The 47,679-nt window shown below is 38.9% G+C and carries 44 protein-coding genes, 1 other RNA gene and 1 pseudogene; 27 read left to right on the top strand and 19 right to left on the bottom strand.

Going from position 1 to position 47,679, the window contains the following annotated elements:
* Positions 1 to 141 precede the first annotated feature (141 nt).
* Positions 142 to 939, top strand: coding sequence for a hypothetical protein (locus FTV09_RS07370; RefSeq protein WP_180057610.1), 798 nt, complete (start codon positions 142 to 144; stop codon positions 937 to 939).
* Between the two features lie 102 nt (positions 940 to 1,041).
* Here FTV09_RS07370 and purD read toward each other — a convergent pair whose 3' ends face one another.
* From purD to FTV09_RS07330, 8 genes are all read right to left on the bottom strand, one after another.
* On the bottom strand, positions 1,042 to 2,325 hold the full coding sequence (gene purD / locus FTV09_RS07365) for a phosphoribosylamine--glycine ligase (protein ID WP_180057607.1): 1,284 nt from the start codon (positions 2,323 to 2,325) through the stop codon (positions 1,042 to 1,044).
* 132 nt (positions 2,326 to 2,457) lie between these two features.
* On the bottom strand, positions 2,458 to 4,032 hold the full coding sequence (gene purH / locus FTV09_RS07360; RefSeq protein ID WP_180057604.1) for a bifunctional phosphoribosylaminoimidazolecarboxamide formyltransferase/IMP cyclohydrolase: 1,575 nt from the start codon (positions 4,030 to 4,032) through the stop codon (positions 2,458 to 2,460).
* Between the two features lie 95 nt (positions 4,033 to 4,127).
* A complete protein-coding gene (gene fis / locus FTV09_RS07355) occupies positions 4,128 to 4,397 on the bottom strand; it encodes a DNA-binding transcriptional regulator Fis (protein ID WP_001086304.1) in 270 nt (89 codons plus the stop codon).
* Positions 4,398 to 4,789: 392 nt separating this feature from the next.
* On the bottom strand, positions 4,790 to 5,671 hold the full coding sequence (locus FTV09_RS07350) for a DUF3426 domain-containing protein (protein ID WP_180057602.1): 882 nt from the start codon (positions 5,669 to 5,671) through the stop codon (positions 4,790 to 4,792).
* 18 nt (positions 5,672 to 5,689) lie between these two features.
* Complete coding sequence (gene prmA / locus FTV09_RS07345; protein WP_180057600.1) at positions 5,690 to 6,592, bottom strand: 50S ribosomal protein L11 methyltransferase; 903 nt, start codon at positions 6,590 to 6,592, stop codon at positions 5,690 to 5,692.
* Positions 6,593 to 6,734: 142 nt separating this feature from the next.
* Positions 6,735 to 7,604: a bile acid:sodium symporter family protein gene (locus FTV09_RS07340; protein ID WP_180057598.1), complete on the bottom strand. Its 870-nt coding sequence runs from the start codon at positions 7,602 to 7,604 to the stop codon at positions 6,735 to 6,737.
* Positions 7,605 to 7,701: 97 nt separating this feature from the next.
* Entirely contained in the window at positions 7,702 to 8,592 is an 891-nt protein-coding gene (locus FTV09_RS07335) for a bile acid:sodium symporter family protein (RefSeq protein WP_180057596.1), read from the bottom strand.
* Positions 8,593 to 8,744: 152 nt separating this feature from the next.
* Positions 8,745 to 9,095: a hypothetical protein gene (locus FTV09_RS07330; protein ID WP_067762483.1), complete on the bottom strand. Its 351-nt coding sequence runs from the start codon at positions 9,093 to 9,095 to the stop codon at positions 8,745 to 8,747.
* A 265-nt stretch (positions 9,096 to 9,360) separates the two neighbouring features.
* Here FTV09_RS07330 and mnmG point away from each other — a divergent pair, with 265 nt between their 5' ends.
* From mnmG to FTV09_RS07315, 3 genes are all read left to right on the top strand, one after another.
* Positions 9,361 to 11,241, top strand: coding sequence for a tRNA uridine-5-carboxymethylaminomethyl(34) synthesis enzyme MnmG (mnmG, locus tag FTV09_RS07325; protein WP_067762485.1), 1,881 nt, complete (start codon positions 9,361 to 9,363; stop codon positions 11,239 to 11,241).
* A 357-nt stretch (positions 11,242 to 11,598) separates the two neighbouring features.
* Entirely contained in the window at positions 11,599 to 12,804 is a 1,206-nt protein-coding gene (gene mhpT / locus FTV09_RS07320) for a 3-(3-hydroxy-phenyl)propionate transporter MhpT (RefSeq protein WP_067762487.1), read from the top strand.
* A gap of 128 nt (positions 12,805 to 12,932) precedes the next feature.
* The gene (locus tag FTV09_RS07315) at positions 12,933 to 13,259 is read left to right on the top strand and encodes a hypothetical protein (RefSeq protein WP_067762489.1); all 327 of its coding nucleotides are present in this window, start codon (positions 12,933 to 12,935) and stop codon (positions 13,257 to 13,259) included.
* 73 nt (positions 13,260 to 13,332) lie between these two features.
* On the opposite strand, the gene glnG is transcribed toward FTV09_RS07315, so the two are convergent.
* Together glnG and glnL are read right to left on the bottom strand one after the other, a co-directional pair.
* Complete coding sequence (gene glnG, locus FTV09_RS07310; protein WP_067762491.1) at positions 13,333 to 14,808, bottom strand: nitrogen regulation protein NR(I); 1,476 nt, start codon at positions 14,806 to 14,808, stop codon at positions 13,333 to 13,335.
* Positions 14,798 to 15,904 carry a nitrogen regulation protein NR(II) gene (glnL, locus tag FTV09_RS07305; RefSeq protein WP_067762493.1) on the bottom strand — a complete coding sequence of 369 codons (1,107 nt, stop codon included), beginning with the start codon at positions 15,902 to 15,904 and terminating at the stop codon, positions 14,798 to 14,800. Before glnL ends, glnG begins: the two co-directional genes overlap by 11 nt.
* A gap of 351 nt (positions 15,905 to 16,255) precedes the next feature.
* Here glnL and rimO point away from each other — a divergent pair, with 351 nt between their 5' ends.
* The 12 genes from rimO to lpxA all read left to right on the top strand — a co-directional run bounded on the left by rimO (position 16,256) and on the right by lpxA (position 28,564).
* Positions 16,256 to 17,599 (top strand): 30S ribosomal protein S12 methylthiotransferase RimO, encoded by a 1,344-nt coding sequence (gene rimO, locus FTV09_RS07300; RefSeq protein WP_067762495.1) that lies wholly within the window; start codon positions 16,256 to 16,258, stop codon positions 17,597 to 17,599.
* Positions 17,600 to 17,644: 45 nt separating this feature from the next.
* Positions 17,645 to 18,373 (top strand): UMP kinase, encoded by a 729-nt coding sequence (gene pyrH / locus FTV09_RS07295; RefSeq protein WP_067762497.1) that lies wholly within the window; start codon positions 17,645 to 17,647, stop codon positions 18,371 to 18,373.
* 79 nt (positions 18,374 to 18,452) lie between these two features.
* Positions 18,453 to 19,007, top strand: coding sequence for a ribosome recycling factor (frr, locus tag FTV09_RS07290; protein ID WP_067762499.1), 555 nt, complete (start codon positions 18,453 to 18,455; stop codon positions 19,005 to 19,007).
* A 6-nt stretch (positions 19,008 to 19,013) separates the two neighbouring features.
* Positions 19,014 to 19,769 carry a polyprenyl diphosphate synthase gene (uppS, locus tag FTV09_RS07285; protein WP_067762501.1) on the top strand — a complete coding sequence of 252 codons (756 nt, stop codon included), beginning with the start codon at positions 19,014 to 19,016 and terminating at the stop codon, positions 19,767 to 19,769.
* Positions 19,770 to 20,591 carry a CDP-archaeol synthase gene (locus tag FTV09_RS07280; RefSeq protein ID WP_180057594.1) on the top strand — a complete coding sequence of 274 codons (822 nt, stop codon included), beginning with the start codon at positions 19,770 to 19,772 and terminating at the stop codon, positions 20,589 to 20,591.
* Positions 20,592 to 21,788: a 1-deoxy-D-xylulose-5-phosphate reductoisomerase gene (gene ispC / locus FTV09_RS07275; protein WP_180057592.1), complete on the top strand. Its 1,197-nt coding sequence runs from the start codon at positions 20,592 to 20,594 to the stop codon at positions 21,786 to 21,788.
* Between the two features lie 4 nt (positions 21,789 to 21,792).
* Positions 21,793 to 23,148: an RIP metalloprotease RseP gene (gene rseP, locus FTV09_RS07270; RefSeq protein WP_180057590.1), complete on the top strand. Its 1,356-nt coding sequence runs from the start codon at positions 21,793 to 21,795 to the stop codon at positions 23,146 to 23,148.
* A 41-nt stretch (positions 23,149 to 23,189) separates the two neighbouring features.
* Entirely contained in the window at positions 23,190 to 25,676 is a 2,487-nt protein-coding gene (bamA, locus tag FTV09_RS07265; protein ID WP_180057588.1) for an outer membrane protein assembly factor BamA, read from the top strand.
* 40 nt (positions 25,677 to 25,716) lie between these two features.
* A complete protein-coding gene (locus FTV09_RS07260) occupies positions 25,717 to 26,214 on the top strand; it encodes an OmpH family outer membrane protein (RefSeq protein ID WP_067762511.1) in 498 nt (165 codons plus the stop codon).
* Positions 26,215 to 26,217: 3 nt separating this feature from the next.
* Positions 26,218 to 27,288 carry a UDP-3-O-(3-hydroxymyristoyl)glucosamine N-acyltransferase gene (lpxD, locus tag FTV09_RS07255; RefSeq protein WP_067762513.1) on the top strand — a complete coding sequence of 357 codons (1,071 nt, stop codon included), beginning with the start codon at positions 26,218 to 26,220 and terminating at the stop codon, positions 27,286 to 27,288.
* A gap of 5 nt (positions 27,289 to 27,293) precedes the next feature.
* Positions 27,294 to 27,773, top strand: coding sequence for a 3-hydroxyacyl-ACP dehydratase FabZ (gene fabZ, locus FTV09_RS07250; protein ID WP_171256651.1), 480 nt, complete (start codon positions 27,294 to 27,296; stop codon positions 27,771 to 27,773).
* A gap of 2 nt (positions 27,774 to 27,775) precedes the next feature.
* Positions 27,776 to 28,564, top strand: a complete 789-nt coding sequence (gene lpxA / locus FTV09_RS07245) for an acyl-ACP--UDP-N-acetylglucosamine O-acyltransferase (RefSeq protein ID WP_180057586.1) — start codon at positions 27,776 to 27,778, stop codon at positions 28,562 to 28,564.
* Between the two features lie 71 nt (positions 28,565 to 28,635).
* On the opposite strand, the pseudogene FTV09_RS07240 reads toward lpxA, so the two are convergent.
* A pseudogene (locus FTV09_RS07240) lies at positions 28,636 to 29,497 on the bottom strand (YbgF trimerization domain-containing protein).
* Between the two features lie 292 nt (positions 29,498 to 29,789).
* On the opposite strand from FTV09_RS07240, the gene ffs reads away from it, so the two are divergent.
* Positions 29,790 to 29,886: signal recognition particle sRNA small type (gene ffs / locus FTV09_RS07235), an RNA gene on the top strand.
* A gap of 98 nt (positions 29,887 to 29,984) precedes the next feature.
* On the opposite strand, the gene FTV09_RS07230 is transcribed toward ffs, so the two are convergent.
* From FTV09_RS07230 to FTV09_RS07215, 4 genes are all read right to left on the bottom strand, one after another.
* A complete protein-coding gene (locus FTV09_RS07230) occupies positions 29,985 to 30,602 on the bottom strand; it encodes a regulatory protein RecX (RefSeq protein WP_180057583.1) in 618 nt (205 codons plus the stop codon).
* Positions 30,603 to 30,717: 115 nt separating this feature from the next.
* Positions 30,718 to 31,761 (bottom strand): recombinase RecA, encoded by a 1,044-nt coding sequence (gene recA / locus FTV09_RS07225; RefSeq protein WP_067762521.1) that lies wholly within the window; start codon positions 31,759 to 31,761, stop codon positions 30,718 to 30,720.
* A 145-nt stretch (positions 31,762 to 31,906) separates the two neighbouring features.
* Positions 31,907 to 32,347, bottom strand: coding sequence for an RNA-binding S4 domain-containing protein (locus tag FTV09_RS07220; RefSeq protein ID WP_067762523.1), 441 nt, complete (start codon positions 32,345 to 32,347; stop codon positions 31,907 to 31,909).
* Positions 32,340 to 33,041 (bottom strand): HAD-IA family hydrolase, encoded by a 702-nt coding sequence (locus FTV09_RS07215; RefSeq protein WP_180057580.1) that lies wholly within the window; start codon positions 33,039 to 33,041, stop codon positions 32,340 to 32,342. The genes FTV09_RS07220 and FTV09_RS07215 overlap by 8 nt, the downstream gene beginning before the upstream one ends.
* 13 nt (positions 33,042 to 33,054) lie before the next feature.
* Between FTV09_RS07215 and FTV09_RS07210 the strand changes: the two genes are divergently transcribed.
* Positions 33,055 to 33,906: a 3'(2'),5'-bisphosphate nucleotidase CysQ gene (locus FTV09_RS07210; protein ID WP_180057577.1), complete on the top strand. Its 852-nt coding sequence runs from the start codon at positions 33,055 to 33,057 to the stop codon at positions 33,904 to 33,906.
* A gap of 69 nt (positions 33,907 to 33,975) precedes the next feature.
* Positions 33,976 to 34,713 carry a histidine phosphatase family protein gene (locus FTV09_RS07205; RefSeq protein WP_180057574.1) on the top strand — a complete coding sequence of 246 codons (738 nt, stop codon included), beginning with the start codon at positions 33,976 to 33,978 and terminating at the stop codon, positions 34,711 to 34,713.
* 77 nt (positions 34,714 to 34,790) lie between these two features.
* On the opposite strand, the gene FTV09_RS07200 is transcribed toward FTV09_RS07205, so the two are convergent.
* Positions 34,791 to 35,231 (bottom strand): hypothetical protein, encoded by a 441-nt coding sequence (locus FTV09_RS07200; RefSeq protein ID WP_160255556.1) that lies wholly within the window; start codon positions 35,229 to 35,231, stop codon positions 34,791 to 34,793.
* 418 nt (positions 35,232 to 35,649) lie between these two features.
* On the opposite strand from FTV09_RS07200, the gene FTV09_RS07195 reads away from it, so the two are divergent.
* On the top strand, positions 35,650 to 38,283 hold the full coding sequence (locus FTV09_RS07195) for a M66 family metalloprotease (protein ID WP_373687697.1): 2,634 nt from the start codon (positions 35,650 to 35,652) through the stop codon (positions 38,281 to 38,283).
* 133 nt (positions 38,284 to 38,416) lie between these two features.
* Here the strand turns inward: FTV09_RS07195 and rpsT are convergent, their stop codons facing one another.
* Positions 38,417 to 38,683, bottom strand: coding sequence for a 30S ribosomal protein S20 (gene rpsT / locus FTV09_RS07190; protein ID WP_067762534.1), 267 nt, complete (start codon positions 38,681 to 38,683; stop codon positions 38,417 to 38,419).
* A 214-nt stretch (positions 38,684 to 38,897) separates the two neighbouring features.
* Here rpsT and FTV09_RS07185 point away from each other — a divergent pair, with 214 nt between their 5' ends.
* The 3 genes from FTV09_RS07185 (at position 38,898) to FTV09_RS07175 (ending at position 40,958) form a co-directional block, all read left to right on the top strand.
* The gene (locus FTV09_RS07185) at positions 38,898 to 39,563 is read left to right on the top strand and encodes an NAD(P)H-binding protein (RefSeq protein ID WP_180057571.1); all 666 of its coding nucleotides are present in this window, start codon (positions 38,898 to 38,900) and stop codon (positions 39,561 to 39,563) included.
* 10 nt (positions 39,564 to 39,573) lie between these two features.
* Positions 39,574 to 40,086, top strand: a complete 513-nt coding sequence (gene rraA / locus FTV09_RS07180) for a ribonuclease E activity regulator RraA (RefSeq protein WP_067762536.1) — start codon at positions 39,574 to 39,576, stop codon at positions 40,084 to 40,086.
* A 92-nt stretch (positions 40,087 to 40,178) separates the two neighbouring features.
* Entirely contained in the window at positions 40,179 to 40,958 is a 780-nt protein-coding gene (locus tag FTV09_RS07175; protein ID WP_180057568.1) for a glutathione S-transferase N-terminal domain-containing protein, read from the top strand.
* Positions 40,959 to 41,126: 168 nt separating this feature from the next.
* Here the strand turns inward: FTV09_RS07175 and FTV09_RS07170 are convergent, their stop codons facing one another.
* Positions 41,127 to 42,002, bottom strand: coding sequence for an IS982-like element ISAba825 family transposase (locus tag FTV09_RS07170; RefSeq protein WP_180057566.1), 876 nt, complete (start codon positions 42,000 to 42,002; stop codon positions 41,127 to 41,129).
* Between the two features lie 166 nt (positions 42,003 to 42,168).
* Here FTV09_RS07170 and FTV09_RS07165 point away from each other — a divergent pair, with 166 nt between their 5' ends.
* From FTV09_RS07165 to FTV09_RS07155, 3 genes are read left to right on the top strand one after another with little or no spacing between them, the layout of a single operon-like run.
* Positions 42,169 to 42,849 (top strand): response regulator transcription factor, encoded by a 681-nt coding sequence (locus tag FTV09_RS07165; RefSeq protein WP_180057563.1) that lies wholly within the window; start codon positions 42,169 to 42,171, stop codon positions 42,847 to 42,849.
* Complete coding sequence (locus FTV09_RS07160; RefSeq protein ID WP_180057560.1) at positions 42,849 to 44,741, top strand: ATP-binding protein; 1,893 nt, start codon at positions 42,849 to 42,851, stop codon at positions 44,739 to 44,741. The genes FTV09_RS07165 and FTV09_RS07160 overlap by 1 nt, the downstream gene beginning before the upstream one ends.
* Positions 44,742 to 44,761: 20 nt before the next feature.
* Positions 44,762 to 45,478, top strand: coding sequence for a hypothetical protein (locus FTV09_RS07155; protein ID WP_180057557.1), 717 nt, complete (start codon positions 44,762 to 44,764; stop codon positions 45,476 to 45,478).
* A gap of 47 nt (positions 45,479 to 45,525) precedes the next feature.
* On the opposite strand, the gene FTV09_RS07150 is transcribed toward FTV09_RS07155, so the two are convergent.
* On the bottom strand, positions 45,526 to 46,692 hold the full coding sequence (locus FTV09_RS07150; protein ID WP_067762541.1) for a cupin domain-containing protein: 1,167 nt from the start codon (positions 46,690 to 46,692) through the stop codon (positions 45,526 to 45,528).
* 359 nt (positions 46,693 to 47,051) lie between these two features.
* Between FTV09_RS07150 and FTV09_RS07145 the strand changes: the two genes are divergently transcribed.
* On the top strand, positions 47,052 to 47,679 hold a 628-nt coding region (locus FTV09_RS07145), incomplete at its 3' end, for a BapA prefix-like domain-containing protein (RefSeq protein WP_180057554.1).

Here is a 47,679-nt window from a genome sequence, read left to right as displayed (position 1 = left end):
GTTCAAATGGCTATTCTACGTTTGATTGGTTTTGGAAAAAAAGAAGAATTTAAGAAAGTGCTAGCAATTTTAAGAAAGAAAAAGCCTGATAGGACAAGGATCCTATGAAATTTGTCGTGTACAGAGATCAAAAATAAAAAAATGAAAACTAAAAACAAAACTTCAATACGGCTTCTTTCTATCGAGATTTCACTGGATTTATTAAAAAAACTCTATACAAGAATGACACCTCCTATTGAGTTATTACCGTCTAAATTGGGTGTTTGGGAGTGGCGACAAACTTTTTATAACAAACTGACAGGAGAAAGTTTCTTTTGCTCATGTTTTAAAGATGCTCTTACCAAAGATAAAGTTGACTTGGCTGTACGGCACAATCACCTTAAAAATGCGTTACAACATAAATCTGTTAAAGTTGCGATTTGCCATATCTGCACCAATACCAATTCAGATTTAATCTATTGCCACGAAATGTATGGCTCGGCTTTTAAAGCCAAATACGGCGCGTACATTGCTAAATACGCTTTACAGGAGGGTATCAGTGAAAGGGATGCAGAAAACCACGTTAGAGAACTAAAAGGTGTAGCTCGTATAGGTGAAAGGTGGGTTAATGAAACTTTATTGTTCAACTACATTAATATGCTATTTCCTCAATACACGGTTCAAAGAGAAGCATCACCAAGTTGGTTGAGTCGACAAAGGTTCGATGTCTATATCCCAGAGCTAAATTTAGCGATTGAGTACCAAGGGCAACAACACTATCTTGCTGTCGATCTATTCGGTGGAGAAGAAGGTCTAAAACGGACAAAGCAAAGGGATAAGGAAAAGCTTCAACTAAGTAAGGCAAATGGAGTGGAGATTATCTATTTTAGCTACAAAGATAATTTAACTGAAAAATTAGTACAAAATCGACTTAAAAATTATCTTAAAGAACATTTATAAAAGTGTATTTTTAATCATGGATATAGATGATAAAAGCCATTATTTGAGCTATATATTTATAAAAAACCCCGCACTTAGCGGGGTTTTAATACTTAAATTAAATTAAGCATTTTCACGAGCAATCGCACGGTAACCAATATCCTTACGATATTGCACGCCATCAAACGTTACTTTTTGACAAAGCTCTAATGCTTTTGCTTGTGCTTCACCAATGGTGTTGCCAAGTGCAGTCACGCAAAGTACACGACCGCCAGCAGTCACAATATCACCATTCTCAAGTGCTTTAGTACCAGCATGGAATACTTTTGCATCTGCCATTTCAGTGTCTAAACCTGAAATTACATCACCATTGCTAGAAGTTTCTGGGTAGCCCTTAGATGCAAGAACGATACCTACAGTCTTACGCTCATCCCATTCAGCTTCCGTAGGTAGGTTACCCGCAATACCTGCTTCAACCAAATCAACTAAAGATGATTTTAAACGCATCATGATTGGCTGTGTTTCAGGGTCGCCAAAACGACAGTTGAACTCGATCACTTTAGGTTGACCTTGTTCGTCAATCATTAAGCCTGCGTATAAGAAACCTGTATAAACATGACCGTCTTTTTTCATACCTTCAACGGTAGGACGCATCACTTCATTCATGGCTTTTTCAAAAACGTCTGAAGTTACAACAGGCGCAGGAGAGTATGCACCCATACCGCCCGTGTTCGGGCCTTGGTCGCCTTCAAAAATACGCTTGTGGTCTTGAGACGTTGCCATTGGCAAAATATTGTCGCCATCGATCATACAAATGAAAGATGCTTCTTCGCCTGCAAGGAATTCTTCAATCACAACACGTGAACCAGCATCACCAAATTTGTTGCCAGCCAGCATGTCATCAATCGCATCAAATGCTTCTTGATTGGTCATGGCAACAATTACGCCTTTACCTGCAGCAAGACCATCTGCCTTGATTACGATTGGTGCACCATTTTTTTCAACAAATGCTTTTGCTGCATCTACTTCTGTAAATACATCATAGAAAGCAGTTGGGATGTTATGGCGTTTTAAGAAATGCTTAGCAAATGCTTTAGAGCCTTCAAGCTGTGCCGCAAATTGAGTTGGACCCCAAATTTTTACACCAGCTTCGCGGCAAGCATCCACAACACCATTTACGAGCGGTGCTTCAGGGCCAACAATCACTAAATCAACTGCATTGTTTTTAGCGAAATCGATAATCGCAGCATTATCTAAAATATTTAGTGCAACATTCTCGCATTTATTTTCAGTTGCAGAACCTGCATTACCTGGTGCTACAAATACTTTTGCAACTTTGTCATCTTGTGCGATTTTCCATGCCAATGCATGTTCACGACCGCCATTACCCAAAACTAAAATATTCATCGGTTCATACTCCATGAATCGAAAATGACATAAAGTCCTCAACCTGAAAGCAGGAGAGGACTTTATGCAAGATTAGAAATCTAGTGTATTAAGCAAAAAACTGTGCTTAATTGTCATGATCACGTTGCCAACTTAGTGACGGAAATGACGCATGCCAGTGAAGACCATTGCAATACCAGCTTCATCAGCTGCTGCAATTGTTTCTTCATCGCGCATAGAACCACCCGGTTGGATAATGCATTTGATGCCCGCTTTTGCAGCGTTATCAATACCATCACGGAATGGGAAGAATGCGTCAGATGCCATTACCGCACCTTCAACCACTAAACCAGCATGTTCAGCTTTAATTGCAGCAATACGAGCAGAGTTTACGCGGCTCATTTGACCTGCGCCAACACCAATGGTTTGACGACCTTTTGCATAAACAATCGCGTTAGATTTAACGTATTTCGCAACTTTCCAAGCAAAGATTAAGTCATCAATTTCTGCTTCAGTTGGCGCACGTTTAGTCACAACTTTAAGATCATCTTTTGTGATCATGCCTAAGTCTTGGTCTTGAACCAATAAACCGCCATTTACACGTTTGTAATCTAACTGTGCTTTACGTTCTGTGATCGCAGGAAGTTCGCCACATACGAGTACACGTACGTTTTTCTTCGCGCCAGTCACTTCAAGCACGCCTTCAGCAACGCTTGGAGCAATAATCACTTCAACAAATTGACGGTCAACAATCGCTTGCGCAGTTGCAACATCTAATTCGCGGTTAAATGCAATGATGCCGCCGAATGCAGATTCAGGGTCAGTTGCATAAGCAAGGTCATAAGCCGCTTTGATGCCGTCTAGAGAAACTGCAACACCACATGGGTTCGCGTGTTTTACGATGACACATGCAGGCTTAGCAAATGATTTTACACATTCAAGTGCTGCGTCAGTGTCTGCGATGTTGTTATAAGATAATTCTTTACCTTGAAGTTGTTTCGCAGTAGAAACAGATGCTTCAGTTGCTGTGTCTTCTACATAGAAAGCAGCAGATTGATGCGGGTTTTCACCGTAACGTAAGTCTTGAACTTTATTTAATTGAGTATTGAAAGTACGCGCAAATTTATCTGCTTGACCTTCTTCCTTACCTACGCGAGCGCCTAAGTAAGATGCAATCATGCCGTCATACTGTGCAGTATGTTCAAATGCTTTAACTGCAAGGTCAAAACGAGTTGCATGTGATAATGCGCCTTCAGCTTTTAATTCTTCAACAACAGTTCCATAGTCAGATGCATTTACTACGATACCTACAGAAGCATGGTTTTTCGCAGCAGCGCGAACCATAGTAGGACCGCCGATGTCGATATTTTCGATTGCATCAGCAAGTGAACAGTTTGGTTTAGCTACAGTTGCAGCAAATGGATAAAGGTTTACCACAACTAAATCGATTGCATCGATGTTGTGTTCAGCCATTACAGCTTCGTCTAGACCACGACGAGCTAAGATACCACCATGGATTTTCGGATGTAGCGTTTTTACACGGCCGTCCATCATCTCTGGGAAACCTGTGTGCTCTGAAACTTCAACTACGGCAACATTATTGTCTTTCAACAATTTATATGTACCGCCAGTAGATAAAATTTCTACCCCTAGAGCAGCAAGTTCTTGTGCAAATTCAACAATACCAGTCTTGTCAGACACAGAGATTAAAGCGCGTTTAATAGTCATGATCTTCGTCACAGTTTTCAAGGAACAGATTAAAACAAAATTAGCAAAATACAGGTTAAAAAAAATGCCTGCGGAAGCCGCAAGCATTTTATCATTTATTCACTCATTAAACCGTGAGCTTTTAACTTTTTACGTAAAGTACCACGGTTTAAGCCGAGAATCTCAGCAGCGCGGGTTTGATTACCACGCGTATATTCAAGAACTACAGATAGAAGAGGCTTCTCCATTTCCGCCAGCACCATGTCGTATACCTGAGATGGTTGCTCGCCTTGCAATTGTGCAAAGTAATGGCGAACTGCGCGATCTACGTGAATACGAAGAGCGACATCAGATTGTGCAGTAAAAATAGGAGATTTGCTATTCATGCGAATTAATCCGAAAAATCAAATATCACTTGGGTAAAGTGATTTGTTAAAAATGGTCTATAAACATTAATGAACTCCGTTTTAGTTCCTAAGTCGGAGTTCTAAAACTTGTACATTACTTGTAGCTTGACACAACTCGCAAAATTGATCGAAAAATAAGCGTAACAATAGATTAATAATTGTTGCAGCCTAAAAATCAAACAAAAAATCTACTCAATACGCGATAAGTTATAAAGCGCACGGTTGGGATTGTATTTGTTGTGAAAATTTAGCGAGGAGTTTGCAGCACAAAGCTTTCGTGGCGCGTATCATACCATTGTCTAAGCAAAAGTGAGCAAGAAAACTGCATTTTTTTTAGGTTTTTTTTAGTTTTTTAATAGTTTTTTCCAATATTAGGGGCGAATCAATTCTATTGAATAATTATCGAAGCTTTTACGTGCAACTGGCAGCACAAATTCGAATTTAAATGGACTACTTTTTGGAATGCGCTGAATGCCATGTAAGCTTTTCGCCAAATATTCTTCTGGCAGAAGTTGGTAATTCGCAATATCACCGCCATTTTCCTTTAAAGTTATCTTCATAACGGGTAAAGCCAGACTTCGATCGTGATAATTAATCATCTCACCACTAAATTTTGTTTCTTTATTTCCAGTACTACGTACTTTAACTTTTTTAGTGCTAATAAGGCTGTAATGTTCTTCAAGACGTGAACAATTAAATACATCGCAAACTGCTGTGAACGCAGCGCCCATAATTGGACTATTTTTCAGGTATTGCGGATTAAACCAAAAAAATTGGAATATCAATGCACCAAACAATAATAAGTTAACAGTGACCCAACCAAGATAATTGAGTGGAGAGCGTTTTTTCTCTCTTTCCGCTTGTTCTGCCCAATTGACCGCAGGTAAGTTACCAATAGGCTCAGTACTAAAATAGTTAAGGTTGTTTAAATAGGTTTTTAAATCAATATTCGAGTTCTCTACTTTTTGATCGAATAACTTTAATAGTGCATGTGTTGGGGCTTCAGGTTCTTTAATAGCACTGTGGTCAATATTGTATTGATTGACATCAATAGTTTTGGTCTTGGAACTATTTTCATCTTTTGGTGATGGTGTAGATAAAGACAAGACTTTATCTACAACCAAATGTGACAATGCATTAAATGATGTGGAGCACTTAGGGCAACACACCATACCTTGAGCAACAGTAAGCTGTGGAACAGATACTTTATATGTAGTAGAACAAGTAGGGCAGTTAGTCAGTTTGTCGCTCATAGGTACACATTTTAGGTTTTAATACTTTTGGCGCTTACCTGAAATTCGGCACCAGTTTTCGTCACGTTTTTCTACGTCTAATATATCAAAAAATTCAGAATAAACACTAGAAACATCAGAAACTTGCTCTTCAATTACACCAGCAAGTGCGAACTCACCCTCAGATTTAATTAAAGTTGCGAATTCTGACGCCAATGCCATTAAAGGGCCTGCAAGAATGTTGGCAACAAACACATCTGCTTTTTGTCCAGCAAGTTCTTGATTGAACTCTTCAGGCAAACCGACATATAAATGATCTAGTACGCCATTCAATTCAGCATTCTGTTTTGTTGCAAGAACTGCTTGTGGGTCAATATCTGTTGCATAAACTTTTTTAGCGCCTAAAAGTAATGCTGCAACGCCTAAGATACCTGAACCACAGCCGTAGTCGATGACGATTTTATCTTTAACATCTGTTTTGCCTAGCCATTGTAAGCATAAGAATGTAGAAGCATGGTTGCCTGTACCGAATGCTAAACCTGGATCTAACTTGATATTAACTGCATCAGCTTCAGGAGCTTCCATCCATTCTGGAACAATCCAGTATTTCTCACCAATTTGAATTGGTTCGTAAGCATCCATCCAAGTACGTTCCCATTCCTGATCTTCAAGGAATTCGCTACGCATCGGTGCATCGGGCATTTGCGCTTTAATAAATGTTTCTAAAGCGGCAACATCTATTTCTTCATCGTCTTCTTGTGCGTAAATACCAGTAACGATTACTTTATTCCAAAGTGGCGTTTCGCCTGGAAGTGGTTCAAGTAAATCCTGATTTTCAGCATCATCCAGCGTTACACTTACTGCGCCTAATGAGCTTAACAGTGTTTCGGTGTAATCAACTTGAGCTTGCTCAACAGTAATATGAATTTGTAACCACTTCACGGAAATAACCTAAATGTGTTTTATAAAAAAGCTATTGTAACGGAACTCGGCAAGTTGCAGCTATAGATTATGTATTTTCACTTAAAATAAAAGGATGCATTGCGCATCCTTTTTATCATTTGAAGCCAAAAATCATTCATTATTATGCTTTTGCTGGAAGTGGAGCAAAACGTGTAATGAGATACCCAAAGATAGCCGCAAAGATATACATAAAGATCGAATATACAGCTGCGGGCATGGCAACCGCAGAATTGGCAATAACGGTTAATGCAATAGTCATTGCTAGTGTACTGTTGTGAATACCGATTTCGAAGGCACATGCACGTGATTGTGCACTATTGATGCCAAAGAAACGTGGTACAAAATAGCCAATACATAAACTGAATATACAAAAGAGTACAGTTGCTAAGCCCACTTGGGTTAAGTACGTGGCAATATTTTCACGTTCGCTATAAATCGCACCAATAATAATGAGGATCAAAAACACTACAGCAAAAATACGCAGAGGTTTATTCAATTTTTCAGTCAGTTTTGGTGCATAGTGACGAATAAGCATGCCAATACATACAGGGATGATAATAATGCCAAAAACTTGCAGTACTTTACCGAACTGTAAGCTGATCTGTTGGCCATCTTGCATGAAATGCATAATGGAAAAATTAACAATAATCGGTAGTGTGATTGCAGCGATAACTGAGTTAATAGCTGTTAATGTGATATTTAATGCTAGGTCACCTTTAAATAAGTAACTAAATAAGTTAGCTGTACTACCACCCGGTGATGCAGCAAGCAGCATTAAACCTACAGCTAATAACGGTGGTAGAGCCAATAATTTACATAAAAGAAAGGCAATCCCTACGAGTAACACCAACTGGCAAAAAAGTGCAATGAGCACTGCTTTGGGGTGTTTAGTGACTCGAGCAAAGTCTTTGGGTGTTAGTTCAAGCCCTAGGCCAATCATAATAAAGGCAAGGGCTAAGGGTAATAAGACCGTAATAATTCCTGAATCCATAATTATTGTGCTCCATGACATATGTTAAGTAGATTCCCGCCTACATCCGTATTGCGTTGTTATTGTTCAAAGTTGTTATTTATAAAAGTTGCTAAAATTAGTGAGAAGCTTCTGTGTTGCGAGCTTGAATTAAGTAACTGCCTCGACGTGTTAAAATAAAACCAAATAATGTGGCTAAGACATACATAAAGATCGAGTAGACACCAGTAGGTATCGCAATTGCTGTACTTCCTAAAACACTGAGTGCGATGGTAATAGCAATCCCCGTATTGTGAATGCCAATTTCAAAGGTGCAAGCACGTGCTTGTTTTTCGGGCACCCCAGCCAAAAATGGAATGACATATCCTAAGAATAGGCCACTAAAACATAATAAGCAGGTGGCAATTCCTACGTTGGCAAAGTAGCTTATGATATTGCTTTGTTCGCGAACGACTGCGATCAAAAAGATTAAAGTAAGCAGCGTGATGGTTAATAGTCGCATTGGCTTACTAATCGCTTGTGCCAAATTGGGTAATGTGTTGCGAATCAACATACCGATACATACAGGAATGAAAATCATTAAAAATGTTTGGGTGATTTTTTCAATTGGAATATTGACTTCAGTGTTCTCACCAAGAAAATGTAAAATGGATAAGCTCACAATAAAAGGTAGGGTAAAACAAGAAATCAGCGAGTTAATCGCAGTGATAGAAATGTTGAGTGCAACATCTCCCTTATAAATATAGCTAAAAGCATTTGCTGTTGCACCACCTGGAGATGCAGCCAATAGCATTAAACCTACTGATAATAAAGGAGGAAGTTCTAACAGTTTGCATAATAAAAATGCAATGCTGGTTAATACAATCAGTTGAGTAAACAGTGCTATAAAGATAACTTTAGGATAGCGAGCAACCCGAAGAAAATCTTTAATAGAAAGTTCTAAGCCTAAGCCCATCATCATGATGGCCAATGCAATAGGCAAAAAAAATGCGAATAATCCCGAATCCATGGAATTTCCTAATATTATTATCCTTTTTAATATATTTTCAGTGTAACTAAGTTTTTTAAATAAGCAATAAAATAAAGCGAGTAAAAATTGATGATTTACCCGCTTCTTTTTTGATGTGTTAAATAGTCGATATTTAGAGCAAAAACATCGATTTATTTAGGGCGAGGTGGTGTGAAACCAAGAGCACATTTGCCTTTAATTTCTTGACCATCAATAGTGGCTGTAGTTGCTTTAGCATCTGCGCTACATGTGCTTAATAGCTCAGGCTCTTCACCATGTAACTTCACATTTTTACTTGAGCTAAAGAATTGTGGTTCGCAAGTACCATTCCAGATAATACCACGGTAAGCAAATGAAACTTGTGCCCCCTGACTTTTACCCTTACAGACTTGTTGATAACGTTGAGCATCATAAACTTTCTCAACTTTATCGTTGGCTGAAGCAGCGAGTGGGGCAAAACATAAACCGCATAAAACCGTAGAGAGCAAAATATTCTTATTCATGCTTATCTTCCTTATGATTCTCATGGGATCTATAACAGAATAAAAAATAATCAGAATAAAACAACATTGATCGGGTAACTTTTGCAAGAAATATGTTTAGTTTTATATGGAATATGCAAATTATGTATGTGTATAAATGAAATGCTTGGAATTAGCCTGAAACTCGGTAAAGCAACCGACACAATAAAATCGAGTTAATCAGTCAACTTATGGCTGATTTTTTGCTATAATCTTCCGTCATTCTTTTTTATTCTCCTTTACCACTATGCATTATCCTAAAGTTTACGATGTCATTGTTATCGGCGGCGGTCACGCAGGTACAGAAGCAGCACTTGCTGCGGCACGTATGGGTCGACAGACTTTACTCTTAACTCATAATATTGAGACTTTAGGGCAGATGAGCTGTAACCCAGCAATAGGTGGTATTGGTAAATCTCACCTTGTACGTGAAATTGATGCATTGGGCGGTGCAATGGCATTGGCTGCCGATAAAGGTGGTATCCAATTCCGTATTCTGAATTCACGTAAAGGTGCTGCAGTACGTGCTACACGTGCGCAAGCAGACCGTGTCCGTTTTAAAGCTGCAATTCGTGAAACTTTAGAAAACCAAGCAAATTTGGATATTTTCCAACAAGCTGCTGATGATTTAATTGTTGAAGGCGATACCGTTAAAGGCGTTATTACCCAAATGGGTATTCGCTTTGATGCAAAAACAGTTGTACTGACGACTGGTACATTCTTAGGTGGTGTGATTCACATCGGTCTAAACAACGCATCTGGTGGTCGTGCGGGCGATCCTCCTTCAATTTCTTTGGCTGCGCGCCTTCGTGAATTGAAACTTCCTGTGGGTCGTTTGAAAACAGGTACGCCACCACGTATCGATGCACGCTCAGTTGATTTCTCAGTAATGACAGCACAGCCTGGTGATTTTCCATCGCCGACCATGTCATTCATGGGTGATGCTTCAATGCACCCAGAACAAATTAACTGTTACATCACACATACCAATGAGCGTACCCACGATATTATTCGTGGTGGTTTAGATCGTTCACCAATGTACACAGGTAAAATTGAAGGTGTAGGTCCACGTTACTGCCCATCAATTGAAGATAAGATTCATAAATTTGCAGATAAAGACTCGCACCAAGTATTCCTAGAGCCTGAAGGTTTAGATACGCACGAGCTTTATCCAAATGGTATTTCAACATCACTACCATTTGATGTTCAGTTTGAATTGGTTCGCTCGATTCGTGGTATGGAAAATGCACACATTCTTCGTCCGGGTTATGCAATTGAGTACGATTATTTCAATCCGCAAGCGTTGAAATTCTCTTTAGAAACCAAAGCCATTAATAATTTGTATTTTGCAGGTCAAATTAACGGTACTACAGGTTATGAAGAAGCGGGTGCACAAGGTTTGCTTGCAGGTTTAAATGCTGCACGTCGTGCATGGGATCAAGAGCAATGGACACCTAAACGTGATGAAGCGTATATGGGTGTACTCGTAGATGACTTGATTACTTTGGGTACCAAAGAACCGTACCGCATGTTTACTTCACGTGCCGAATACCGTTTGATGCTGCGTGAAGATAATGCAGATCAACGTTTAACTGCGATTGGCCGTGAAATGGGTCTAGTGGATGATGCACGTTGGGATTCGTTCTGCCAAAAAATGGAAGCTGTTGAAACAGAAAAAGGTCGCTTACAGCATCTTTGGGCTGCGCCAAACAACCCAATGGGTAAGAAGTTTATCGAAATGACTGGTGCAGATCTGTCTAAAGAATGTTCTGCGATTGATTTGTTAAAGCGTCCAAATATTAATTTTGCTCAAATTGCTGAATTAACAGATTCAAAAGTGACAGCATTTGTTGGTGAGCAAATTGAAATTGCAGTGAAATATGATGGTTATATTAACCGTCAACGTGAAGATGTAGCTCAAATGAAACGTCTTGAAGAAACACGTATTCCTGCTGATTTTGATTATGATGTGGTTTCTGGGTTATCTCGTGAAATTACACTGAAATTGAAAGATGTTCGTCCTGAAACTTTGGCGCAAGCGAGCCGTATTCCAGGTGTAACACCAGCAGCAGTTCAATTGGTGATGATTACCATTCGTAAGAATAATGCAGCGAAAAAATCTGCTTAAGATTTTAGTTGATATAAAAAAGCCCGCTTAATGCGGGTTTTTTTATATCTGAGTGATTTTAAAGTGTTCTACTTGTAGTTAAGGCATTCATCTGAAAATAAAGATTTATTCACCACCATTAGTTTTAGCTATAGTTCGATCAATAAAATCTTTACTTTAATTAACTTATTGTATTTAAAATAAAAAATAAACTATTTAGATGCTAAATGTATTGTTATACAAAGTTTTAGGTCTTAATCATGTTGTATTACTCATACTAATTCCGACCATTGTAGTGGTATTTATTCATTTAAATTAAGCAGACACTGCATGCCATAGCGTATGACCATCTATACGTTCAATGAATGGAGTTCGATTATGGCAAATCAACAATCGGGAAAAATGCAAAAATTTCTAACAGTATTTTTGTGTTTCTGGGTCGCATTTTTTGAAGGTTTTGACCTGCAAGCGCCCGGTATTGCTGCGAAAGGAATTGCAGCGACATTTTCCTTAGACCAAGTGCAAATGGGCTATGTATTTAGTTTAGGTGTGTTTGGTATGTTATTTGGTGCGTTCTTTGGGGGGCGTATCGCAGATTACATGGGGCAGAAAAAAGTGCTCATGTTGTCTATTTTCATCTTTGGTGTGTTCATGTCGATTACGGCAGTCGCGCCAAGTATTGAAGTTTTGTACATAGCACGTTTCTTTACAGGTTTGGGGTTGGGTGCTGCAATGCCGACCATGATTTCAGTAGTGGGTGATGAAGCAACAGAAGAAAACCGTGGTCGTTTAAATAGCCTGATGTATTGTGGCTTACCTGTTGGCGCAATCTTTGTGGCTGGTTTGGGTATGCTTTTTAAAGACATCTCTTGGCATACATTATTTTTGATTGGTGGCTTGACACCGTTGGTGCTCATTCCATTTATGGCAGTGATTCTTAAAGATAAACGTAAAGAAAAAGTCGAGACGGTGAGTGCGGAAGCAGTACCACCTATGGCGCAAATTTTATTTGCGGAACAACGTTATAAATATACGTTGCCGCTTTGGGTAAGCTTTTTCTTTACCTTGATGGTGAACTATATCTTGATCAGTTGGTTGCCAAACTTATTGATGGAGCAAGGTTTAGAAAAACAACAAGCATTCATGATTATGTTAATGTTCCAAGTCGGTGCGGTGATTGGTACGCTTGGCTTAGGGTATTTGCTAGATCGACTCAAATTATGGCAAATGGCTGCTATTATTTATACAGGTTTGTTTATCGCGTTGTTTGTCTTGTTCACAACTAACTCGATTCCTGTGTTGATTGCAGCAGGGATTATGGGCGGGATTTTCTCTACCGGCGGTCAATCGATTTTGTATGGCATTTCACCAATTTTCTATACGCCAGCAGGTAAAGTGACTGGCGTGGGAAGTGCGATTTCTCTAGGACGATTGGGTGCGATGACAGGACCATTGCTCACAGGTAAGATTTTGGCACTTGGTTTAGGTACGACAGGTATTTTGATTGCGAGTGCACCCGGTATTGCATTATCAGCAGTTGCGGTTGCAGCTCTTTCAGCCTACAAAGCATCTTTAAAGAAATAAGCTCAAAGCGGTAATTTAGTTTTAATTGTATAGATAAAGGAGCTTCGGCTCCTTTTTTTGCACGTTATGCAGTGAGATGAATTGAAGTTTTGATAGAATGTGTTTAATACAGCTGAATTTAACTATTTATGTCATATCAATTGATCGAACTCGACATTTCTCCATCCGATAATATTCAGTGCCCGCATTGTCAACAGCAGGTCATTGATTGGGTAGAAGAACAATATGTACAGCCGTGTGAGCATGTGCTGTTTATTGCGATGGATATTGGTTTTGAATACATCACTGATGAGTTTGAACAGACTATGCAGCACACAGTAGATGATTTACATGCCAATGATGATCAGTACCATATGTTTAGCGAAATTGCGGCATCAAGCTATTCTGAGTTTAAAATTTATAAGTCGGATTTAGGTGTGGAAGGTTATTCACGCTATGTGGGTTTTATTGCTTAAATTTAAGAATGATTATTTAAGTATTCATACACATAAAAAAGCCAGTGATCACACTGGCTTTTTTGCAGTTGAATTAACTTTCGATTTCTTCTTCTACATCATCTTCGGCGCTATCCATGCCAAGTTCTTTTAGTTTTCGCGTTAGGGTATTACGGCCCCAACCTAAAAGCTCAGCAGCGTGACGCTTACGTCCGCGTGTTTGTTGAAGTGCGGCATTAATCAATGTGCGTTCAAACATGGGGGTGGCAATGTCGAGAATTTTCATTTCGCCGTTTTTAAGCTTTTGAACAGCCCACTGACCAAGTAGTTCATCCCAATGATGTACACCAATGCGGTCAATGCCTTGAACAACTGGATTACCGTCGCTGCCCTGAATTGGAATTTGTTTCAGTTCAGAAGGGAGATCTTCAGGATAAACTTCACGTCCTGTGATCATTACAGTTAACCAGCGACAGGTATTTTCAAGCTGACGAACGTTACCTTGCCAAGGAAGTTTCTGCATATATTCTTGCGTTTCAGGGCGAAGAATTTTCGGGCTAACACCTAATTCTTTCCCTGCACTTGCTAAGAAGTGTTGGGCAAGCATTGGAATGTCTTCAGAGCGGTGTGCAAGTTTTGGAATGTGAATGCGAATCACGTTTAGACGGTGGTATAAGTCCTCACGGAAACGACCTTCGTGAACCAATTTTTCCAAATCTTGATGTGTTGCAGCAACAATACGCACATCAACTTTAACAGGAATATGTCCACCAACGCGGTAGAACTCGCCATCTGCTAAAACACGAAGTAGTCGTGTCTGCGTTTCAAATGGCATATCACCAATTTCATCAAGGAATAAAGTGCCGCCATTGGCTTGCTCGAAGCGGCCTTGACGTTGTGTATTTGCGCCAGTGAATGCACCTTTTTCGTGACCGAACAATTCAGTTTCAATCAGGTCTTTTGGAATTGCGGCCATGTTTAAGGCTATAAATGGCTTATTTCCACGTGGTGAATGCTTGTGTAGTGCGTGTGCAACAAGTTCCTTACCTGTACCTGATTCACCGTTAATTAACACCGTGATGTGAGATTGAGATAAACGGCCAATTGCACGGAACACTTCCTGCATTGCAGGGGATTCACCAATAATTTCAGTCGATTGAATTGGTTGAACTGTTTTTGCTGATTCTTGCTGCTGTAATTTTGCAATATGTAAAATTGCACGATTAACGAGTGCTAAAGCTTCATCAATATCAAATGGCTTTGGTAAGTATTCAAAAGCACCTGTTTGATAGCTTGAAACCGCAGACTCTAAGTCTGAATGTGCTGTCATAATGATGACAGGTAGGTCAGGATAGTTACCTTTAACTTTACCTAAGAAGGTAAGTCCATCAATACCCGGCATGCGGATGTCAGTCAAAATGACATCTGGTGCATCAACACTTAATTGATCCAAAGCGGATTGTGCTTCTTCAAAGCTGGTGACATCAAAACCTTCTTCTTTGAATGTTTTTTCTAGCACCCAACGCATGGCGCGATCATCATCAATGACCCAAATCTTATTACGCGACATGATCTGACTCCCAAGGTAAATATAAGCTAAAGACTGTTTTTCCTGGAACTGATTGGCATTCAATCATTCCGTTATGTTGATGCATAATATTTTGAGCAATACTTAATCCTAAGCCTGTGCCTTTCGCACGTCCTGTGACCAATGGATAAAACACCGATTCTAATATTTCTTCTGGTACACCTGGCCCATTGTCTTCAATATCTATGCGGACAGCTGAGCGCTTCAATACGCCATTGATAGTAACAAGGCGCTGAATCCGTGTGCGTAATGTGAGTTCAGGTTGATGATCGACAAAAAACTCTTTGTTCTCAGTCATTGCTTGCACAGCATTGACGCTAATGTTGAGCATCACTTGAATTAATTGATCTCGATCCGCTAAGACATCCGGCAAAGATAAATCGTAATCACGTGTAATCTTAATTTTTTTCTTGGTTTGATTGACAATCAATGAGCGAACACGTTCTAGTGGCTCATGTACATTTACTGGCTCATAACTTGGTAGTTGGCGAGAGCCCAGCATGGTATCAGCAAGATTACGTAAGCGATCAACTTCACTGATAATAATGTCGGTAAATTCGCTATATTTTGGATCATTTAAACTACGGGCTAAAAGCTGCGTAGCTCCACGGATACCACCCAAAGGATTTTTAATTTCGTGTGCGACACCGCGAATAAGTTGGCGAGCGACTTGGTGTTGTTGAATAAAGTTTTCTTCTTTGGAAATCTTTAACATGCGATCGATTTGATTAAGTTCGATAATCAACAGCGGATGGTAAGGCTTACCAGAATTTAATTGTGAAACGGTATAATCGACATGGATGTCTTTAAAATTAACATTTATTGTTGCTTCACGACGCGTGTAGTGTTGACCCGTAGTCAAAGTATTAATTAAAGCATCATGGGTATTGAACTCATCATCAGGCATGCTTAATAAATTAAGCACAGGTTGTCCTGATGCACGTAATAAACTGATGTCAAAAAGGGCTTCACAAGACGAATTTAAATAAAAAATATTCAGGTTACTATCGACCAATAAAATGGCAGTGGTTAAATTGTCCACTAAAAGCCGGTAATCAATAGTCATAGTTTGATCCATTAGCGAGAGGTTCCTGTCTTAAAATGGCGCAATGGCATCTTCATAAAGCAATCGTTATCTTTAATAAGGTTCGAATTGATGCAAGTTATGCAAGATACAAGCCAACTTTATGTCTATAACGCTAAGTTTTGATGCTTATTTAATAAAATGCGCTTATTTAAGACTCTGAATAAAATGTATAGCCGATTCAAAACCGACTGTAAATCAAAAATGACTCAAAATGGTGCGTCATAAATTATATGGATGAATTTATAGCGTTATTTTGGTGCGTGATATAAAGAGTGGGCTTTTCAACTGTTTTTATCCACAGAAAAGACATACAATACGCGGATTATAGTGGAGCGCAGATTCATGAAATCCCCCAAAGTCGGTTTTGTTTCTTTAGGTTGTCCTAAGGCGTTGGTAGATTCCGAACGAATTTTAACTCAGTTAAAGACTGAAGGTTATGATGTAGCATCAGATTATGATGGTGCTGATTTAGTAGTAGTTAATACCTGTGGTTTTATTGAATCTGCAGTACAAGAGTCGCTAGACGCCATTGGTGAAGCGATGAACTCGAATGGTCGTGTCATTGTGACTGGCTGTTTGGGTAAAGATGAAGACAAAATTCGCCAAATGCATCCGAACGTTTTGAAAGTTACGGGTGCAGCAGCATATCAAGAAGTGATGGAAGCTGTGCACGAGTACGTGCCTGAGCCACCAAAACACAATCCATTTATTGATCTTGTTCCTGAGCAGGGTATTCGATTAACACCGAAGCATTATGCGTATTTGAAAATTTCAGAAGGCTGCAACCATCGTTGCACATTCTGCATTATTCCAAGCATGCGTGGTGATTTGGTTTCTCGCCCAGTTGGTTCAGTATTAAGCGAAGCGCAAGCACTGAAAAAAGCAGGTGTAAAAGAAGTTCTAGTAATTTCACAAGATACTTCTGCTTACGGTGTTGATACTAAATACAAATTAGACTTCTGGAACGGTCAGCCAGTCAAAACCAAATTCTTTGACATGTGTGAAGCATTAGGTCAATTGGGTATTTGGGTGCGTTTGCACTATGTATATCCATACCCGCATGTAGATGCAGTAATTGATTTGATGGCGCAAGGCAAAATCTTGCCATATTTAGACATTCCTTTTCAACACGCCAGTCCGCGCATCTTAAAATTGATGAAGCGACCAGCTCATAGTGAAAATACATTGGAACGTTTAAATGTTTGGCGTGAAAAATGTCCAGACCTTGTGATTCGCTCGACATTTGTTGTTGGCTTCCCAGGCGAAACGGAAGAAGACTTCCAAATGTTGCTTGATTGGTTGAAAGAAGCGCAGCTTGATCGAGTAGGTTGTTTCACATATTCACCGGTTGAAGGTGCAACAGCGAACGATTTGCCAGATCATGTGCCTGAAGAAATTAAGCAAGAACGTTATGAACGTTTCATGCAAGTTCAGCAAGAAATTTCAGCAGCGAAATTACAAAAACGTATTGGTCAAAAAATGACTGTACTTGTCGACGACTTGGAAGAAGAATTCCCAGTTGCGGTTGCACGTTCGTATGCGGATGCGCCAGAAATTGATGGTAACGTTTTTGTTGAAGATATTGATAAGTCCGTGATTAAAGCGGGTGATTTACTCGAAGTTGAAATCACAGATGCAGATGAGTATGACTTATTTGCTAAACTTATTTCAGTTAAAACAGCCTAAACCATTCACAAAAAATAATTGAGATTGAATAATTCGGAGTAGATGATGCTGGATTCTAAAAAACCACGCTTTGGACGTATTTTGCTTAAGCTTTCTGGCGAGGCACTTGCTGGCAATAAAGACATGGGTATTGATGCTCAAGTTTTAGACCAGATGTCACTTGCGATTGCGCACTTAGTGGGTCTAGGTGTTCAAGTCGGTATCGTTGTCGGTGGTGGTAACCTTTATCGTGGTAGCCAGTTGCAAAAAGACGGTTTGGTTGGCCGTGTAACAGGTGACCAAATGGGTATGTTGGCGACTGTGATGAATGGTCTAGCACTTCGTGATGCTTTGGTTCGTCGTAACATCAAAACACGTTTAATGTCAGCACTTGAAATTGGTACTGTGGTTGAGTCTTACTCAAGTCGTGATGCAATTCGTCACTTAACTCGTGGTGAAGTGTGTGTGTTCGTTGCGGGTACAGGTAACCCATTCTTCACAACAGATACAGCAGCATGCTTGCGTGGTATCGAAATTGAAGCCAATCTTATTTTGAAAGCTACCAAAGTTGATGGCGTTTATAACAAAGACCCAAGCAAATTTGAAGATGCTGTGAAATATGACACATTGACCTTTGATCAAGTACTTGATGAGAAACTTGGTGTAATGGACTTAACAGCAATCTGTTTATGTCGTGACCACAATGTTCCACTTCAAGTATTTGATATGAACAAATCTGGTTCATTGCTTTCAGTGGTAATGGGTGAAAAAGAAGGTACTCACGTTACTAACTAATGTACGTGAGCCTGAAAGCTCTTTATACTACAGACTATTTTAGAATTTACATCTTTTCGAATTAAGTAAGGAAGATCACATGATTAACGATCTTAAAAAAGACGCTGAAGAGCGTATGAACAAATCGCTTGAGTCTCTTGAGCACGGTTTTGCAAAAGTTCGTACCGGTCGCGCACATCCATCAATTTTGAATGGTGTAATGGTTCCTTACTATGGCTCTGATGTGCCTTTAAACCAAGTTGCAAACGTAGGTGTTGAAGACTCGCGTACTTTATTGGTGCAACCATTTGAACGTTCAATGGTTTCAGCAATTGATAAAGCGATTCGTGAATCAGATTTAGGTTTGAACCCTGTAACTGCTGACTCAATTCGTGTGCCAATGGCTGCATTGACAGAACAAACACGTAAAGATATGCAAAAAGTTGCACGTAACGAAGCTGAAAATGCAAAAGTTGCGATTCGTAATATCCGTCGTGATGTATTGGGCGATATCAAAGCATTATTGAAAGAAAAAGAAATTTCTGAAGATGATGAACGTCGTGCAGGCGATGATATCCAAAAAATTACAGACAAATTCGTTGCTGAAGTTGAAAAACGTCTGGCTGCAAAAGAAGCTGAATTGATGAAGGTCTAAGTTTTAATGACCTCATCTGAAGAAACTTCCCATCTTCCAAAACATGTTGCCATCATCATGGATGGCAACAATCGTTTTGCCAAAAAGAATCAAATGCAAAAAGGTGAAGGGCATCGTTCTGGAAAGGACATCCTTGACCCAATCGTTGAGCATTGTCGTAAAAGAAATATTCAAGCACTGACTGTATTTGCGTTTTCAAGTGAAAACTGGAATCGTCCTCAATTCGAGGTGGATTTACTCATGGCTCTTCTTGAAGAGACCATCCATGAGCAGTTGCCACGCATGGAAAAGTTTAATATTGCTCTGCGTTTTATTGGTGATCGTTCTCGTTTATCTGCGAAGTTACGTGACTTAATGTTGCATGCGGAACAAAGGACTGCTAATTTCGACAGCATGACCCTGACCATTGCAATTAGTTATGGTGGTATGTGGGATATGGCTCAAGCTGCAAAACACATTGCAGCAGATGTTTTAGAACATAAATTAGATCTTGAAGCAGTGGATGCTGATGTCTTTGGTCAATACGTAAGTTTAAGTGATTTACCTGCAGTTGATTTGTTAATTCGTACAGGTGGAGATTTCCGTCTTTCGAATTTCTTATTGTGGCAGGCTGCTTATGCAGAGCTTTATTTCACAGATACGTTGTGGCCTGAATTTACTATTGAAGAGTTTGATGATGCACTGGCAGTTTTTGGTGGCCGTGAGCGTCGCTTTGGTAAGACCTCAGAGCAGATTCAACAAGAGCAACTTGAGAATAAATAAATGTTAGAGCGGATAATTACCGCATTGGTACTGGTTTCAGTTGTACTAAGTTGTATGTTTGCAACAGAGTCACATTATCCAATGCTTGTGCTGATGATCATTGCATCGGCTGTAGCAGGTTATGAGTGGTTTAAACTCATGCCGCGAAGTACTAAAACTGTGAAGCCATTTGCTTGGAGCTATGGCTTAGTCACAGCAATTATTTCTGCTTTGGCATTACATTTTGGTGATGTGGCTTTACTGCTTTGGGCAGCGTCAATTTTTACTTGGGTATTAAGTGTTTATTGGGTGAAATCTTACCCAGAATACGATAACTGGTATAACCCAAGTTTAAACGGAATTGGACTTGTGCTGATTTCAGCTGCTGTTACTGCAATTTTTGCAGTTTGGGATAGCTCACCTTGGTGGTTGATGTATCTATTCTTATTGGTTTGGGGGGCAGATAGTGGTGCATATTTTGTTGGCCGTAAACTCGGTAAGAATAAACTTGCACCAGATGTAAGTCCTAACAAGTCGATGGAAGGACTTTATGGCGGTTTAATCACTGCAATGATCATTGTGGTTGTGGTTGAAGTGCTATACCTCGACTTAAGCCTTGCGGAGCATATTTTATTCCTTATTCTTTCTGTCGTTACTGTATTTAGTTCTGTGCTAGGAGATTTATTTGAGTCGATGATCAAGCGTCGTGCGGGTATCAAAGATTCAGGCCGAATTCTTCCAGGGCATGGTGGTGTGCTAGATCGTATCGACTCGTTGCTTGCTGCAGCACCTATTTTTGCAGCGGGTATGTATGTTTTAAAACTTATTGGCGTAGATTTATAGATGTCACAATCTGTTTGTATATTGGGTGTTACAGGCTCCATTGGTCAAAGTACCTTAAAGATTCTGCAACTACATCCCGAAGAGTATTCAGTCTTTGCAGTTACTGCTCATAGCCGAATTGTAGAACTTGTAGAAATTTGCAAACAGTTTCGACCGAAAATCGCAGTTGTTCCTTTGCAAAAAGTAGATGAACTGCGCCAGTTGTTAATCGCAAATCAATTGTCTGAAATTGAAATTTTGCATGATGAGGCAGGGTTAATTGCTGTAGCAGAACATCCAAACGTAGATGTTGTGATGGCTGCAATTGTGGGGGCAGCAGGATTGTTGCCAACACTTGCAGCTGCGAAAGCAGGTAAACGTGTCTTATTGGCCAATAAAGAAGCTTTGGTGATGTCAGGAGACATCATGATTCAGACAGCACGGGAAAATAACGCTTTGTTATTGCCTGTCGATTCTGAACACAATGCTATCTTTCAATGTCTGCCACAGAACTATCTACAAGAAAATCGTAATGGTCAGCCTAAAATGGGCGTTAAGCAGATTTTACTTACTGCTTCTGGTGGGCCTTTTCTACACCATAGCTTAGAACAATTGCAATCAGTTACACCTGCACAGGCTTGTAAGCATCCAAATTGGTCTATGGGACAAAAAATTTCGGTTGATTCTGCAACATTAATGAATAAAGGCCTAGAACTAATCGAAGCATGTCATTTATTTGCAGTAGAAGAACAATTTGTAACAGTTGTGGTTCATCCTCAGAGTATCATTCACTCGATGGTTCAATATGTGGATGGTTCGACTTTGGCACAAATGGGTAATCCTGATATGTGCACACCAATTGCACATGCACTGGCTTGGCCTGAGCGGATTCAAACACATGTGCCACCTTTGGATTTGTTCTTGCATTCACAATTGAATTTTGAAGAGCCTGACACAGTTCGATTCCCTGCATTGAAACTTGCGCGTCAAGCCATGAAAGCAGGTGGATTAGCACCGACTATATTAAATGCAGCAAATGAAATAGCTGTTGCGGCATTCTTAACAGAGCAAATAGGATTTACTCAAATTCCACAGGTTGTTGAACATACCTTGGGTCAAGTTGAAAATGCTGCGGCGGTAAGTATTGATGTGATCCTTCAAGCAGACCATACTGCACGTATCGTTGCTGAGAAAGCTGTATTGAATTTAGGAAGTTAAAAACATGAATGCCTTGTTTATGATTATTGCGGCAATATTGCTACTTGGTCCACTCATTGCGATTCATGAGTTTGGACACTATATTGTTGCTCGTAAACTGGGTGTAAAAGTATTGGTCTATTCGATTGGTTTTGGACCTACACTTTTAAAGTGGACATCTAAAAAGTCAGGGATTCAATATCAGCTTTCTGCATTACCACTCGGTGGTTATGTCAAAATGTTGGATGAACGTGAAGGAGATGTTTCGGAGCTTGATTTACCGAAAGCCTTTAATCGTCAACATCCTTGGAAACGTATTGCAATTGTTGCTGCTGGCCCGCTCATTAATTTGGCATTTGCAGTTATTTTATTTTGGATCTTATTTTTACCCGCGCAAGAGCAATTGAATACTCGTGTAGGGAAGGTTATTCCTAATACGCCAGCTGCATCAGTTCAGATGCAAGCTGGTGATAAAATCACGGCAGTTGATGGTACTCAAGTATCAACATGGGAACGACTAAGCTATGCTTTAGTAGACCGAGTTGGCGAAACGGGCAATATTCAAATTCAGGCTGAACGTGATGGACAGTTGAAAACGTTTAGTTTGCCAATTCAAAGTTTTTTACGCGATCAATCGCAATCTCCATTAGAAATTCTAGGCTTTACACCTTATCGTCCAGAAATTCCAGCTGTGGTTTCTAAACTGAGCGAAGATGGTGCGGCAGTACGACAAGGAATGAAGCAGGGAGATCGTATTGTTGCGATTGATGGCGTAAAAATGAAAGATTGGTTTGATGTTGTACAAGTTGTACAAGCATCACCCGAAAAATTACTAAAAATAGATGTATTGCGACAAAATAAAATTGTGCATTTGGAAGTGATGCCGCAAGGTAAGCGTGACCAAATGGGTAAAGTCACAGGTATGCTTGGTGTACAAAGCGATCCTGGTAAAGTGAATGTTCCTGCTGAATATAAGCAAACTATTCAATACGGTCCTGTTGAAGCAATGGGTAAAGCAGTAGAAAAAACCGGTCAAATTTCTGGCATGATTTTGAATTCTATTGTAAAAATGGTACGTGGATTGGTTGGTTTAGATAACCTATCAGGACCAATTACGATTGCTAAAGTCGCGGGTCAAAGTGCTGAAATGGGTTGGCAAACCTTCATTTCTTTTATGGCACTGATGAGTGTAAGTCTGGGAATTTTAAATTTACTCCCAATTCCTATGCTCGATGGCGGTCACTTAATTTACTATTTTATTGAATTAATTCGTGGTAAACCTGTTTCTGAACAAATACAATTGGTTGGCTTAAAAATTGGTATGGTATTGCTGGGTAGTATGATGCTACTGGCTCTATTCAATGACATTATGCGTTTATAACAACGTAGATACGTAATAAATTAACAGCGGAAAAGACTGGCATGCAGCACAAACATTTATTTATGCCGTTGGCACTGGTTAGTGCTATGGCAGTAGCACAACAAGTATATGCAGCAGATGATTTTGTAGTACAAGATATTCGAGTTGATGGCTTAGTGCGCTTAACTCCTGACAATGTGGCAGGAATGATTCCATTCTCCGCTGGAGATCGTGTAAACGATCAAATCATTTCGAACTCGATTCGTAGCTTATTCGCTTCAGGTATGTTTGATGATGTGAAATCATCTCAAGTGGGAAATACACTTGTTTATACCGTAGTGGAACGCCCAATCATTTCTAAAGTTGAGCTGAAAGGCAATAAATTGATTCCAAAGGAAGCTTTGGAAGAAGGCCTGAAAAAAATGGGTCTTGCTGAAGGTGAGGTTCTTAAGAAATCTTCATTACAATTGGTTGAAACAGAATTAGAACAACAATACATGCAGCAAGGTCGTTATGATGCTGATGTAAAAGTGACAACAACAGCACAGCCAAATAACCGTGTAAATGTCTTAATTGATTTTGTTGAAGGTCAGTCAGCTAAAGTATTTGATATTAATATCATTGGCAATACAGTCTTTAAAGAAAGCGAAATTAAACAAATTTTTGCTTTGAAAGAAAGCGGTTGGAATTCAGTTATTTCCCGTAATGACCGTTATGCACGTGAAAAAATGGCTGCAAGTTTAGAGTCTTTGCGCGCGCTTTATTTGAACAAAGGTTACATCAATTTTAATATTACCAATTCAAGCTTAAACCTAAGTGAAGATAAAAAGCATGTGTTCATTGAAGTTTCTGTGGATGAAGGCGAGCAATTTAAGTTTGGGGAAACCAAATTCTTAGGTGATGCGCTTTATACACAAAATGAATTGAATGCATTAAAGCTTTATAAAGATGGTGAGCTTTATTCACAAGAAAAAGTAAACGCAGTTAAACAATTACTCCTTCGTAAATATGGTAATGCGGGTTATTACTTTGCTGAAGTGAATATTGTTCCAGAAATTAATAAAGATACGAAATTAGTTGATCTGAACTACTATGTAAATCCAGGTCAACAAGTCACTGTACGCCGTATTAACTTTACAGGTAACTCAAAAACTGCCGATGAAGTGTTACGTCGTGAAATGCGTCAGATGGAAGGTGCTTTAGCAAGTAACGAAAAAATTGACTTATCTAAAGTTCGTCTAGAGCGTACAGGTTTCTTTAAAACAGTTGATGTGAAACCTGCACGTATTCCTGGCACACCAGACCAAATTGACTTGAACGTGAATGTTGAAGAACAGCACTCGGGTACAAGTACACTCGCTGTAGGTTTCTCGCAAAGTGGCGGTATCACTTTCCAAGCAGGTTTGAGTCAAACCAACTTTTTGGGTACAGGTAATGCAGTTTCTATCGATTTATCACGTTCAGAAACACAAGATTACTATAATTTAAGTGTAACTGACCCATACTTCACGATTGATGGTGTGCGTCGTGGTTATAACATGTACTACCGTAAAACTAAGTTAGATGATGACTATAACGTCAACAACTATGTGACTGATAGTTTTGGTGGTGGTATCAACTTCGGTTATCCGATTGATGAAAACCAAAGTGTAAGCATGGGGTTGAATGTAGATCAAACTAAAGTTACGACAGGTGAGTATGTATCTACTTATGTTCGCGATTATTTAAAGGCCAATGGCGGCAAAACTATTGATACAAACTCATTTAATACATGTTCAATTGAAAATCCTGATCCAAGCAATACTCAATGGACTTGTCCTGAAGCGAACATAGTTAAGAATGATTATGAAAGTGCGTTTGAAGGAAAGTTTTTAACATATAATTTGAACCTAGGCTGGTCTTATAACACATTAAACAGACCCGTATTCCCAACCAGTGGTATGTCACATCGCGTCAATGCTGAGGTTGCTTTACCGGGTAGTGATGTTGAATATCAAAAAGTTACTTACGATGCGCAAGCTTATTTCCCACTAGGTAAAGACTTTGTTTTACGTGGTTACGGTAAGGTCGGCTATGGTAATGACCTGCCATTCTATAAAAACTTCTATGCAGGTGGTTTTGGTTCGGTACGTGGTTATGACAATAGCACTTTAGGTCCAAAATATGACGGTGTTTATTATGATGCACGTGGCGAAAAAGATTATGATCCAGAAGAAGTGGGTGGTAATGCTTTAATTCAATTTGGTACCGAATTAGCTTTACCAGTGCCATTTAAAGGGGATTGGGCTCGTCAAGTTCGTCCAGTATTGTTTGCTGAAGGCGCGCAAGTATTTGATACGCAATGTGACGTTCCTAAATCTAGTGAAGATCGTCAATACTGTAAAGACAACTACGGCTTTGATATGAATAATATGCGTTATAGCGTAGGCGCAGGTTTCACTTGGATTACGATGATTGGTCCAATTTCATTGAGCTATGCATTCCCATTGAATGATAAAGCTGGTGATGAAACAAAAGAGATTCAATTCGAAATCGGTCGTACTTTCTAAGTACGACCCATTTTGGGTATTAAAATTAAAAGGATATAAAATGAAAAAGCTTCTAGCTGGTTTAGTTGTTGGTTTATCGTGTAGTTCAATGCTTCATGCGGCAGGTTATGGTGTTGTGGACTTAGAAAAAGTTGTTGATCAAAGCACTTATATTAAGCAGCAAAATGCACAAATTCAGCAGCAATTAAAACCACAAACAACCAAGATTGAAGCCTTGGCGAAAGAGCTTGAATCACTGCAGCAAAAAGCACAGCAAAGTGGTGATAAGCTGACTGATGCGCAAAAGCAACAAATGGGTCAGCAGTATCAAAATAAATTGAAAGAATTAAATGCTTTGCAGCAGACTGTTCAAACTTCGGTGCAAGGTAATATTCAAAATTTAAATCGTTCGATGGATACCAGAATTAAGCAAGTTGCTGAACAATTGCGTAAAGAGAATAATTTAGATGTTGTTTTGAATAAAAATTCAGCATTGGCGTATGACCCTAAGTTTGATTTAACTGATAAAATGATTCAAAAGGTTAACGCAATTAAATAATCAATGAATTCTCAAAAATTCAGTTTAGAAAAGCTAGCCGGGCTTGTACAAGGTCAATGTATAGGTCAGGCTGATTTACAACTGAGTGGTATGGCGAGCTTAGAGCAGGCCAAACCACATCATCTTGCATTCGTGAATGCTGAAAAGTATTTAGCTGAAGCGAATCAATCTCAAGCAGGTGCATTAATCGTCACTGCTGAACTTCAAGCTCAAATCACAACACAACAAAATTTTATTGTTGTTGCTAATCCGTATCTTGCTTTTGCTATTTTGACGCATGTTTTTGAAAAAAAACATGTTGAAACGGGTATTGAAAGTACTGCGCAAATTCATCCTTCAGCAATCATTGCAGATACAGCATATATCGGTCACTACACCGTTATTGGTGCGCACTGTGTCGTTGGTGAAGGTACACGCATAGAATCACAAGTAAAAGTCGATGATAATGTTGAAATTGGCAAAGATTGCTTTATCGATTCACATGTGACTTTAACTGGTGAAGCTAGAATTGCAGACCGTGTACGTATTCATGCAAGTACTGTGATTGGTGGTGAGGGTTTTGGCTTTGCACCTTATCAAGGTAAATGGCATCGTATTGCTCAACTTGGCTCGGTACGCATTGGTAATGATGTACGAATTGGCTCAAATTGTAGTATTGATCGTGGTGCTTTGGATGACACTATTTTAGAAGATGGAGTCATTATTGATAACCTTGTGCAAATCGCACATAACGTAAAAGTGGGTGCGAATACTGCGATGGCTGCTAAATGTGGTATTGCGGGTAGTACCACGATTGGCAAAAATTGTGTACTTGCTGGTGCGGTAGGTATCGTAGGTCACATTAATATTGCCGATAATGTTACAATCACTGGAATGTCAATGGTCACAAAAAGTATTTCAGTCGCTGGTAGTTATTCTTCGGGGACGCCAATGCTTGAAAGTGGTTCTTGGAAAAAGGCTGCGATTCGCTTCAAACAATTAGCAGATGTGCCATTGACCCAGTTGGTCAAACGACTTGATCATATGCAATCTCAAATTGAGTCCCTTGAATCAACTTTTAAATTGCGTAAATAATTATGATGACAGAGTCAAATACCCCAGCGTTCACTAAACCTGAATTACCAATGACTATTCAGACTATTCGTGAATATTTGCCACATCGTTATCCGTTTTTATTGGTTGATCGTGTTGTTGAAGTATCCGACAACGGGATTGTTGGCTACAAAAACGTAACGATCAATGAAGAGTTTTTGCAGGGCCATTTCCCAGAATATCCAATTATGCCAGGTGTGTTAATTGTTGAAGCACTTGCGCAGGTTTCTGGTATTTTGGGTTTCATTATGAATAATGAAAAGCCCTCATCAGGTTCTTTGTTCCTATTTGCTGGTGCAGAAAAGGTAAGATTTAAAAAACAAGTGGTTGCAGGTGATCAACTTGTTTTAAAATCAGAATTAGTGATGCAAAAGCGTGGCATTTACAAATATAATTGTATTGCCACTGTTGATGGTATTGTAGCAGCAACTGCGGAAATTATGGTTTCGCATCAAAAAACAGAGTAAGCATGAGCAATAACGAATTAATACATCCGACCGCTATTATTGATTCATCTGCAGTGATTGCTGCAGATGTTCAAATTGGGCCATATTGTATTATTGGACCTAATGTGACGATTGGTGCTGGTACCAAGTTACGTTCACATGTTGTGGTGGGTGGATATACCCGTATTGGTCAGCATAATGATATTTTTCAGTTTGCCAGTGTGGGTGAAGAGTGCCAAGACCTGAAATATGCAGGTGAAGAAACTTGGTTAGAAATTGGTGATCACAATTCAATTCGTGAGCATTGCAGCCTTCATCGCGGTACAACACAAGACCATGGTTTGACGAAAATTGGTAGTCATAATTTATTGATGGTGAATACACATATTGCACATGATTGTGTGGTAGGTGACCATAATATTTTTGCCAATAATGTCGGTGTTGCAGGCCACGTTCATATTGGTGACTATGTTATTGTAGGTGGTAACTCAGGTATCCATCAGTTCTGTAAGATTGATTCTTATAGCATGATTGGTGGTGCATCGCTTATTCTTAAAGATGTTCCTGCATATGTGATGGTTTCAGGTAACCCTGCACATGCTTTTGCAATGAATGTTGAAGGTATGCGTCGTAAAGGATGGTCTAAAAATACCATTCAAGGTCTACGTGAGTCATTCAAATTGATCTATAAAGCAGGTTTGACGACCAATGAGGCCATTGAGCGTATTCGTACCGAGATCTTGCCAGAAGTAGCGGAAGCACAGTTATTGATTGATTCTTTAGAACAATCTAAACGTGGTATCGTTCGTTAATTAGTGATGCGAAATAAAAAAGACACCAAGTGCGGTGTCTTTTTATTGCTAAAATAAAACTATTAAAAAAATTACTTTTTAACAAAGCCTGATTCTTCCGATTTAGGGTAGTTCTGTAAAAGTTTATTTTTTAGCTGTGTAGCTAGTACCGTATTACGGTCGACATCTTTAGCAATACTATAGAGCTGATACAGTGCGCGAGCTGCGCGACTTGAGTCGGGATATTTATCTACGACAATGCCATAATTCTTTTTCGCTTCAATATAATTGGTTGGTTCAATTGCGAGATTAAATTCAGCTAACCAAAAATATGCATTACCAATATAAACGCTGTTTGGATTATTTTTTATAAAATTTTGCATTGGTGCAATCGCTTTTTTTGCACCACCTTGTTTATAGGCATCTAGAGCAACTGTATAGGCTGCTTTTTCTAGCTCAAGAGGATCTCCACCAGCATTGACTGGCTGCTTTGCTGAAGAGCTCAGGTTTTTTTGTGGTATGGACTGTGATGTATTGGTCAAAGGTGGCTTAGGAGCTGCTGGGTGCAGTACCTTGTTGATTATCCTCCGTAGTATCTGTGTCTTCAGTTGGCTCAATTTTTTGTTGTAATAGTTCTAAGCGCTGGTCTAAATCAGCATAACGATTAGTCAGTTCATTTTTTAACTTCTCAATTTCGTTATCTTGTTCTTCCATTTTTCCACGGAGCGTACGTAGTTCATTTTCCAGCTGTTGGTTTTTTTGCATTAGCTGCCAATTGAGATTCGTTGGGGGAGGTGTGGAACCAGCACCTGTTTGGATCGCAGTATTATTCGCCGTGTAAACAGTTCCGTTATTTGCCCCGCTCAAACCGCGCGATTCAATAGGGATGTTTGCAAAGAGGACGCCAGAACAGCTAAGGGTGAGGGCGCCAAGAATTTGCTTTTTAAGCATCATAAAAATTCCATGTAGTGACTCGTTGCACTGTACTGAATATTTTTATTACAGACAGCGAGTTGATAAAACGATAAACACATTAAAAACGCCAAACACATGAATTGCAATAAGCTTTTGCATGGTTGTTGTGTTTTAAAGTAAATAAGATGGGTGTAATTTTCACGCTTTCTACATAATTTAAATGCACATTGATTTATAAATAATCAAACAGTTAGTGAAGTCATACAAAAGCAATGTTTTGTCTTGCAACTTTAGGAAAATTCTCTATACTCTGTTCTTGCAATGGTAGCCCTGCTGGTTACTTCGCAATTGTACTCTACAAACCCCGCCAGGACCGGAAGGTAGCAACGGTAGTAGAACTATGATGTGCCGAAGCTTTGCTGGTAGGGTTGCCACCATTTTTATAAAACAATAATTTTATTCATTATTTTATACTACATTCTTTCATTTATCCCTCATTTTTCTTGCTTATATTTAACCTAACTTTTTAATCGTCATCCAACTCTGTGCGCGTAATGACTTTAAAAATCGTATCTAAGTCAAAACCACGATATTGTAAAAAACGGATTTGTTTTGCCTTGAGCTTTGGATCTTTTTCGACGGCTTTACCAAATTTTTTTACTTTGAGCGTATAGGCTTCAATGCTCCAATCTGTTTCTTTCAATTCTTCTTGAATTAGCGCTGTATTGAGTTTCTTATTCTTTAAAGCTAGTTTAATTCGGTTCGGACCTTTTCCTTTACGTTTTTGGCTAGAAAGTAAGGTCTCAGCGACACGTTGATCACTTTGATAATTTTCACGCGCAAGTTCATCGACAAGTGCTATGACTTCATCTCTATCTTCTGCATATAGCGCTAATTTTTCTGTCAAATCTGCTTTCGAGTATTCTTTGCGTGTTAATACAGCAAAAGCATAAGAACGCAAACGGGTTCCTGTGAGTCCTGGCTTTTTTTGTTCAGGCACTGTGACTTCTTCACTCAAGTCAACATGATCATCAGTAGATTGCTCACTATGGCGCTCTGTGTGAGGTGGGGCGATATCCTCTTCACCATATTGAGCTTTGAGTGCTTGATAATCTAAAAGTTTGGGAAATTTTGAATCATTCATTATTAAGTAACGTCATAAGGAAAAACGCCCCGAAGGGCGTTTTACAGTTTAATCTGAAAGGTGTTTGCATGCACACGAATAAGTCAGATTGCTATGATGTAAAAATCAGTTTAGTTTAAGCATCTAAAAAATCAGGTTCAGCTTCGTCTTTTTCATCTGCAGGCACAGCAACAGGTGTTAACAGTTTTTCACGGATTAAACGATCAAGTTCTTTCGCAATTTCAGGGTTTTCTTCTAAATGGCGAATCACGTTGTTTTTACCTTGGCCAATTTTGTTGCCTTGGTATGAATACCATGCGCCAGCTTTTTGCACCAATTCTTGAGCAACTGCTAAATCAACCAATTCGCCCATTTGGTTCACGCCTTTACCGTAAAGAATTTGGAAGAGCGCTTCTTTGAATGGAGGCGCCATTTTGTTCTTCACAACTTTTACGCGAGTTTCTGAACCGACAATTTCATCGCCTTCTTTCACTTGACCGATACGACGGATGTCTAAACGTACAGACGCATAGAACTTAAGTGCGTTACCACCTGTTGTTGTCTCAGGGCTACCAAACATAACACCAATTTTCATACGAATCTGGTTAATAAAGATAACCATACAGTTTGAACGTTTAGCGTTACCTGTCATTTTACGCAGTGCTTGGCTCATCAAACGTGCTTGTAAGCCCATGTGTGAGTCACCCATTTCGCCTTCAATTTCTGCACGAGGCGTCAATGCAGCGACTGAGTCGACAACAATCATATCAACTGCGCCAGAACGAACGAGCATGTCCGCAATTTCGAGCGCTTGTTCACCATGATCGGGTTGTGATACCAATAGATTGTCTAAATCTACGCCAAGTTTACGTGCGTATTGAGGGTCGAGCGCATGTTCTGCATCGATAAAAGCACAAGTACCACCATTTTTTTGACATTGCGCAATCGCTTGTAATGTCATTGTGGTTTTACCTGAAGATTCAGGTCCGTAAATTTCAATTACACGACCTTTTGGTAAACCGCCAATGCCAAGTGCAATATCTAGGGTAAGTGACCCAGTAGATACAGCTTCTACAGCCAAAACGGTATTATCACCTAAACGCATTACAGTGTTTTTACCAAATTGCTTTTCAATTTGACCTAGTGCTGCATTTAGCGCTTTGCTTTTATTATCATCCATCTTACAACCTCAATACTATGTCACGAAACAATATACTCAAGTGGATGTATTCAGTTTAAATCTGTTCCACCCGAGTATAGTGACAGAATTCATCCTTCTGTTCTATGAAAATCACAACCAGTGCGACATGTTGTGACGCTTTAACTTAATCATCATTATAAGACCATTGCTGGTCAAACTGTTGATCATTTTCTTTTTTAAATTTACCAATGTCTCGGCGATCTTTTTTACTTGGCCGATGATCGGGTCGCGCAAGATTATGCAACTTTCTTTGTGATGCAAGCAATTCACGTTTTGCAATACTGACTTCTGTTTCATCATAGAGTAACTGTGCGACCGGAGCTGGACCTCGCACATCTGAAAGTGCTTTTACGACCACGGTTTTTTTTTCAATACCTTGAGCTATAGTCAATTCCATGCCTACACGGATTTCACGTGATACTTTGACCCGTTCACCATTTTGATGAACTTTACCGCCTTCAATGGCGTTTTTCGCAATAGAGCGGGTTTTAAAAAAGCGTGCCGCCCAAAGCCACTTATCTATACGCATTCCAACCGCATCTTCGGCTAGATTTGATTTACGCATATTTTTTTTGTTCCTTGTCTTGCTGTGAAGCTTGCGCCTCTAAAATAGGGATTAAATCTGTTAATGCGGACAACATTGGGTATTTGCAAGTCTCACGTGGTGCTTTGCCTGTAGATGGTTGCAGAATAGAATAGAGTTGTTGAATGCCAAATTGCTCTGCACCATTGAGTACTTTTTCAGTGTCATCAATGAAATAGCAATTTTCAGGATCAAAAGTATGTGTTTGCTGTAAGATTTTCCAAAATTCTATAAATTCTTTTGCATGACCGATGGTTTCAGAGCTCACAATGACATCAAAGTATTGAGCGATACCTGTTTCTTCTAATTTAAATTGTAGCCCAGCAGCATCGGCATTGGTGGCTAACCAAATTGGATATCCATTTTCTTTTAGATATTGTAATAGTTCAGTGCAGCCAACACGTTTAGCCACTTTAGCTTTTTGTTCAATTTGCATGGCCAAAACATCAACGCCTACTTGTGATGTCCAAAAGCGTGATGAATACCATTTTAAGGTATGATTATGTTGTTGGTAAAAGCTGAACAATGTTTGTTGGCTTTGCTCTAAGGTGCAGCCATGCTGCTCGGCATACCGAATGGGTAAGAGTTCATTCCAAATGAAATCATCGTAAGCAAGGTCGAGTAAAGTTCCGTCCATGTCGAAAATGATGGTCGGCTTTTCTGAGAAATTTGGCATATATAGGTAATCTATGTTTAAAACAACAACAGCACCGCAAGACCCCATGATTTTGCAGCTCGTACCCATTGTGACACAGGCCTGTGAAATTTTGCGAGAAGAATATCAGCGTTATTGTTCAGGTGCTGAATTTGATGTTGCGCGTAAAAAGGATAATTCACCCGTTACACAAGCAGATTACCGTGCAAATACTTATATCACCGAAGCATTGGCGCAGATTTCAACTTTGCCTTTGTTGTCTGAAGAAGGTGATAAATCAAAACGTGATGAATGGACTAAGTTTTGGTTGCTCGATCCTTTAGATGGTACGAAAGAATTTTTACATCAAAGGCCTGAATTCACAATCAATCTGAGTTTAGTGGAAGGTGAGAAGACAACATTTGCAATGCTTGCAATTCCTTGTGAACATAATATTTATATTTGTCCTATTAAGGGTATGCCACTGAAATATAATACGCAAACGCAATTGTGGTTTGAATATGCGCCTACGGAACTGGGTATTACTCTTCAGGTGGGTTTGAGTCAAAGTGCACGGACGAAACCAGAATATGCAGATTATCTTGCTGCATTATCTCGACTTCGCCCTTACACAAACTATTATGCAGGTAGCGCATATAAATTTTGTATGATGCTTGAAGATCAAGTTGATCTATATCCGCGTTTTCACCCCACTTGTGAGTGGGATACCAGTGCAGGACAGTGTCTAATAGAGCGAATTGGTGGAGGTTTAGTGGACTTTAAAGGGCGCACTTTCATTTATAACCAACGAGATAGTTTATTAAATAATGGTTTTATTGCTTACAAAAATGATGCAATCAAAGATTTGGCCTTAAAAGCGCTTGCGCAGATGGATGACAAGCCTTGAGCAAAAGTTTGATCATGCTATAGTGTGATTAAACTGATTAATTCTCGCTTATTTAAGAACTGTTAGATTATGGCTTTAGACTTGCTCCCACCTAGTATGCTGAAGGCAATTGATTTATTGCCTGATGAAAAGACGCCGGTGACGTTGTTTACCCGTCATTCCATACGTGAGGTGGTACGGGGACAAGGACTGGCTGGTTATGATTTACAACTGACCAATCAAGGGCGTGATTTAGCTGAAGCATGGGGCAGTTATTTAGTTGAAAATACTGATCGCGTCATCCAACATTGTATTTCGAGCCCGATTCAACGCTGTGTAGATACGGCGGCTTTGATGATTCAAGGCGCAGACAATGTCACTATTGAACCAAATACCCATCATATTGAAATTATTGAGCAAGGTTTATTGGTTGAACCGGGAAGCTTCGTACTAGATATAAAAAAAGCTGGGCCATTTTTTCAAAAGCAAGGTGCTTTAGGCTTTATCAATAGCTTTGTAAATAATGCATTACCAGGAATGAAACAACCCATTCATGGGGTGGTGGATGTACTCGAACTAATTTACAACACCCATCCGACCAATGATTATGGTTTAAGTCTTGCAGTGAGCCACGACACAATTTTGGCGGCAATTTTAGCGATCATATCTGGAAAGAATATGGTTACACGCGAAGATTGGCCAAAAATGATGGAAGGTTTATTCGTTTGGTTTGAAGGGGATGTTTTCTTAGAATCAAAACTGAAATGGATTTGGCGTGGTGAATTAAACGAATTGAATATTCGTGAATTTCAACAAGCGTACCCATAATTTCATCCTAATAGCACTATAAAAAGCACCTCACTGATTGTTAAGATGCTTTAAGTAAAATTTATCTTTAATAAATACTAAATTTTAGCGCGAATACGTGCTGGAAAATCATTTAATTCAAGCACTCGACCATTTTCATTGAGCGGCCATTGACTGGTATTCACAGCAACTTGCTGTTGGTGCATACGACTATATTTGTCTGCTGCAATGAGCGTGGCCAAATCATGTCCATTTAGGCTATAGGCAGTGACGACATCGTGTGGATATTGGGTGCGAGCAAAAAAATCAGCTTCACTTTCACCTTTATGCATGGCAAAAATTCGCTCGATTGCAGGTAAATAAACACCATAGCCAAGCCATGCATCCACACCCTGAGATGCTTGAATTTCTGCAGTAGATTTCATATTTGATATAACTTTTCCAATGACATCTTTTTCACCTTTGGCGGTGAAGTACTCGATATATTGTTTTTCTGTTTCTTCAAATTTTTCGAGTGAAGGTAAAAAGCGATTAATCATTCTAAAATTCCTTATTGGGAAAATATTTTGGAAGAATTCATTTAATTTAAAATACCATAATTTTTTTAAGGGATTTGTTTTTTCTTAATGGATTTTATAAATATAAAATAATGTTGACAAAATTTGTCTGGATTAAAATCTTCAACATCTTCTGTTGTGTCATGATTTAGTTGAAAAGTAAAACATTAGTCACATCATAATGATTGAATTTGTTATTGTTTTTATAATGAAAAATAGTGTCTGTCAGTTTCTGACAAAATACGGCAATTGAAATAATTTCTTTTTAAAAATATCATAAATAAATCATAAAATATTGATTTATATAAAAATATAGATCACTTAATTTAGCGAATATGCGGTGTATTGGGGAATTAAACATGAAAACTGTGATAGGTTTTTCATATAACACTTTAAGTGTTTGTATTATGTCAGTCATACTTACAGCTTGTGGTGGAGGTGGGGGGCAGAAAACGCTTCTGGAGAGTCTTTACCGAGTGAGACACAGCAAAAGTATCCGGAACCAAGTCAAGATGTGGCAGATGAAACATCTATAGGTTTTTATGATTATGATGCCAATGACGAAATTCGAGTTATACGAAATGATTTAGAAGGAAGCTTCAATGCCCAAGTTCAATTTGGGCAAAGTCATGTTGTCGACCCAAATGGTAATGAAGCTAAAAAAATGCCGCGCTTGACGACAGAGAAAGATGCGTTATTGATTGTGACACCAGCACTTGATATGCAGGATGTTGGACAATTAAAAGTCGAAATTTATCAAAATAATCGCTTAGTTCGAACAGTAAATTTAGATGACCCAAGTCAAATGCCACTTTCAGATCAAAGTGGTCAAAAAGGTCGTCCAGATGTGGTTTATAGCAAACGTGCGTGGACCACAAAGCTGAATTGGGATGAAGTTAAACCAGGTTTAAAACTCAAAATTGTTGATGCACAGAAACGAAGTGGTGAGTTGGTTGAAGAAAAAATTGATTTTGCCTCACCTGGTGAATTGGTACTGAATAATATACGCATAGGTATGTTAAGTGAGCCGCCAGTTTCAAATGGACATTATATGTTACTTGAGCCTGAGAAGGCGGGTACAGATTATTTCCAAACTATTCCTGCGGCTGCAATGACAGTTGCCAAGTACGATGATATCCAACTTGATAAAGTGATCGTAGCATCGGGTGTTATTTATAACGAAGCCAGTGCGGGTGATGGAGGGGTATATGCAGGTGATATGCGTGAAAACGTGGGGAAATCAACGTTTAGTGTAGGCATTAATCTTGCGAACTGGGGGGTGACGAGCGCTTCAATGTCAAGTCAATCTCAACCACAACTGACTCAATCTGTGATAACACACCATTCACGTGGTCGCTATGCCAATGGTTATAACAACCATGGTCTCAGTGGTGGTAACGGTATGTTGACCTTAATTGATTCGGTCGGTAATGAATTTAGTCATGAAATTGGACATCATTATGGACTTGGCCATTATCCAGGTGCTGTAACCACGGATGGCGTGACGAATTACTTTTGGGCGTCTCACCATGCCGACAGTGGTTGGGGCTATATTGCTAACCGTAATAAAATGCGCGGTAATTTAAGTTGGACGTCGACTTCATTATGGGATGCAAGTACAGGTACGCCGAATTTTAAAAACTTATTCCCTTATGGCCGTGACTCTATGGCTGGTGGTTATCCCAACAGCACTTACTCACGTTATACCCACTATACTGGCTATAGTACATTCTTAAAAATTCAGCTACATTTCAATCGTGCAGTATGGGATGTAAGCTCTCCAACTGGGTATAAACTTTGGAATACACAAACCCGCACCATGGAAGTCACTCAACCTAAAGTACCGAAATCCTCTGATATTTGGTTTAACAGCCAAGATGGTAATTATCTCAAACCAAAACAAATAGGTGTGCCTGTGTATACCATTTTGGGTGGATATGACCCTGAACAACAAGTAGGTTTGTTATATCCTGCGGCACGAGGTAACTGGGGGAATGTCTTTGATTTACCGACTGCTGATACAGCGACTGTAAGTTCATCGTGCTGGCTTAATGTACAATATCCATCGCAGAATAAGATCATTGCATTATCGCCGAACCGTATGGGTTCAAATGTAAATAAACTACATGTCAATTTAGCGATTAGCGATCAGCCAAAATCAGTAGATTTGTATTGTAAGAAAGCAGGAGCAGAAGCTAAATTGCTTTCGAATATCGTGATTCCAGTTTACAGCGATATGATTAAGCCTGCTGTGAAAATAGGCCGTGAAGCAGGTTATAGTGCTTTACGTTCGATTGAATTACCGCAGCTCGAACAAGCACTAGTGGCTCAAGTGAACAATGCTGTTGTGAATTTAGATCCAACGGCTAAGATGCTGTTTGATACCTATAAAAATGATAAGGCGCTGTTAAGTTCAGTTGCGCGTCAGCAATTTGACCGTTATGAAGCCCAGCAAAATACGGCATACCGTATCAATCGTTGGATGAATGTTTATTATAAAGATCTATCTAATCAAGTGCCTGAAGCATCAACGGCATTAACCAGTTTTATGCAAAAGTTGGTATTAAACCGTGATGGTGTTTTTGAACAAGCAACATTGATAAAAAATGGTACGAATTGTTTGAAAACTGAGACTTTAGCTGATGGTAAATTAAATGTTTTTATTAGTGGTCAAACAGGTTGTACGGCAGATGATTCAGAACAATGGATTTATGATGTGGTGGGACGAATCCACAGTAAATCTGATTTGGGGCAGTGTTTAACTGGCAATGGGGGTTCTGCAAAAATTACATTGGAACGTTGCAGCTTAAACCAAGATAATCAAATTTGGACGATGAATCCTGAAACTACAACCATTCGCCAAAGTGGCCAATGTATGGACTTAAATACAGGGCGATTGCAGAATAATCGTGCAGACTTAATTCGCTATAATTGTACCGGTGGTGCAAATCAACGCTGGACGAATTTAACAGCAAATCAAAATCTATTATTGGCTTATTTAAATTCAACAAATTTAACTTTACTGAATAAGTAACATTTAGCCTTTAGTTAATAAAATTAAAAAAGTCCTCAAACGAGGGCTTTTTTTATAACTGAAATAAAATTAGAAAATAGAAAAACACAAAAACAAAAAAAGCCCTAAAAAGGGCTTTTTTCATCGCAACAAATTAGTTAGCTAAAGCTTTAACTTGTGCATTTAAACGGCTCTTATGACGAGCAGCTTTGTTTTTATGGATGATGCCTTTATCAGCCATACGGTCGATTACAGGTACAGCTTTTTTGTAAGCTTCTGAAGCGACAGCGTAATCACCAGCAGCAATAGCAGCTACTGTGCGTTTAAGATAAGTACGTACCATAGAACGTAAGCTTGCGTTGTGTTGACGTGCTTTAACGTTTTGACGAGCACGTTTTTTTGCTTGAGCAGAGTTTGCCACTCGTGCACTCCTTGAAATTGATGGTCTGGGCGGGCTGAAATTACAACTGAAAACCAACTCCAGAAGAACTATCACCAGCCCGTAAACAAGTGCCATATTGTGATTAAAGTGAGCGCTTAAGTCAAGTCTTGACATGCTTTGACAACATTTTTGATGCAGAAAAATTTCAAAGAAAACGTTAGATTAGTCCAAAGCCATTGAGTTTGTATGAAAAATGACTAAATGTATTGAAAATGCGATCGTGATCGGTGCAACAGGATTGGTTGGCCGTGAACTGATCCGTCAGTTAAGCCAAAATGAAACTTGTAAGAATATAACAGCAGTAGTTCGTAGGCGAGATGAGGAACTTACACGACTCGCCAAAGTACAGCAATTGGTACTGGAAGATTTTTTATTATTAACCCAAGAAGATGTACTGGACTATACACATGCTTTTAGTAGCCTAGGTACAACCATAAAAAAAGCGGGTTCTAAAGATTGTTTTTATGCGATCGATTTTAAAATCAATGCACATTTAGCTGAATTGTTGGAACACAGTGAAACAGGGCTGATTATTGTGAGTGCAACAGGAGCGAATCCTAACTCTTTATTCTTTTATAATCGGGTAAAAGGTGAGCTAGAATATTATCTAAAAAGTCTAAAATTAGCTCAACTAGCCATATTAAGACCCTCATTATTGTTGGGTGATAGAGATGAGTCACGACCAGCAGAGCAAGCCACACAGAAATTGTATTCACGTTTTTCGCATTTGGTACCAGATACTTTTAAACTTAAGCCAGTGACAGCAGCGCAAGTGGCTCATACTATGGTCGAGGCAGCACAAACTCAGACCGAAAAATTTGAGATCTATGATAATTTACGCATACTAAAAATGAAATGAGGGGAAAAACGTGGCTACAGCTCCATTTGTAACGTGTGATTTGCTTGATGATCATCCAGAAAAAGATATTCAAGTGGTGACTCCATCTTTAGATGGTAAATTTTTCCAAAGTTATGGTGCACGTAAAAGTTTTGGCGGTCAGGTTGTGACGGTTAAATGTTTTGAAGACAACTCCCGTGTAAAAGAACTTTTGGCGACTGATGGCACAGGTAAGGTCCTCGTTGTAGATGGCGGTGCGTCAATGCGCTGTGCCTTAATGGGCGATATGATTGCTGAATCTGCAGTGAAGAATCATTGGAATGGTGTGATTATATACGGCTGCGTACGAGACGTTGATGCAATTGCTGAACTTGATTTAGGTGTACAGGCCCTAGCTGCAATACCTCGTAAGAGCAACCGTCAAGGTGTGGGTGAAACGAATATTGAACTCAGTTTTGGGGGCGTGACAATCCAATCGGGTCAATATGTCTATGCAGATAATAACGGAATTGTGATTGCCAAAGAATCATTGGTGGACTTATAAAATTAAGCTGATATAAACAATTTCACACAGCATCAATTGAGTTCACTTGGTTGATGCCATAAAAGATTAAGTAAAATAAGAAAGGAATAATTATGTTAATGCACCAAATAAAAGTGGCTCAAGCACTCCTTTCAGGCGTTGCAGAGGGTGGTCGTGGTACATCAGGTACACCATATCCAAAACAGCCAGAAAAAGCACTGAAACTTTATGAATTTGAAGGTTCACCATATTGCCGTCGTGTACGTGAAGTATTGACAACCTTAAATTTGGACTATGAAGTATATCCATGTCCTAAAGGTGCAAAAAAATATCGCTTAGATACACAGAAATTAGGTGGTAAACAGCAATTTCCTTTCTTGGTTGATGAAAATACAGGGGAGAAACTGTATGAATCTCAACAAATCATACATCACCTGTTTAAACATTACGGTAAAACAGGGAAAACCCCTTCTAAATATGCATATTACCCAAAAATACCTTATGTGGCTTATGCAGGAACGTTAATTAATGGTGCGCAAGGTGTTTGGATTAACCGAAAAGTAATTCATCGAGATGCACCAGCACAATTGCTTGAATTGTGGGGCTTTGAAGCAAGCCCATATACACGAATTGTCCGTAGTGTGCTTGCGGAATTAGAACTGGCACATAAGTTTCATAATGTGGCTAAAGAACGCTGGCAGGATCAAGGATTGGCGGCACTGCGCCTAAAGCCTGGTAAATACACCCCCTTAAAAGGCGGTAAGCGTGAGCAAGTACTTAAAATTATGGGGGATAATATTCAAGTTCCATATTTGAAAGATCCAAACACAGGTATTGAACTATTCGAATCTGAAAAAATTGTTCAATATCTTAAAAAACAATATGCGAGTTAAAGTTTAACTGGATGAATTCGCCTGAGTACTGTTGCATATTCTCTGGCAGTACTCTATTTTTTGAAAAATAAGCATTAACTAGTATTTATTAGAACTATAAAACAAGCTAAAATCCCAAAGAGGGGAAAATAAATCTATAAAAATAAGAAATTTACGCCAATCTCAACTTTAAATAAGCTTTTCAAATTGAATCGGCGAATAACCACATTTTTTATTCATAACGACGCAGACCGTATGTGACAAAATCTTTCTGATAAAACGATGCGATAAGTGCCATAAATCTCTTGCCCTTACTTTTTGAATATTAAAGCGATCAGTTAATTGACCAATGACCGTTTCAATTTTCCTTCGTGCTCTCATAAGCAACCTCATTGATTCTTGAGATCTAGAGTCCGGCATATTCTTTCTTAAAGGAGTTTGTAGATCAACATACTGAAATTTATAGTATTCTTTCAAGCTGGGTCTTAAGTAACCTTTATCTGCACCTAGTAACCCATGAATATTTTCTGTGATTTCTGGTGCAACATCACGCTCATCTACATTTGCTGGAGCGAAAGTATAGCTAGTAATCATACCCTCCAAATTAATTACAAGATGCCCTTTAAAACCATAGTATTTCTCTTGTTGTGCAGCACAATAACTAAAACCTGCATGTTCTTTGAAATTCTTGTGTCTTTTTGCTCGACTATAACGACAAACAGGTATAGGAAATCCATCAATAAAATGAATATGATCCTGACCATAATGTGCAGTTAATTGGGCTGTGATTTTTTGATGAACTTGCCATAAGTTTGCACAATGCTTACAAAAGTTAGGATATGAACCTAAATGAGGGAACCAACTTAAGTAATTGTTTTTAAAAAACATCCATATGCTTTTATCCGTATCCATTTTGAGACACTCACCAACAATTTGCATTGTGATAATTTCAATATCGGTTAAAGCAGGTGGAAAACCACGTTTTCTTAATGGTTCAGAGACTATAGTTGGGTAAATTTCCTCTATGATTAAATAGACAATGATGATAAATTCTTCAGTGGACATAACTGTAATTTTATTTTCATAGACGGATTTAAAATGAGGTTAGGTCCTTTTTATTTCAATGACTTAAAAAGTTGAGATTGGCGTAAATTTACTTAATTATAGGGATATTCTGTAGGGATAAACCAAGATAATGTAAAAGACATTTCATTTTTAGGGGAAATAAGCCATGACACCAGAAGTAATATTACCCGTCCCAGTGCTTGTTGTTGAAGATGAAGAAATTATCCAGTTGAGATTACGTCAAATTTTAACTGAACTGGGATATAAACATGACGAGTTACTCTTTGCTAAAAATGTAAAAGAATCCATCGAAATTATTGATACTCATCCTATTTCCCTCGCATTGGTTGACTTGGGGTTACCTGATGGAAATGGAGTTGAAATTATTGAAAAAATCCGCTCCTTAGAAGGCAATACCATGATTTTGGTGATTTCTGCATGGAGTACGCAGGAGAGCCTATTCTCAGCGATTAAAGCTGGTGCAACGGGTTATGTGCTGAAAGAACGAGATGATGCAGAAGTTCTATTGTCGATTCGCAGCATTTTACGTGGTGGTGCACCAATGGATCCTTTTATTGCTAGAGAAATATTAAAACAAATTTCTGAAACGGAAGAACCTGCACCTGAACAAGAGATCGTTGAAGGCGCTGAGTCATCTATATTGACCAATCGCGAAAAAGAAATTTTGTGTTTAGTTGCCCAAGGGTTAAGTAATCGTGAAATTGCGGAACAACTTTTTGTTTCTAGATATACCGTTGAGAGTCATATAAAGCACATATACCGTAAGTTATCGGTTACTAAACGTACCAAAGCAGTTAGTACAGCGCGTTCTATGGGAATTCTTTAATGCGCAAAGGAGGGTATATATTTTTATTTGCCCTCGGTTTATTGTGGGGCTGTATTACTCATGCAGCTCAAGTCTATGAAATAAATGACCAATGTCAGGTCACTGTCCATGAAATTTTAAAAGCAAAAACACCATCAAATAAAGAATTGCCACGGCACGGTTGGGTGAAATCTGAATTGCCTGATCTTTGGAAAGAAGATCCTGCATGGCAAGGCTACCAAGGTGGGGCCTGGTATAAGCTAGATTGGTCATGGAAATGTAAGAATAATGCTCGTTTAGCAGAACCAATCGCATTTAATATTGAATATTTAATTAATGCCGGAACAGTGTATTTAAACGGTGATTTGTTATGGACAGACAAAAATCTGCAAGAACCATTATCTAAAAGTTGGAATGTCGCAAGATATTGGATTTTACCAATCAGTGGGATAAAGCAACAACATAATGAAACGCTCATTTATGTAAGCGGTTATACCAGTATGAATGGTGGTGTAGGCCCTATTGGTTTTAATAATGTTATGTCGAATGTGGAGCATCATGATGAACTGACATGGCATAGAAGAACCATCCTGCAACTCAATGTATTTCTCTCTGGTACGTTGGGCATTATTTGTTTTGTGATTTGGATTATGCGTCGAAGCGATACCAGTTTTGGTTGGTTCGCATTGGCTTCTGTTCTGTGGATATTATTTATCTCTAATGCTTTAACAACTGAAACATTTCCTTATCCAGACTCAATCTTTTCAGCAAAAGCAAACCTGATCTTTTGGATGCTGTTTTCACAGTGTTTCTGTATTTATATGCTGCGTTTTATTCGGCAAAAATTTCCACGCTTAGAACTCGCTTTCACCACCTTAACGGCAGTGCTCATTGCTGTAGTCATGCTGATGCCTTTTGAAAAAAATGCTGATATATCATCCGTTATCTTTTTACTTTATTGTTTATTCTATTTCATTACATATATTTACTTATGCTATAGAAGCTTCAAAACTAAACGAAGAGACTCTATTTTCTTAAGCTTATGCCTGACAGCTATGCTGATCTTTGGTGTAATTGACCTAGCTATCATGATGTATTTCCCAAAAGAAGGCATCATGCCAGTTTCACCTTACACCTCACCAATTATTACGTTATTCATCGTGGTTATATTGGGGGCACGACTGAATCGAAATATCCAAAAGATTGAGCAGTTTAATGATGAGCTTGCCTTTGAGGTGAAAAAAGTCAGTGATGAGTTATTTAGTAGTTTAAGTGACAAACATCAGCTTGAATTGAGTAATGTACGCCTACAAGAGCGAATCAAACTGTCTCATGACTTACATGATGGTTTGGGGGCATCAATTGTTCGTTCAATGATTTTGGTTGATCAGTGTGAAAAAGATATACCCAATACACAGTTTCTATCCATGCTGAAACTATTACGTGATGATTTGCGTCAAATTATTGATAGTGGCTCTTCCTTAGACAGCAAAGTGCCAGACTCTCCGTTATTGTGGATTGCACCTGTTCGTCATCGGTTTAGCCAACTGATGGAAGAAATGGAGATAATATCTAAGTGGAATTTTCCGGCTGCGTGGAAAGAGCGTCCTTCTTCATTGCAATGCCTTACGCTTATTCGGGTGGTAGAGGAAAGCCTAACCAATATCGTTAAACACAGTAAAGCAACCACAGTAAAAGTCACAATGACGCATAAAGAAAATGAGCCACTAATCCTCATCATTGAGGATGATGGTATAGGCTTTGATGTTGAAAGTGTTTCTACACATGGGATGAGTGTAGGAATGCGTAGTATGAAAATGCGTATACAGCGGATAGGTGGGAAATTAAATATTATTTCACAAGCTGGATCAACTATTATTCAGGCAGAAATTCAAATAAAATCAGCTGCATAATTAATTTATAAAGAATAAAAATGCTTTTTCATATATTGGTTACACCTCAACGAATGTCGAGTGTATTGATAGTCTTATTGACCGTTTTATTCATGTCTGGATGTCGTAGTCCAACAGACTCAATGCCTAAACCAGGCGAGTATGGCGAAGTTATTTTTCATCAAGCGAATCTAAGCAATGATGAACTGACACAAATGCTGGCCAAAAGTCAGTCCATACAAACAGATCAAGTCACAAATAATCCAAGTTTTGCCTTGCACTATACAGCACGCTCTGAACAAAACCCTTATCGTGCTGTGATTATTGTACGTGGTGCTGCTATGGTAGAGGGTGATGTTAAAGTGAAATTTGATGTGAAGAATTTTAATGCTTATGCCAATCAAAGCAGTCAAAGTCTAATGGACATGGAAGCTGGTGTAGATCATTTAGAACGTATAGAAAAAATGAAAGCAGGAGAAGCTTTTGTTTTTGTAATGGCCGGTGATCCATTTTCCTTAAATGCCGCCAATGATCCAAGTCATATGACCAATCAGCTCGATTTAGTGAATTCAAGCAATGCGCAATTTCAAAATGTCGAATTACAAATTTGGCAGGGAAAAGGAAGTAAATATAGCTTTATGCGTTATGTTTGGTTTGCCCTGATCATTTTTTTGATAGTTTGGATTTATCGTGTGATTGTGCGGCGTAATGCCGATAAATTTGAAGATTTAATGAACAAGTGTTTAGGAAGAAAATAAACTAAAAGGGGCATTAAGCCCCTTTTAGTTTTTTAAGTTGATTAAATTTATTCTGATTCAGTTGGCACGAGCATCAGAATAGATTCGTTCAGTAACATCGCAATATCCTCAAGAATATCTGCATCGTAGAGTGTTTCATCAAGCATTAAACTTTGGCCATCTGCTAATGTTTTGAGATGTACTGCGAACTCATCTGAAATACACAAGCCTTCACCATTCGCCCAAAACAGAATATCACCATCTTGCTCGGTATAAAGCAGACGCGAGGCTGGCTCAAGCATGAGCTGATAGCCTTGATCAAGAGCTTCTTCTAAGTCGCCTGTACCAATTTCTTCTGCTTCTGGAATATTGTCAGGATATTTAGATTCTGACATTACACTCATAATTGCATCTTCAATTACCGTTGAGTTCTGCAATTGCTCGAACAGCTTTTCTTTCAAATATTCGATTTCGCTTTCAGTGACTTGACCAACAGGGGTAACATGCTTGCGAATAATATCCAGTAATGGGTTTTTCAGAAGCGGATTTTCAGTAAATTTATCAGCGACACGATCCATCATCTCTGTGACATTTGCCATACGGAAACCAAATGAATATGTAAGGCATTCATCTTCAGCAACGCCGTAGTGTGAAAGGCCTGGTGGAACATAAAGTAAATCGCCTGGCGCTAAAACTTCATCAAAATTGATATCCATTTCAGGCAGTAAACGTAGTGGCTGGCCTGCAACAAATTCAGTTTCCGCATCGCACATTTGGCCAAGCTGCCATCGACGATGTCCATGACCTTGAACTAAAAACACATCGTAAAAATCGAAGTGTTTACCGACAGATCCGCCTTTTTCGGCATATGACACCATAATGTCATCACGACGCCACTGAGGGATAAAAGAAAATTGCTTCCAAAACTCTGAAAGATCAAAAGAATAATGATCGACAGCTTGAACAAGTAAAGTCCATAGCTTAGGCATCTTTTGAAAATCAGCTTTGAGTAAGGGTGAAGTCTTAACTGACCATTGATTTGGATCACGGTCTTTTTGCTTGATGAGGCGAGCTGTGACGTTTTCATCTAAGGCCAATTCTAGAACATCTTTGGGTTCTAAAATATTTGCGATATCAGGAAGGGCATTGCGTACTAAAAGCGGTTTCTTTTGCCAATATTCAGCAAGAAATTGTTCAGCAGTGATACCGCCGAGGACGTCTAAAGGTAGAGACATGAAAAATAACCAACGAAATTTTTAATATTGTCGCTTGAGAACCTAACAAGTGCAAGGCGGCTTTTTAGGTGAATAAAACTAGCGCATAAGATGCTAAAAGCACATTTGTTAAGTTTTGTTACATATTTAAAAAGTGTGAATGATGTAATAAAAAAATTACATTTTAGTTGTATGGAAATAATTTTGTAATATATGTATCAATAAAAAATATTATAAAACATAAGTTTAATGTTTGAAAGTTCATGTAAAAGCAAACTGTGATTTGCGTCAATAAATATGTGAAAAATACGATTACTTTGACATATAGTACAAAAAGAATACAAAATGAAACATGGGGAAACAGATAGCTAGTTAAGAAAATGCAAACAATTCAAATCGTAAATAAGCTTACTCGTGTAAAAGTTAATCTAGAAACTGAAAACGTTGTTTTAGATGCTATTTCAATCGTTCACGCTAAAATTGATAAGTCTGATGTCTCTGAGCTATTACAAGAAGGCAATACGCTTATTGTGGTATTAAAAAATGGCCAGAGACTTGTTGTAGAAAATTTTTATGTAAAAAATAAAGACGGCTTAACTTCAGATATTGTTTTTGAAGATGAAGACGGTAAGCTCTTTTGGTTTGAACAAGTTTCGAGTTTATATAAACAAATTCCTAATATTGAAGTATTACTTCCTGCAACTTCTGATCAAATGATTCTTTGGCCTTGGTTGGCTGGAGGTGCGGCTGTTATTGGTGGTTTGGCTGCTGGTGGTGGTTCAAGTGGTAGTTCTAATAATGATAAGAAAACGCCAGAATTACCAGGAGTAGATATTGACAACCCAGTGACACCATCGAATCCTAATCCTGTAGATCCTGTAGATCCTGTAGATCCTGTAGATCCTGTAGATCCTGTAGATCCTGTAGATCCTGTAGATCCTGTAGATCCTGTAGATCCTGTAGATCCTGTAGATCCTGTAGATCCTGTAGATCCTGTAGATCTGTATA

The organism is Acinetobacter sp. YH12227 (assembly GCF_013417785.1).
Classification (GTDB): Bacteria; Pseudomonadota; Gammaproteobacteria; order Pseudomonadales; family Moraxellaceae; genus Acinetobacter; species Acinetobacter gandensis.
Note: the sequence above shows the minus strand (reverse complement) of the source record. Positions and strands in the feature narration are given on the sequence as shown.

What these genes read in the sequence shown, in the direction of transcription:
- rimO (WP_067762495.1), top strand. Translation starts at nt 16,256, where the DNA reads ATGAAATCCCCCAAAGTCGGTTTTGTTTCTTTAGGTTGTCCTAAGGCG.
- FTV09_RS07160 (WP_180057560.1), top strand. Translation starts at nt 42,849, where the DNA reads ATGCGCAAAGGAGGGTATATATTTTTATTTGCCCTCGGTTTATTGTGG.
- fabZ (WP_171256651.1), top strand. Translation starts at nt 27,294, where the DNA reads ATGACAGAGTCAAATACCCCAGCGTTCACTAAACCTGAATTACCAATG.
- FTV09_RS07165 (WP_180057563.1), top strand. Translation starts at nt 42,169, where the DNA reads ATGACACCAGAAGTAATATTACCCGTCCCAGTGCTTGTTGTTGAAGAT.
- FTV09_RS07260 (WP_067762511.1), top strand. Translation starts at nt 25,717, where the DNA reads ATGAAAAAGCTTCTAGCTGGTTTAGTTGTTGGTTTATCGTGTAGTTCA.
- fis (WP_001086304.1), bottom strand. Translation starts at nt 4,397, where the DNA reads ATGAATAGCAAATCTCCTATTTTTACTGCACAATCTGATGTCGCTCTT.
- purD (WP_180057607.1), bottom strand. Translation starts at nt 2,325, where the DNA reads ATGAATATTTTAGTTTTGGGTAATGGCGGTCGTGAACATGCATTGGCA.
- FTV09_RS07205 (WP_180057574.1), top strand. Translation starts at nt 33,976, where the DNA reads ATGGCTTTAGACTTGCTCCCACCTAGTATGCTGAAGGCAATTGATTTA.
- FTV09_RS07350 (WP_180057602.1), bottom strand. Translation starts at nt 5,671, where the DNA reads ATGAGCGACAAACTGACTAACTGCCCTACTTGTTCTACTACATATAAA.
- lpxA (WP_180057586.1), top strand. Translation starts at nt 27,776, where the DNA reads ATGAGCAATAACGAATTAATACATCCGACCGCTATTATTGATTCATCT.
- bamA (WP_180057588.1), top strand. Translation starts at nt 23,190, where the DNA reads ATGCAGCACAAACATTTATTTATGCCGTTGGCACTGGTTAGTGCTATG.
- glnG (WP_067762491.1), bottom strand. Translation starts at nt 14,808, where the DNA reads ATGTCGCGTAATAAGATTTGGGTCATTGATGATGATCGCGCCATGCGT.
- FTV09_RS07230 (WP_180057583.1), bottom strand. Translation starts at nt 30,602, where the DNA reads ATGAATGATTCAAAATTTCCCAAACTTTTAGATTATCAAGCACTCAAA.
- FTV09_RS07210 (WP_180057577.1), top strand. Translation starts at nt 33,055, where the DNA reads ATGTTTAAAACAACAACAGCACCGCAAGACCCCATGATTTTGCAGCTC.
- FTV09_RS07280 (WP_180057594.1), top strand. Translation starts at nt 19,770, where the DNA reads ATGTTAGAGCGGATAATTACCGCATTGGTACTGGTTTCAGTTGTACTA.
- frr (WP_067762499.1), top strand. Translation starts at nt 18,453, where the DNA reads ATGATTAACGATCTTAAAAAAGACGCTGAAGAGCGTATGAACAAATCG.
- ispC (WP_180057592.1), top strand. Translation starts at nt 20,592, where the DNA reads ATGTCACAATCTGTTTGTATATTGGGTGTTACAGGCTCCATTGGTCAA.
- purH (WP_180057604.1), bottom strand. Translation starts at nt 4,032, where the DNA reads ATGACTATTAAACGCGCTTTAATCTCTGTGTCTGACAAGACTGGTATT.
- FTV09_RS07315 (WP_067762489.1), top strand. Translation starts at nt 12,933, where the DNA reads ATGTCATATCAATTGATCGAACTCGACATTTCTCCATCCGATAATATT.
- FTV09_RS07155 (WP_180057557.1), top strand. Translation starts at nt 44,762, where the DNA reads ATGCTTTTTCATATATTGGTTACACCTCAACGAATGTCGAGTGTATTG.
- FTV09_RS07200 (WP_160255556.1), bottom strand. Translation starts at nt 35,231, where the DNA reads ATGATTAATCGCTTTTTACCTTCACTCGAAAAATTTGAAGAAACAGAA.
- FTV09_RS07185 (WP_180057571.1), top strand. Translation starts at nt 38,898, where the DNA reads ATGACTAAATGTATTGAAAATGCGATCGTGATCGGTGCAACAGGATTG.
- lpxD (WP_067762513.1), top strand. Translation starts at nt 26,218, where the DNA reads ATGAATTCTCAAAAATTCAGTTTAGAAAAGCTAGCCGGGCTTGTACAA.
- FTV09_RS07150 (WP_067762541.1), bottom strand. Translation starts at nt 46,692, where the DNA reads ATGTCTCTACCTTTAGACGTCCTCGGCGGTATCACTGCTGAACAATTT.
- mhpT (WP_067762487.1), top strand. Translation starts at nt 11,599, where the DNA reads ATGGCAAATCAACAATCGGGAAAAATGCAAAAATTTCTAACAGTATTT.
- FTV09_RS07340 (WP_180057598.1), bottom strand. Translation starts at nt 7,604, where the DNA reads ATGGATTCAGGAATTATTACGGTCTTATTACCCTTAGCCCTTGCCTTT.
- FTV09_RS07370 (WP_180057610.1), top strand. Translation starts at nt 142, where the DNA reads ATGAAAACTAAAAACAAAACTTCAATACGGCTTCTTTCTATCGAGATT.
- pyrH (WP_067762497.1), top strand. Translation starts at nt 17,645, where the DNA reads ATGCTGGATTCTAAAAAACCACGCTTTGGACGTATTTTGCTTAAGCTT.
- glnL (WP_067762493.1), bottom strand. Translation starts at nt 15,904, where the DNA reads ATGGATCAAACTATGACTATTGATTACCGGCTTTTAGTGGACAATTTA.
- FTV09_RS07330 (WP_067762483.1), bottom strand. Translation starts at nt 9,095, where the DNA reads ATGAATAAGAATATTTTGCTCTCTACGGTTTTATGCGGTTTATGTTTT.
- recA (WP_067762521.1), bottom strand. Translation starts at nt 31,761, where the DNA reads ATGGATGATAATAAAAGCAAAGCGCTAAATGCAGCACTAGGTCAAATT.
- FTV09_RS07215 (WP_180057580.1), bottom strand. Translation starts at nt 33,041, where the DNA reads ATGCCAAATTTCTCAGAAAAGCCGACCATCATTTTCGACATGGACGGA.
- FTV09_RS07335 (WP_180057596.1), bottom strand. Translation starts at nt 8,592, where the DNA reads ATGGATTCGGGATTATTCGCATTTTTTTTGCCTATTGCATTGGCCATC.
- mnmG (WP_067762485.1), top strand. Translation starts at nt 9,361, where the DNA reads ATGCATTATCCTAAAGTTTACGATGTCATTGTTATCGGCGGCGGTCAC.
- rseP (WP_180057590.1), top strand. Translation starts at nt 21,793, where the DNA reads ATGAATGCCTTGTTTATGATTATTGCGGCAATATTGCTACTTGGTCCA.
- uppS (WP_067762501.1), top strand. Translation starts at nt 19,014, where the DNA reads ATGACCTCATCTGAAGAAACTTCCCATCTTCCAAAACATGTTGCCATC.
- FTV09_RS07220 (WP_067762523.1), bottom strand. Translation starts at nt 32,347, where the DNA reads ATGCGTAAATCAAATCTAGCCGAAGATGCGGTTGGAATGCGTATAGAT.
- FTV09_RS07170 (WP_180057566.1), bottom strand. Translation starts at nt 42,002, where the DNA reads ATGTCCACTGAAGAATTTATCATCATTGTCTATTTAATCATAGAGGAA.
- FTV09_RS07175 (WP_180057568.1), top strand. Translation starts at nt 40,179, where the DNA reads ATGTTAATGCACCAAATAAAAGTGGCTCAAGCACTCCTTTCAGGCGTT.